The sequence below is a fragment of the Streptomyces sp. NPDC047974 genome, assembly GCF_040653375.1.
Lineage (GTDB): Bacteria > Actinomycetota > Actinomycetes > Streptomycetales > Streptomycetaceae > Streptomyces.
Window position 1 is genome coordinate 1 of sequence record NZ_JBEZNU010000021.1, and the last position, 56,285, is coordinate 56,285.

The following is a 56,285-nucleotide window of genomic DNA, read 5'->3' on the forward strand; positions in this document are numbered from 1 at the left end:
CGCGGGAGGCGCCGACGAGCTGGGCCAGCTCCTCCTGGGTGAGGTCGTGCACGACGTGGATGCCCTCCTCCGACTGCACGCCGAAGCGACGCGACAGGTCGAGGAGCGCGCGGGCGACACGGCCGGGCACGTCGGAGAAGACCAGGTCGGACATCTGGTCGTTGGTCTTGCGCAGCCGGCGGGCGACCGCGCGCAGCAGGGCGCCGGCCACCTCGGGACGGGCGTTCAGCCAGGGCTGGAGGTCGCCGTGGCCGAGGCCCAGCAGCTTGACCTCGGTCAGCGCCGTCGCGGTCGCGGTGCGCGGGCCCGGGTCGAAGAGGGACAGCTCGCCGATGAGCTCGCCGGGGCCGAGGACCGCCAGCATGTTCTCGCGGCCGTCGGGGGAGGTGCGGTGCAGCTTCACCTTGCCCTCGGTGACCACGTACAGGCGGTCGCCGGGGTCGCCCTCGTGGAAGAGCGCGTCGCCACGGGCGAGCGTCACCTCACTCATCGAGGCGCGCAGCTCGGCGGCCTGCTCGTCATCGAGCGCCGCGAAGAGCGGGGCGCGCCGCAGAACGTCGTCCACGAGTTCACTCCTACTGTCGACCTGCTCACGGGAACCTGGCTCCCATGATGCCGGACGTGCCAAACAGTGCGATCAATCACAACAAGTTTGACGCACCGGACGCCATTGCCGAACGTCAGGGGCCCGATCGGGGTCCGATCGGTGGTGGGCGGGGCGGATGTCGCCCTCGGCCCCTAGGCTGGCCGGGTGTCCAACTCGCCGGTGAGAACGCAGGCCAAGGGGGCTGGAAGAGTGTCGGCCGAAGGTAATTCCGCTGTGGGCGAACACGGCGTGTCGAAGCGGCCGAAAGCCGCGAATCGGGATGATTCGCCCTCGTCGGGGCGGGCCGTGAAGGCGTCTGCGGCACAGCGGACGGCTCCTGCGGCGAAGAAGGCGGCCCCTGCGAAGAAGGCGGCCGCAGCGAAGGAGGCGGCCCCCGCGAAGAAGCCCGCCGCGGCCAAGAAGCCCGCCGCGGCCAAGAAGCCCGCCGCGGCGAAGAAGGCCGCCGCCGAGAAGGCCGCCCCCCGGAAGGCCGTGGCGACGGTCGCGCCCGCCAAGGCCCGCAAGGGCGAGTCGCGGCTCGGCATGGTGCGGCGGGCGCGGCGGATCAACCGGGAGCTCGCGGAGGTGTACCCGTACGCCCATCCCGAGCTCGACTTCCGCAACCCCTTCGAGCTCCTCGTCGCCACCGTCCTCTCCGCGCAGACCACCGACCTGCGGGTGAACCAGACGACGCCCGCGCTCTTCGCCCAGTACCCGACCCCCGAGGACCTGGCCGCCGCCGTCCCCGAGGAGATCGAGGAGCTGATCCGCCCGACCGGCTTCTTCCGCGCCAAGACCAAGTCGATCATGGGCCTGGCCGCCGCCCTCAGGGACGACTTCGGCGGCGAGGTCCCCGGCCGCCTGGAGGACCTGGTCAAGCTCCCCGGCGTCGGCCGCAAGACCGCCTTCGTCGTCCTCGGCAACGCCTACGGCGTCCCCGGGATCACCGTCGACACCCACTTCATGCGGCTCGCCCGCCGCTTCGGCTGGACCGAGTCCGACGACCCGGTGAAGATCGAGGCCGAGGTCGCCGAGATCTTCCCGAAGAGCGACTGGACGATGCTGTCGCACCGGGTGATCTTCCACGGCCGCCGCATGTGCCACGCCCGCAAGCCCGCCTGCGGCGCCTGCCCGATCACCCACCTCTGCCCCGCGTACGGCGAGGGCGAGACCGACCCGGAGAAGGCCAGGAAGCTGCTCAAGTACGAGAAGGGCGGCTACCCCGGCCAGCGGCTCAACCCGCCCGCCGACTACCCCGGCCGCCCGGCCCCGCCCGCGCCCGGCGTGGCCCCCGGGGCCGTACAGCGGCCCTCCGGAGCGCGGTGAGCACCGCGAAGGCGTCCCAGGCCTCCTCACGCTCCGGGAACGAAGAGACAGGGCGACGGCGTTGGACGACTCGGGGGTGCTCATGACGCGCACGGACGAAGAGATCTACGGCCCCGGCACCGGCGGCCTGCTGGAGCGGGACGGCCTGCCCGACTGGCTGGCGCCGGTCGACCGCGCCGCGCGGACCGTCGCGCCCGAGCAGCTGAGCCGCTTCCTGCCGCCCAAGAGCGGAGCCGGCCGCCAGTCCGCCGTCCTGGTCCTCTTCGGCGAGGGCGAGCGCGGGCCCGAGCTGCTCCTCATGGAGCGGGCGGGCAGCCTCCGCTCGCACGCCGGACAGCCCTCCTTCCCCGGCGGCGCCCTCGACCCCGAGGACGGCGCCCCGGCCGACGGCGGGCTGCTGCGCGCCGCCCTGCGGGAGGCCGAGGAGGAGACCGGCCTCGACCCGGCCGGCGTCCAGCTCTTCGGCGTGCTGCCCCGGCTCTACATCCCGGTCAGCGGCTTCGTCGTCACGCCCGTCCTCGGCTGGTGGCGCGAGCCGAGCCCGGTCGGGGCCGTCGACCCCGCCGAGACCGCCCGGGTCTTCACGGTGCCCGTGGCGGATCTCACGGATCCGGCGAACCGCGCGATGGCCGTCCATCCGGCCGGCCACGCGGGCCCCGCCTTCCTCGTCGCATCCGCTCTGGTCTGGGGTTTCACCGCCGGAGTGATCGACCGGCTGCTCCACTTCGCGGGCTGGGAGCGCCCCTGGGACACCTCGCGGAAGGTCCCGCTCGACTGGCGGTCATGACAGGCTGACCCCCCGGGGGCCGGAGAAGGAACGGTGACCGGAAGAACGAATCTGCGAGGCTGACGACCGTGAACGTGCTGGACATCCTGCTGCTGCTCGCGGCCGTGTGGTTCGCGATCATCGGCTACCGCCAGGGCTTCGTGGTCGGCATCCTCTCCGTGATCGGCTTCCTCGGCGGCGGACTCCTCGCCATGTGGCTGCTGCCGGTCCTGTGGGACCAGCTCACCGACGAGAGCGAGGTCACCACCACGGTCACCGTGATCTTCGTGATGGCGGTCATCGTCTCCGCCTCCATCGGCCAGGCGCTCACCACCCACCTCGGCAACAAGCTCCGCCGCCACATCACCTGGTCCCCGGCCCGCGCCCTCGACGCCACCGGCGGCGCGCTGGTCAACGTCGTCGCCATGCTGCTCGTCGCCTGGCTCATCGGCTCGGCGCTCGCCGGCACCTCGCTGCCCACCCTGGGCAAGGAGGTGCGCGGCTCCAAGGTGCTCCAGGGCGTCTCCCGGGTGATGCCCGATCAGGTCGACGTCTGGTTCGCCGACTTCAGCTCCACCCTCGCCCGCAGCGGCTTCCCGCAGGTCTTCAGCCCCTTCGCCAACGAGCCCATCACCGAGGTCGTCCCGCCGGACCCGGCGCTCGCCGGCAGCCCCGTCGCCGCCCTCGCCCAGCGCTCCATCGTCAAGGTCGTCGGCACCGCCCCCAGCTGCGGCAAGGTCCTGGAGGGCACCGGCTTCGTCTTCTCCGAGCGCCGCGTGATGACCAACGCGCACGTGGTCGGCGGCGTCGACGAGCCCACCGTGCAGATCGGCGGCGAGGGCCGGCTGTACGACGCCAAGGTCGTGCTCTACGACTGGCGCCGCGACATCGCCGTCCTCGACGTGCCGGACCTGAAGGCCACCCCGCTCCGCTTCACCGAGCGCGAGGCGCACAGCGGGGACGACGCCATCGTCGCCGGCTTCCCGGAGAACGGCTCGTACGACGTCCGCTCCGCCCGCGTCCGCGGCAGGATCAGCGCCGACGGCCCCGACATCTACCACCGGGGCGAGGTGCGCAGGGACGTCTACTCGCTGTACACGACGGTCCGTCAGGGCAACTCCGGCGGCCCGCTGCTCACCGAGGACGGCACGGTCTCGGGCGTGATCTTCGCCCGCTCCCGTGACGACGCCGACACCGGGTACGCGCTGACGGTCCAGGAGATCCGCGAGGACATCGAGCGCGGCCGTACCGCCAACCAGCAGGTCGACACCGACAGCTGCGCCCTCTGACCCCCGGCGGGCTACGCGGTGTCGCGTGGGTGGCGGAGGCGGGCCGAGACCCAGCGGGCCCGCCGCCTGAGGATGCGTGAGATCCCGACCTGCCCGCCGGGGGTGCGGCCCTGCTCCGGCGGACCTCCCCGCTCGCGGGAGCCCGGCCCGGAGGCCGAGCGGCGGTCGCGTGCCGTGTCACCGTAGTCGTGCGTCCAGCCCATACCCGGACGTGTGCCCGGGGGTCGGGCTCGGTAACCGTTCCGGGGCCCGCCAATCGGAGTATGCGCCCGGCACATGGCCGTTCGACGCAAACCCGTGCGGGCGCGGGCCCGTCCGGGGGTCAGCGGTCGGGCTCGGGGTCCTTCAGCCAGTTCACCAGCTCCGTGGTGAAGGCGGCCGGGTCCTCCTCGTGGGGGAAGTGCCCCAGGCCGTCGAAGAGCCGCCAGCGGTACGGCGCTTCCACGTACTCGCCCGAACCGGCCGCGCTGCGGGTCCGCATCACCGGGTCCATCGAGCCGTGCAGGTGCAGCGTCGGCACCCGCACCGGCCGCTTCATGCGCCGGTTGAACTGGATGCCGTCCGGCCGGGCCAGCGAGCGGACCAGCCAGCGGTACGGCTCGATCGAGCAGTGCGCCGTGGACGGCACGAGCATCGCCCGCCGGTACGCCTCGACCGCCTCGTCCTCCACCGGGCGCGGGCCCGACCACTCCCGGATCAGACGTCCCACCAGCTCGGCGTCGTCGGCGACCAGCTGACGCTCCGGCAGCCACGGCCGCTGGAAGCCCCAGATGTGCGAGCCGGCCCGGGACTGGGCGAAGTCGGAGAGCATCGCCGAGCGCCAGCGGCGCGGGTGCGGCATCGAGGAGACCACGAGCCGGCGGACCAGCTTGGGCCGCATGACGGCGGCCGTCCAGGCGAGGTAGCCGCCCAGGTCGTGGCCGACGAGCGCGGCGTCCGGCTCGCCCAGCGAGCGGACCACGCCGGTGATGTCGAGGGCGAGGTTGGCGGGGTCGTAACCGCGGGGGGTGCGGTCGCTGCCGCCGACCCCGCGCAGGTCCATCGCGACCGCCCGGAAGCCGGCCTCGGCGAGCGCCGGCAGCTGGTGGCGCCAGGTCCACCAGAACTGCGGGAAGCCGTGCAGCAGCAGCACCAGGGGGCCGTCGCCCATCTCGGCGATGTGGAAACGGGCGCCGTTGGCCGCGACGTCACGGTGGGTCCACGGACCGTCGAGGCGTACGGGCCCGCCGCCGGGGGTGCTGCTCTCGGGGAGGGTCATACGGACGAGCGTGCCACAGACTGGGCCTTGGCCATCGTCACCTCGGCGGCCGGGACACCCTCCGGACGGGGGTGCGGCTTCACGTTCTGCATGATCGCGGCGGTCTGCTTGGCGGAGGCGATGGACTTCTCCGGCGGCTTGACCTTCTTGAACTTCGAGACGGCGATCGCGCCGAGGAGGCCCGCGACGATCACGTTGAAGGCGAAGGACAACAGGAAGCACCAGACGAGGTTCCAGCCGCCGTTGCCGTTGTGCCCGCCGGTCCAGGTGTTGATGGCGTAGGCGAGCGCGAAGCTCAGCATCGGCAGCGAGAACAGCAGCACGACGGCGGCGGCGATGGCCGCGCCGCTGCCGATCGCGCCGCGCTTCACGTCCTGCCGGAGCTCGGCCTTGGCCAGCGCGATCTCGTCGTGCACCAGTGCGGACATCTCGGCGGTCGCCGAGGCGACCAGCTGGCCGAGGCTGCGCTCGGTTCCGTCGAACGGGTCGCTCATCGCTCTCCCTCTCCTCTTGTACGGTCCGAGTCTCTGTGTACGGTCCGCCTCAGATCATGCCGGACGGTCGGCCCCGTCGCGCGGTGCCCCCGCCAGTCGGGCGCGCTCGCGGTGCTCGGCGGCCTTCCGCTCCAGGATCTCGGCCATCCGGAGGTGGTAGCCCTCGGTGCCCTCCTCGTACACGTCCGGGATGCCGTCCTCGTCGTCGTCCCGCTCCTCCTCGGCGACGAGGAGCTGGTACTTGCGCACGCGCAGCTTGAGCAGGAGCGAGGCGCAGGCCGCGGCGATCAGCGAGCCCATGAGGACGGCGGCCTTCACCTCGGCGGTGAGCGCCGCGTCCCCCTCGAAGGCGAGTTCGCCGATGAGCAGCGAGACGGTGAAGCCGATGCCGGCGAGGGTGGCGACGGCGAAGACGTCCGGCCAGGCCAGCTGGGGGTTGAGCTCCGCCCTGGTGAAGCGGGCGGTGAGCCAGGTGCCGCCGAAGATGCCGACGGCCTTGCCGACGACCAGGCCGAGGACGACGCCGAGGGTGACGGGCTGGGTGAAGACGTCGCGCAGCGCCTCGCTGGAGATGCTGACCCCGGCGGAGAAGAGCGCGAAGAGGGGGACGGCGAGGCCGGCCGAGATCGGCCGGACCAGGTGCTCGATGTGCTCGCCGGGGGAGTGCTGCTCGCCCTCGCGGGTGGTGCAGCGGAGCATCAGGCCCATGGCGACGCCGGCGATGGTGGCGTGGACGCCGCTGTTGTACATCAGGCCCCAGACGACCAGGGCCAGCGGGACGTACACGTACCAGCCGCGGACCTCCTTGCGGAGCAGGAACCAGAAGAGGGCGAGGCCGGCGAAGGCGCCGCCGAGGGCGGCGAAGTCCAGGTCGCTGGTGAAGAAGACGGCGATGATCAGGATCGCGAAGAGGTCGTCGACGACGGCGAGGGTGAGGAGGAAGGCGCGCAGGGCCGAGGGCAGCGAGGTGCCGATGACGGCGAGGACGGCGAGCGCGAAGGCGATGTCGGTGGCGGTGGGCACGGCCCAGCCGTCCATGGAGCCGCCGCCGACGGCGTTGACCGCGACGTAGACGAGGGCCGGGGTGGCCATGCCGCAGATCGCCGCGATCACGGGGAGGGCGGCGGCCTTCGGGTCGCGGAGCTCGCCGGCGACGAGTTCGCGCTTGAGCTCGATGCCGGCGACGAAGAAGAACACCGCGAGGAGGCCGTCGGCGGCCCAGTGCGCGATCGAGAGGTCGAGGCCGAGCGCGGCGGGGCCTATGTGGAATCCGGAGACCGCCTCGTAGCTGCCGGGGAGGGCGTTGGCCCAGACGAGCGCGGTGATCGCGGCCACCAGCAGGAGGACGCCGCCGACGGTCTCGGTGCGCAGGGCGTCGGTGAGGTGGCGGCGCTCGGGGAGGGAGAGCCGTCCGAGGAACGTACGGTCGGTGGACACGGGGAGCCTCCGGTCGGGTGGGCAGCACACAGCACATGCCGACCAGACTTCCCGGCTCACCTAGGTCTTTCTGTCGCGTTCCTGACGCGCTCCTTACTTTACCTAACGAGCCCGGGGCGTGTCCGGCGAGGATCACTTTAGGGTGGTATGGGGCATTCGGCACGGCGTGAGGGCAGCGCGGAAAGGCCCGCCCCGGGGGAGCCGGGGCGGGCCTTCACGAGGGGGTGCCGGTGCTCAGTCCTCGCTGGAGGCGGCCGGCAGCTGGTCCTGGATGAGCGACATGACCGAGGAGTCGGCCAGCGTGGTGACGTCGCCGACCTGGCGGTTCTCCGCCACGTCGCGCAGCAGTCGGCGCATGATCTTGCCGGAGCGGGTCTTCGGCAGCTCGGCCACCGGCAGGATCCGCTTGGGCTTGGCGATCGGGCCGAGTGTGGCGCCCACGTGGTTGCGCAGCTCGGCGACGAGGTTCTCGTCCTGGCTGGCGCTGCCGCGCAGGATCACGAAGGCGACGATCGCCTGGCCGGTGGTCTCGTCGGCGGCGCCGACGACGGCCGCCTCGGCCACCGCCGGGTGGGAGACGAGCGCGGACTCGACCTCGGTGGTCGAGATGTTGTGGCCGGAGACCAGCATGACGTCGTCGACCCGGCCGAGCAGCCAGATGTCGCCGTCGTCGTCCTTCTTGGCGCCGTCGCCGGCGAAGTACCGGCCCTCGAAGCGGGACCAGTAGGTGTCGATGAAGCGCTGGTCGTCGCCCCAGATGGTGCGGAGCATCGACGGCCAGGGCTCGGTGAGCACCAGGTAGCCGCCGCCGCCGTCCGGCACCTCGTTCGCCTCGTCGTCGACGACGGTGGCGGAGATGCCCGGCAGCGGGCGCTGGGCGGAGCCCGGCTTGGTCTCGGTGACGCCGGGGAGCGGCGAGATCATCATCGCGCCGGTCTCGGTCTGCCACCAGGTGTCCACGATGGGGCACCTGTCGGCACCGATGTGCTTGCGGTACCAGACCCAGGCCTCGGGGTTGATCGGCTCGCCGACCGAGCCGAGGACCCGCAGGCTGCTCAGGTCGAACTTCGCGGGGATGTCGTCGCCCCACTTCATGAAGGTGCGGATCAGCGTCGGCGCCGTGTAGAGGATGGTGACGCCGTACTTCTGCACGATCTCGAAGACCCGGCCCTGGTGCGGGGTGTCCGGGGTGCCCTCGTACATGACCTGCGTGGCGCCGTTGGCCAGCGGGCCGTAGACGATGTACGAGTGGCCGGTCACCCAGCCGATGTCGGCCGTGCACCAGTAGACGTCGGTCTCCGGCTTGAGGTCGAAGACGGCGTGGTGGGTGTACGCGGCCTGGGTGAGGTAGCCGCCGGAGGTGTGCAGGATGCCCTTCGGCTTCCCCGTGGTGCCCGAGGTGTACAGGATGAAGAGCGGGTGCTCGGCCGGGAACGCCTCGGGGGTGTGCTCGGCGGACTGGCGCTCGACGACGTCGTGCCACCACACGTCGCGGCCCTCGGTGAAGGCGGTGTCCTCGCCGGTGCGGCGGACGACCAGGACGTGCTCGACGGTCGGGCACTTGGCCACGGCCTCGTCGATGGCCGGCTTGAGCGCGGACGGCTTGCCGCGGCGGTAGCCGCCGTCGGCGGTCACGACCACCTTGGCGTCGGCGTCCTGGATGCGGGAGGCGACGGCGTCGGCGGAGAAGCCGCCGAAGACGACCGAGTGGGCGGCGCCGACGCGGGCGCAGGCCAGCATCGTGATCGCGGCCTCGGGGATCATCGGCAGGTAGACGGCGACCCGGTCGCCCTTGCGGACGCCCAGCTCGGTCAGGGCGTTGGCGGCCTTGGAGACCTCGTCCTTGAGCTCGGCGTAGGTGATCGCGCGGCTGTCGCCCGGCTCGCCCTCGAAGTGGATGGCGACCCGGTCGCCGTGGCCGGCCTCGACGTGCCGGTCGACGCAGTTGTACGCCACGTTGAGCTCGCCGTCGGCGAACCACTTGGCGAACGGCGGGTTCGACCAGTCGAGGGTCTCGGTCGGCTCGGTGGACCAGGTCAGGCGCCTGGCCTGCTCGGCCCAGAAGCCCAGCCTGTCCGCCTCGGCCTGCTCGTACGCCTCCGCCGTCACGTTGGCGTGCGCGGCCAGCTCGGCGGGCGGCGCGAAGCGGCGCTCTTCCCGGAGCAGATTGGCCAGGCTTTCGTTGCTCACGACATCTCCCTTTCCCAGGGCGTCCTCTGTGCGTATGTGTCCCGCGTCATAGCTCATCAGCCCGATGCCCCGGGTGACAAGAGTCTCCGGGGAATTGGTTTAGACCTGTGAGTGTCTTGACGGATGGGGGCCCTTCCGTCCCGAGCGGAGGGACGGAGGGGCCACACAGTCTCACGGAGCGGGGACGGGAAAGGTTCAGGACGCGCGGGCGGCCAGGGCCGCCGGCGGCACGCCGTGGAAGACGTCGTCGTAACCGCGTACCTCGTCCGCGTCGGAGAGCAGATACGCCTGCGCCTCGCCCACGTGGAAGTACATCCCCTGCAGGGTGAGGCTGCCGTCGGCGAGCCGTCTCGCCACCGACTCGTATGCCCGCAGGTGCTCCAGCTGCTGCACCACGTTGGTCAGGCACAGCTGCTCGACCGCGTCCGCGGGCAGCCGTCCGGAGATCCGGGCCCAGGCGTGGCGACGGCTCGCCATCCGCTCCAGACTCGGCCCGCCGTGCCGCAGCCAGCGGCGCAGCGGCGTCGCCGGACCGTCGGGCGCCGCGCCGAGCAGGGCCTGCATGGCGCCGCAGCCGGAGTGGCCGCACACGGTGATCGACTGCACCCGCAGGACGTCCACCGCGTACTCGATCGCCGCGGCCACCGAGTCGTCCCCGCTCTCCTCGCCGGGCAGCGGCACCAGATTGCCGACGTTGCGCACGGTGAAGAGGTCGCCGGGGCCGCTGGAGGTGATCATGCTGGTGACCAGGCGGGAGTCGGCGCAGGTGAGGAAGAGCTGGGAGGGGCTCTGGCCCTCCCGGGCGAGCCGGGCCAGCTCGTCGCGGACCAGCGGCGCGGTGTTCCGCTGGAACTTGCCGATGCCGTGGGCGAGCTGATGCCCCGTCCGCGCCGGAGGCTCCTGCGCGGGGGCGAGGGGCGGTGCGGGCAGCTCGGCGCACTGGTGGTTGTGCCAGGGGGTCCAGGGCCGGCAGCAGGGGTGTGGGGAGGGCGCCTGCGCGTCGCCGGCCGGAGCGGAGTCCGCATCGGGTCCGGGCCCGGTGCCCGAGCCGGGGCCCGGGGCGTGAGGGCCGGGCGAGTCGGCGATACGGCCTCCGGTGGGACCGGTCAGCGCGACCGCGCCGCCATGGGCCTGGTGGGAGGCCGTCCAGTCGGTCAGCGTCTCGTACGCGGCATGGTCCATGAACGAGCCGTCGAGCTCCACGGTCACCTCCGCGCCGGCGGGGATCTGGTGCAGCGCCCGGCTCAGCCGCGGTACGGCGAGGAAGGTCAACTGCCCGCGCACGCGCAGCAGCTGGTGTCCGTCGCGCTCCTCCCGGGTGATCCGGGTGCGTGCCAGCCGCTGCATCGCGACCGCGACGGCCACGGCGATCCCGAGGGCGACGCCCTCCAGGAGGCCGACCAGGACGACCCCGGTCAGCGTCGCCGCGTACACCACGACCTCGCGGTGGCGGGTGACCGTACGGATGTGGGTGATGCTCACCATCTGGATGCCCACGACCATGACGAGCGCGGCGAGCGCGGCGAGCGGGATCAGGTCGAGCACCGGTACGAGGAGCAGCGCGGCCAGCACGATCCACAGGCCGTGCAGCATCGTGGAGGCGCGGCTGACCGCTCCCGCCGACACGTTGGCGACGCTGCGGACGGCGACCCCGGCGACCGGGAGGCCGCCGAGCGCCCCCGAGACCACGTTGGCCGCGCCCTGGCCGGCCAGCTCGCGGTCGAGGCGGGAGCGCGGGACTCCGTGACCGCGGTCGGGGCGGGCGGCGACGAGCTTGTCGACGGCGACCGCGGAGAGCAGCGACTGCACGCTGGTGACCAGGGTGATGGTCAGCACCCCGGCGGCGATGCCGAGGACCGGCCCGTCGGGCAGCCCCGGCAGGGCGTGGCTGCTCCAGGAGGGCAGGTCGACGCGCGGCACGGTGAGCCCGGTGGCCGCGGCGAGCAGGGTCGCGCCGCCGACGGCGACCAGCGCGGCCGGTGCCTTGCGTGCGAGGCGGCCCGCGCGGCCCGGCAGTCGCGGCCAGCCGAGCAGGACGGCGACGGTCAGCGCGCTGATGGCGAGCGCGGCGGGCCGGACGTTCGCCAACTGCTCGGGCAGGCCGAGGGCGTTGGCCGTCACGGAGCTCTGCGGGGTGCCGCCGAGGACGATGTGGAGCTGGGCCAGGGCGATGGTGACGCCGATGCCGGCCAGCATGCCGTGCACGATCGCGGGCGAGACCGCGAGCGCCGACCGGGCCACTCTGAGGGAGGCCAGGGCGAGTTGGGCGAGTCCGGCGAGGACCGTGATGGCGCAGGTGGTGCGCCAGCCGTACCGCTGGATCAGCTCGGCGGTGACGACGGTGAGGCCGGCGGCGGGTCCGCTCACCTGGAGCGGGGAGCCGCCCAGCCGGCCGGCGACCAGACCGCCGACGGCGGCGGCGACCAGTCCGGCCTGGAGCGGGGCTCCGGTGGCGAGGGCGATGCCGAGCGAGAGCGGCAGCGCGATCAGGAAGACGGCGATCGACGCGGAGACGTCCACGCCGGCGGGGAGGAGGCGGCGGGCGCCTCCGGGTGGGCTGTGGGGCCGCTGGACGCGTGGTCGGTTGGGCGTGCGGGCGGGGGTGCAGAGGGTCATCCGGTCTCCTCAAGGCCGAACGGGTACCTCAACTCTGAGTAAACGAATCGTAATGGAGAGTAAAGTCTCCGGCATTATTTTCGAGGCAAACAGGGCAATGGTTCACCGGTTCCGGTGAATGGTGGACGCCCGTCCGCTTGTCGTTTCATCACCCCGCCCGTTCTGGTGCGACGTTGACGCCGCTCGGCCGCCGGACGGGGCGGAGCCGTCGGATGAGAGAGGTGGGCGGATGTCAGCCGTAGTGCGAGGAAGTACGTTCCGGAGGAAGGCGCTGGCCGCCGGCGCCCTCACCGTCGCTCTGATCGGCGGGCTGGCGGGCTGCTCGGAGCCGTCCTCCTCCGGCCCCGCCGCCCAGGGCGCCCCGGGCTCGGGTGCCGGTGCCGGTACCGGTGCCGGGAAGAAGGGACCCGCCGCCGCGCCGGAGAACGCGGTCCGGCTGATCGGCGACGGCTCCACCGCCTACACCGGCGCCCAGCCGCACCAGCCGACCTGGAAGAAGCTGAAGCCGGGCGAGGCCCCGCCGCAGTTCGTCGTCTTCTCCTGGGACGGCGCCGGCGAGGACAGCCAGAAGCTCTTCTCGCACTTCCGGAAGGTCGGCAAGAAGTACGACGCGACCATGACGTACTTCCTCAGCGGCGTGTACCTCCTGCCGGAGGAGAAGCGGGAGATGTACGACCCGCCCAAGCACTCCGCCGGCCGCTCCGACATCGGTTTCAACGACACCGAGGGCATCCGTGACACCGTCCGCGAACTGCGCGGCGCGTGGCTGGAGGGCAACGAGGTCGGCACCCACTTCAACGGCCACTTCTGCGGCGCCGAGGGCGGCGTCGGCACCTGGTCCGTGGAGGAGTGGAAGAGCGAGATCCGCCAGGCCAAGTCCTTCGTCAAGAACTGGAGGACCAACGCGGGCCTGCGCGCCGAGCAGCCGCTCCCCTTCGACTACGACAAGGAGCTCGTCGGCGCCCGCACCCCCTGCCTGGAGGGGCGCGCCAACTTCGTGAAGGCCGCCTCCGAACTGGGCTTCCGCTACGACACCAGCGGCGTCAACGACCAGATCTGGCCGGAGAAGGACCACGGCCTCTGGGACCTTTCCATGCACCTCGTGCCGGTCCCCGGCCGCGCCTTCCAGACCCTGTCCATGGACTACAACTTCCTGGTCAACCAGTCGCCCGGCACCACCCAGGGCGACCCGGGCATGCACCGCTACTGGGGCGACCAGATGCGCGACGGCCTCGTCCAGGCCTTCGATCGCTCCTACCGGGGCAACCGGGCGCCGGTCATCATCGGCAACCACTTCGAGTCCTGGAACGGCGGCACCTACATGCGCGCCATCGAGGAGACCATCGCCACGGTCTGCGTCCAGAAGGACGTCGAGTGCGTCTCCTTCCGCCAGCTCGCGGACTGGCTCGACGCCCAGGACCCGGCCGTCATCGCCAAGATGCGCACCCTGAAGGTCGGCGAAGCCCCCACCGGAGGCTGGCCCGCCTTCCTGGCGGCCCGGCCCCCGGCCCCCGCCCCGCAGCCCGCCCCCCGCGCCTAGCCCCCGCGCCTAGCCCTCCGCCAAAGGTTGAGCCGATGGCCTCCGCCAACGGCTCAGCCGATGGCCTCCGCCATCGGCTCGCCGAGGACGAAGTCGGGGTCGACCTGCGCCGCCAGGTCGGCTCCCGGTCCTTCGTTTTTCCGGCCCCCGCTCGCGCCGCTCGGCGCCGGGGCGCCTCTCGGGCTTCGGGGGGCTGTGCCGGACTCCGTCCGGCGGTGGTGGTCCGTCCCGTCAGCGTGTGGCCGCGGCGACGGGCCCGGTGGCGGGCTCGCCGAGGACGAAGTCGGGGTCGACCTGCGCCGCCAGGTCGGCTCCCGTCTTGGCGTTGCCCCAGCTCTCCGCGTTGCGGAGGTGGAAGTGGACCATCTGGCTCGTGTAGCGGTGCCGGTCGCGGCGGGGGTACGCGGCGTCCGCCGCCTCCCGCAGGGTCCGCAGCGCGTGGTGGTTCTCGGGCTCCAAACGCTCGAAGCGCGGCGGGCGGCCCTTCTCCATGGCCCGGACCCAGTCCGAGTGGCCGACCGTGACCAGCAGGTCGTCGCCGACCTCCTGGCGCAGGAAGTCCAGGTCGTCCGGCCCCTGCACCTTGTTGCCGACGACCTTCAGCGCGACGCCGAAGTCCCGCGCGTACTCCTTGTACTGCCGGTACACCGACACCCCCTTGCGGGTCGGTTCGGCGACCAGGAAGGTCATGTCGAAGCGGGTGAACATGCCGGACGCGAAGGAGTCCGAGCCGGCCGTCATGTCGACCACCACGTACTCGCCGGCCCCGTCCACCAGGTGGTTCAGGCACAGCTCCACCGCGCCGACCTTCGAGTGGTAGCAGGCGACGCCGAGGTCCGCCTCGGTGAACGGCCCGGTCGCCATCAGCCGCACCTCGCCCGGGTCGAGCCGCACCTGCCGGGCGCACGCCTCGTACACCGGGTTCTCCTCCCGGACCCGCAGCAGCCGGGAACCCTTCCCGGGCGGCGTCGTCTTGATCATCGTCTCGGCCGAGGCGATCCGGGGGTTGCTGCCGCGCAGGTACTCCTTGATGAGCGGCAGGTGCGCCCCCATCGCGGGCAGCGCGGCCGCCTCCGCCTCGGTGAGGCCGAGCGCGGCCCCCAGGTGCTGGTTGATGTCCGCGTCGACGGCGACGACCGGCGACTCGGTGGCGGCGAGGTGGCGGACGAAGAGCGAGGACAGCGTCGTCTTGCCGCTGCCGCCCTTCCCGACGAAAGCGATCTTCATGTTCACCTAGCGTAGTGGCATGAACGCACCGAGTGGTCGAGGTCTATGAAGAAGACCACTCCATCGTGGGGCGGGCCCCCGGGGCGCGTAGCCTCCTTACTTATGAGTACGCACGCCTCTGACCCCTTGGCCGCCCTCGGCACCCTGCCGGGCGTCGCCGACGCGGTGGACTCCGTACGCAAGGCCGTCGACCGGGTCTACGGCCACCGTGTGATGCGCCGCCGCAGCAACGAGATCGCCCACGAGGCTGCGCTCCGCGGCGCCCGCGGCTCGGCCGCGCTGGCCGGTGCCGACTGGGCCCTGGAAGAGGTCCGCCGCCGGACCGACTTCAGTGCCGACCCCGAGGCCCGCACCGTCGGCGCCGCCCTGCGCCTGAGCGCGGAGGCGGGCGAACTGCTCTCCATCTGGCGCCAGTCGCCGCTCCGCGTGCTGGCCCGGCTCCACCTGGTCGCCGCGGGCGAGCACGAGGAGTCGACCGGCCGCCCCCGGCAGGCCGGCGAGGCCGTGACCGAGCCGCTGATCGAGGCCCCGCTGCCCACCCCGGACGAGGTCGCCGCCCGCCTCGACGGCCTCGCGGAGCTCGTCGTCGCCGGCAGCGAGGCCCCGGCGCTGGTCGTCTCCGCCGTGGTCCACGGCGAACTGCTCGCCCTGCGCCCCTTCACCTCGCACAACGGCCTCGTCGCCCGGACCGCCGAGCGGATCGTGCTGGAGGGCAGCGGTCTCGACCCGAAGGGCATCTGCCCGGCCGAGGTCGGCCACGCGGAGCAGGGCCGGGCCGCCTACGCGGCCGCCTTCGAGGGCTACCTCACCGGCACCCCGGAGGGCGTCGGCGGCTGGATCGCGCACTGCGGTCGCGCGGTGGAACTCGGCGTCCGGGAGTCGACGGCGGTCTGCGAGGCGCTTCAGCGCGGCGCCGCCTGAGAAAACCCCCGGACATGGGTTGCGGCGGTACCAACCTTCAGTACCGCCGCTGGCACGTCCACCCAGTTACCAAGCGTCCTCGATATGTGCCCATCAGGCGGGGTGCTTTGCCCTTCGCCTGGTGCGGCTGGCCCGTAATCGACGGGTCGACGTCGCGTGGGTGCCAGGTTTTTGTGCGTCAGGTCCGTGGGGCCTTCATGCTCAACAGGTGATCCTCTCGGATGTCCCAGGTCTCGCGGGCCTGATTCCTTTCTACTCCTGTCCGCCGGTAAGCGAAAGTGGTGGGTCCGCTTCTTTCCGCTCTTTCCGGGTCCTCAGAGCCGGATCGCCCGAAAACGGGACAAGCGGTCAGCTCCCGGCGAGGGCCGCCGTCGCGGCCCGGTGGCGCCGCCGGGTGGCGTACCAGACCAGCCCCGCCGTCGCCGCCGCCGCGCCCACGGCCGCCGCGGCCATCAGCGCCGGACGCGGCGGCATCCGGAACTCCGGCAGCCGCTGCTTCAGCCGCACCGGCCGGTCGAAGACCAGCACCGGCCACTCCCGGGCGACCGCCTCGCGGCGCAGCGTCCGGTCGGGGTTGACCGCGTACGGGTGCCCGACCGCCTCCAGCATGGGGAGGTCGGTCGCCGAGTCGCTGTAGGCGTAGCAGCGGGAGAGGTCGTACCCCTCCGATTTCGCCAGCTCGCGGACGGCCTCGGCCTTCGTCGGGCCGTAGGCGTAGTACTCCACCTCTCCGGTGAAGCAGCCGTCCTCGCCGACCACCATCCGGGTGGCGACGACCCGGTCGGCCCCGAGCATCTCGCCGATCGGCTCGACCACCTCGGCGCCGGAGGTGGAGACGATCACGACGTCGCGGCCGGCGGCGTGGTGCTCCTCGATGAGGGAGGCGGCCTCGTCGTAGATGATCGGGTCGATGAGGTCGTGCAGGGTCTCGGCGACGAGTTCCCTGACCTGGGCCACGTTCCAGCCTTTGCAGAGCGCGGAAAGATATTCGCGCATCCGCTCCATCTGGTCGTGATCGGCCCCGCCGATCAGGAACACGAACTGGATGTAGGCCGTCCGCAGAGCGGCCCGGCGGCTGATCAGTCCGCCCCGGTAGAAGGACTTGCTGAAGGTCAGCGTCGAAGACTTCGCAATGACCGTCTTGTCCAGGTCAAAGAAGGCGGCTGTGCGCGGCAAGGAGTGGTTTTCCACAACGCTGAGCATAGGTGCCCGCCATTCGGCGTACGCTGGGGCGCGTGGGTTTGCCTGAGAAGGCTCTCGGGTACACCATGGAAGTCACGGATCGTTCGCGACCGTGCTAACCCGGACCGGCTCCTCCCCCCCCCGAGTCGGCCGGAGAGACGACCCCCGCTCTCCCCCCCGGCGGGGGTCGTCGCATGTCCGGAGCCGTTTTCGCCCGCTGGGCCATGGCTCGATCCCTTCCCTTCCGCCGCCGCGCGTCCGGCTGCCCGGCTCCCGGCGATCCCTCGATTTCGTCACCCAGAGTAACCGTCGGGCTGCGTTCCGGACAGTCCTCGGACGGGTGGTCGAGATATTCACAAGCGGTGGATTGTCCACAGTTTTTCGGTGGGCTCCGCACGATTTCCCGCTCGGCCTCACCGTGATTCCCGTCGCGAAGTTCGCGGCCCGCAGGAATCACGAGAGGGGTGTGCGCGATGCACAAGCCGACGTTCTCCCGCACGGGAGCGGAGCACGAAGCCATGGCGCGGCACGAGTCCACGGCACGGGACGGGGAAGGGGTGCGCGGCCCCGGTCCGCTGATCGTCACCGAGGACGTCGTCCTCCTCGACGACCTGCTGCGGCTGTGCGCCGCGGCCGGCGTCGAGCCCGAGGTGCACCACCGGGTGCCCGAGCGGCGGGCGAGCTGGACGGATCCCCCGCTCGTCCTGGTCGGCGAGGACGTCGCGGCCCGCTGCCGGGGCTCTGTGCGCCGGCCCGGGGTCGTCCTCGTCGGACGGGACCCGGACGACCCGGAGGTGTGGCGGCTCGCCGTCGAGCTCGGCGCGGACAGCGTGCTCAGGCTGCCGGGCGCCGAGTCCCGGCTCGTCGAGCGGATCGCCGACGCCGCCGAAGGGGGCGGCCGGACGGCGCTGACCGTCGGCGTCGTCGGCGGACGCGGCGGAGCCGGCGCCTCCACCCTCGCCTGCGGACTCGCGCTCGCCGCAGCCCGCTCGGGCCGGCGGACCCTGCTCGTCGACGGCGACCCGCTCGGCGGCGGGCTCGACGTGCTCCTCGGCGCCGAGCGGGAGGAGGGCAGGCGCTGGAGCGACTTCACCGCCTCGAAGGGACGGCTGGCCGGCGGCGCCCTGGCCGATTCGCTGCCCGCGGCCCGGGGCGTGCGGGTGCTGAGCTGGGGCCGGGAGCCCACCGGCTCCGTGCCGCCCGACGCGGTCCGGGCCGTGCTCGCCGCGGCCCGGCGCGGCGGCGGGGTCGTCGTGGTCGACCTGCCGCGCGCCGTCGACGAGGCCGGGGCCGAGGTCCTGGCCCAGCTCGACCTCGGCCTCCTCGTCGTCCCCGGCGAGCTGCGGGCGGTCGCCGCCGCCCACCGCATCGCCGGCACCCTCTCCCTCGGCGTCCGCGACCTGCGGGCCGTGGTCCGCGGGCCGTACGCGGCCGGGCTCGACGAGCGCTGGGTCGCCGACGCGCTGCGGCTGCCGCTCGCCGGCGAGCTCCCCTACGACCCCGTCATCGTGACGGGCCAGGACGAGGGCACCCCACCGGGCGCCGACCCCCGGGGCCCGCTCGGCCGCTTCTGCGCCGCCTTCTGGGAGCAGGCGCTGCCCTCCGGTGGTGCGGCATGACCGGCACCGGCGCGGTGGAGACCGCCCCGTCCGGTGCGTCTCCGGTCGCGCGGGCGGGCGGGGCCGGGCTCCTCGACGCCGTGCGGCAGCGGCTCGCGGCGAGCGGCGCCGAGCCGACCCCGGCCCGCGTGGCGGCCGCGCTGCGGGCCCAGGGGCGCCTGCTCGGGGACACCGAGGTGCTGGGGGCCGCCGAGGAGCTGCGGTGCGAGTTGACCGGCGCGGGGCCGCTGGAGGCCCTCCTCGCCGATCCGGACGTCACCGACGTCCTCGTCTCGGCGCCCGACCGGGTGTGGGTCGACCGGGGCGCGGGCCTGGAGCGGGCGCCCGTCGTCTTCGCGGACGCCGCCGCCGTCCGGAGGCTCGCCCAGCGGCTCGCGGCCGTGGCCGGGCGCCGCCTCGACGACGCCCGGCCCTGGGTGGACGCCCGGCTGCCCGACGGCACCCGCATGCACGCGGTCCTCCCGCCCGTCGCCGTCGGCTCCACCTGCCTCTCGCTGCGGGTGATGCGCCCCCGGGCCTTCACTCTGGAGGAGCTCACGGCCGCGGGGACGGTGCCGCCCGGCGGTGACCGGGTCCTGCGCGCGCTGATCGGGGCCCGGGTGTCGTACCTGGTCAGTGGAGGCACCGGCACGGGCAAGACGACGCTCCTCGCCGCCCTGCTCGGGCTCGTCGGGGAGCGCGAGCGGATCGTCCTCGCCGAGGACTCGGCCGAGCTGCGCCCCGACCACCCCCATGTGGTGCGGCTGGAGGCCCGGCCGCCGAACCAGGAGGGCGCCGGCCTCGTCACCCTCCGGGACCTGGTCCGCCAGGCCCTGCGGATGCGGCCCGACCGGCTCGTCGTCGGCGAGGTCCGCGGCGGCGAGGCCGTCGACCTCCTGGCGGCCCTCAACACCGGGCACGAGGGCGGCTCGGGCACGCTCCACGCCAACACGGCCTCCGATGTGCCCGCCCGGCTGGAAGCGCTCGGCACGGCCGCGGGACTCGACCGCGCCGCCCTCCACAGCCAGCTCGGCGCCGGACTCTCCGCCGTGCTGCACCTGGTGCGCGACCCCGACGGGCGCCGCCGGATCGCCGAGGTCCACGTCCTGGAGCGGGACCGGGACGGTCTCGTGCGGACGGTGCCCGCGCTCCGCTGGGCCCCGTCCGGCTTCGAGCGGGAGCGGGGCTGGCCCCGCCTGCGCGCGCTCGTCGGAGGTGCCCCGTGACGGTCGGGCTGTACGCCGGGTCCTGTCTCCTGGCCGCCGGAGCCGTGCTCGCCCTCCGGCAGGCGGCCGGGCGCCGCCGCGTGGTCCTGCGGGCGCGGGCCCTGCTCTCCGGGGAGGGAGCCGGGTACGGAAGCGGGGGCTTCGGCCGGGCGGCCCTCGGCCGCTGGCGGGCGGCCGCCCGGGGGCGACCGGAGTGGCTCTGTCTGCCCGCCGCCGGGCTGATCGCGCTGGCGGGCGGGTCGCCGCTGCCGCTGGCCGTGGGCGCCCTGGCCGTCCCGCTCGTGCGGCGGCGGCTGAGGGCGGCCGGGGCGCGCAAGGAGCGGGAGGCGCTGGCCGGGCGGGTGGTGGCGCTCTGCGAGGCCGCGGGCGGCGAGCTGCGGGCCGGCCGCCAGCCGGGCCACGCCCTCGCCTACGCGGCCCGCCGCACCGGCGCCCTCGGCGCGGAGGAGCCTCGCGTGCTCGCCGCGGTCGGCTTCGGCGGCGACGTGCCGGAGGCGCTGCGGAGAGCGGCCCGCCGGGCGGGCGCCGAAGGCCTCGCAGGTCTCGCAGCCTGCTGGCAGGTGGCCGTCGACAGCGGCGCGGGGCTGGCCGCGGGCCTCGACCGGCTGGAGGCCGCCCTCCGGGAGCAGGACGAGCGGCGCGAGGCGCTGCGGGCCGAACTGTCCGGGGCATGGGCCACGGTGGCCGTGCTCGCGGCCCTCCCGGTGGCCGGGATCGGCCTCGGCGCGGTCATGGGCGCGGAGCCGCTGAGGGTGCTGCTGCACACCCCCGCCGGAGGGGCCTGTCTGGTGCTCGGCGGCGCGCTGGAGGCGGTCGGGCTGTGGTGGGCCGCGCGGATCGTTCGGGCGGGAGGCGGCGATGTTCGGTGAACCGCTGGTGAGGGCGGCCCCGCTGCTGCTCCTGGGCTGCTGGCTGCTCGGCCGGGCCTGGCGGCGACTGGCGCGGGTGCGCGGCGGGCGGGGCGCTCGGCGACGGCTCGGCGGGCTGCTGGCGGACGCCGGCGGCGGGCCCTTGGGGGCGCGGACCGGGGCGCCGGCCGGGGAGCAGGGGCGGCGGTGGGCGCGGCTGCCGGCCGGACTGCGGGAGGTGCCGACAGCGGTGCGGGCGGCGGTCGTGGGCGCGGTGCTCGTCGCGGGGGTGTTCCTCGGGGCGGTGGCGGCGCTGCTCGCCTTCGTGGGCGGAGTGCTCGGCGCCCGGTGGTGGCTGCGGCGGGCCGGAGCCTCCCGGGTGCCGGCCGCGGACCGGGAGGCGGCGGCGCGGCTCCCGCTGGCGGCCGACCTGCTGGCGGCCTGCGTCTCGGCCGGAGCCGGGCCGGGAGAGGCGGCGGAGGCGGTGGGGCGGTCCCTCGGCGGGCCGCTCGGGGAGCGGCTGCTGCGGACCGCCGCCGAGCTGCGGCTCGGCGGTGAACCGGCGGAGGTGTGGGGGCGATTCGGCGCGATACCGGGCGCCGAGGGGCTCGCCCGCTGCCTGGAACGGGCCGACGCCTCCGGGGCGCCCGCCGCGGAGGCGGTGGCCCGGCACGCGGCCGGACTGCGGGCGGCGACCGCCCGCGCGGCCGCCGCCCGGGCCCGCCGGGCCGAGGTGCTGATCAGCGCCCCCGTGGGGCTGTGCTTCCTGCCCGCGTTCCTCGCGGTCGGGGTGGCCCCGGTGGTGATCGGCCTGGCGAAGGGCCTGCTCGGGCCCTGAACGACGACACGACGACACGACGTGAACCGACGGAACGACGGACGGAACGACGGAGGGAACAGAGATGGAAACGGCATACACGTGGGTGCGGGCGGCGCTGCGGGGGTTCTGGGCGGCCCGGCGGGCCGCGCTGCGGACCGACAGCGGCATGAGCACGGTCGAGTACGCGCTGGGCACGCTCACGGCGGCCGGCCTGGCCGCCGTGTTCTACAAGGTGGTGACCGGCGGGTCCGTCTCGGGCGCCCTGGAATCCCTGGTCACGAAGGCGCTCGATGCGCCGTTCTGACCGGGACCGGGGGTCGGTGACCGTGGAGGCGGCGGTGGTGCTGCCGGTGCTCGCGCTCTTCGCCATGGCGCTGCTGTGGGCGCTGGCCGCGTCCGCCGCGCAGATCCGGTGCGTGGACGCGGCCAGGGCCGGGGCGCGGGCGGCGGCCCGTTCGGAGCCCGCGGACGCCGTCGTGGCCGCCGCCCGGGCCGCCGCGCCCGAGGGGGCCCGGGTGGCGGTGGCGCGGGAGGGAGAGCTGTGGCGGGTGACCGTGGAGGCCGCGGCGCCCGGGCCGGGCGGCCTGGGCGTGACCCTGCGGGCCGGGGCCGCGGCCCTCGCCGAGGACACCGTCGGGGGAGGGGGGCCGCTGTGAGGCGCGGACACGGCGACCAGGGCGTCGCGAGCGTGTGGACGGCCTTCGCGGCCTGCGCCCTGTGCGTGGTCTTCGGGGCGGTGCTGGCGCTCGGACAGGCGGTGGCCGCCCGGCACCGGGCCGGCGGCGCGGCGGACCTCGCGGCCCTCGCCGCCGCCGACCGGGCGGTCCGGGGCGAGCCGGAGGCGTGCGCGGCGGCCCGCCGCGTCGCCGCCGCGCAGGGCGCCGAGCTGCTCCACTGCCGGCTCACCGGTGCCGAGGCGGAGGTGACGGCCCGGGTGGCCGCCGGGCCGTGGGCCCCCACGGCCCGATCACGCGCGGGCCCGGCCGCACCCGCCCCTGATCCCTCCGCCCCCTGATCCCTCCGCGCCCTGACCCCTCCGCCCCCCTGACGCCTCCGGTGAGCCTCCTACGCCGGATCGGTCTCCGGAACGGTCTCCGGATCGGGCTCCGGATCGGTCTCCGGCTTCGGGTCCGGTTCCGGGGCGGGTGTCGTGGCTGCGGGGGTCGCGGGGGGTTCGCGGAGGAGTTCGGTGAGGAGGCGGATGGCGCCTCGTTTGTGGAGGGGGTCGTTGCCGTTGCCGCACTTGGGGGACTGGATGCAGGAGGGGCAGCCGGCCTCGCACTCGCAGGACGCGATCGCCTCGCGGGTGGCGGCGAGCCAGGTCCGGGCGGTGTGGAAGGCGCGTTCGGCGAAGCCGGCGCCGCCGGGGTGGCCGTCGTACACGAAGACGGTCGGCAGCAGGGTGTCCGGGTGGAGCGGGACGGAGACGCCGCCGATGTCCCAGCGGTCGCAGGTGGCGAAGAGCGGCAGCATGCCGATGGAGGCGTGTTCGGCGGCGTGCAGGGCACCGCCGAGGATCTCCGGGGTGATCCGGGCGGCGTCGAGCTGGTCCTCGGTGACCGTCCACCACACGGCCCGGGTGCGCAGGGTGCGGGGCGGCAGGTCGAGCTTGGTCTCGCCGAGGACCTCGCCCGTGATCAGCCGGCGGCGCAGGAAGGAGACGACCTGGTTGGTGACCTCGACGGAGCCGTAGCAGAGGCGGCCCGCACCCCAGGGGACCTCGGTGTCGGTCTCCAGGACGCGGATGGAGGTGGTGTCGCGGGCGACGGTCGAGTACGGCGGGACGGCCTCCTCGACGAGGGCGACGGAGTCCTCCAGGTCCAGTGTGCGGACCAGGTAGGTGCGGCCCTGGTGGAGGTGGACGGCGCCCTCGTGGACGGAGGCGTGGGAGGCGGCCTCGTCGACCGTGCCGAGGAGCCGTCCGGTGCCCTCCTCGACGATCCGGACCGGGCTGCCGCCGCCGCCCCGGATGTCGGCGAGGTCGGCGGCGCGCTCGCGGCGGGTCCAGTACCAGCCGCCGGCGCGGCGGCGGAGCAGCCCGGCGCCCTCCAGCTGCGGCATGAGGCCGGGTGCGGCGGGGCCGAAGAGGGCGAGGTCGGACTCGGTGAGGGGGAGTTCGGAGGCGGCGGCGCAGAGATGGGGGGCGAGGACGTAGGGGTTGTCGGGGTCCAGGACGGTCGACTCGACCGGCTGGTCGAAGATCGCCTCGGGGTGGTGGACGAGGAAGGTGTCCAGCGGGTCGTCGCGGGCGATCATGACGGCGAGGGCGCCCTCGCCGGAGCGGCCCGCCCGGCCGGCCTGCTGCCACAGCGAGGCCCGGGTGCCGGGGTAGCCGGCGATGAGGACGGCGTCGAGGCCGGAGACGTCCACGCCCAGCTCCAGGGCGGTGGTGGCGGCGAGGCCGAGGAGCTCCCCGGAGTGCAGGGCCCGTTCCAGGGCGCGGCGCTCCTCGGGGAGGTAGCCGCCCCGGTAGGCGGCGACCCGGCGGGCGAGGGCCCGGTCGGTCTCGGCGAGTCGTTCCTGGGCGATCACCGAGATCAGTTCGGCGCCGCGCCGGGAGCGGACGAAGGCGACCGTGCGGACGCCCTGCCGGGTGAGGTCGGTGAGGAGGTCGGCGGTCTCGGCGGTGGCGGTGCGGCGGACCGGGGCGCCCCGCTCGCCCTGGAGCTCGGTGAGGGGCGGCTCCCACAGGGCGAAGACGAGTTCGCCGCGGGGGGAGGCGTCGTCGGAGACCTCGGTGACGGGCAGACCGGTGAGCCGGCCGGCGGCGCGGGCGGGGTCGGCGGAGGTGGCGGAGGCGAGGAGGAAGACCGGATCGGAGCCGTACCGGGCGCAGACCCGGCGCAGCCGGCGCAGGACCTGGGCGACGTGGGAGCCGAAGACGCCCCGGTAGGTGTGGCACTCGTCGATGACGACGTAGCGCAGCGAGCGCAGGAAGGAGGACCACCTGGGGTGGGAGGGCAGGATGCCCCGGTGCAGCATGTCGGGGTTGGTGAGCACGTAGTTCGCGTACTGCCGGACCCACTCGCGTTCCTCGACGGGGGTGTCGCCGTCGTAGACGGCGGGCCGGATCCGGTTGCCGAGCGGGGCGGCCAGCTCGCGGACGGCGCGGCGCTGGTCGGCGGCGAGGGCCTTGGTGGGGGAGAGGTAGAGCGCGGTCGTGCCGCGGCCGTTGGCGGCCTCGGCGCCGTCGAGGAGGGTGGAGAGGACGGGGGCGAGGTAGGCGAGCGACTTGCCGGAGGCGGTACCCGTGGCGATCACCACGGACTCGCCGTCGAGGGCGTGCTCGGCGGCCTCGGCCTGGTGGGCCCAGGGGTGCTCGATGCCGGCGTCCTGGATCGCGGCGATCACCTCGGAGCGGACGCGGTCCGGCCAGACGGCATGACGGCCCGCCCGAGCGGGCATGTGCTCCATATGAGTGATGCGCGCGGCGCGGCTCTCGCCCGAGGCGAGCCGTTCGAGGACCCGGTGCGGGGAGGGGCGGCTGCCCGTGTCCCCGGCGGGTCGAGCGGTGCGGTGATTCTTGGCCATCGGCACCGAGTGTGTCACCGGCGTGACGGACAATGCTTCCAAGGCGTCGTGCATGGCTGCTGGTAAGTGATTGAATGCCATCGCGGCTGGCGATTCGTTCTCCGACTCCGCCCGGGAGATCCGAGGGGGCGAACGCCCGATAGCAAGGTGCTGGAGGATCCGTGGACCTGTCCCTGTCGACTCGCACTGTGCCCGGAGCTGGCGGCGACCGTACGGTCGTCGAGGTCGGTGGCGAGATTGATGTTTATACCGCGCCCAAGCTGCGCGAGCAGTTGGTCGAGTTGGTGAACGACGGCAGTTACCACCTGGTCGTCGACATGGAGGGAGTGGACTTCCTCGACTCCACCGGCCTCGGCGTGCTCGTGGGTGGCCTGAAGCGCGTGCGTGCGCACGAGGGTTCGCTGCGCCTGGTCTGCAACCAGGAGCGCATCCTCAAGATCTTCCGGATCACGGGCCTCACCAAGGTCTTCCCGATCCACACCTCGGTCGACGAGGCCGTCAACGCGGTCGACTGACCGGGGGGATCCCATGGCCACCGTTGAACTCCGCTTCAGCGCCCAGCCCGAGCACGTCCGCACGGCCCGCCTGGTGGCGGCCGCGGTCGCCCGCCGGGCCGGGGTGGACGAGGCGGTCCTCGACGAGGTGCGCCTCGCCGTCGGCGAGGCGTGTTCCCGCGCGGTCGGGCTGCACCGCCTCGGCGGCGTCACCACACCCATCCGGGTCGTGCTGACCGAGGAGGAGAAGACGTTCTCCATCGAGGTCGGCGACGAGGTGCCCGGTTCGGGCGCCGCCGCCGGTGTCCCCGGCGCGCGCGCCGAGGCCCCGGCGGAGGAGTCCGACGAGGCCGACGGCGAGGACGAGATGGGTCTCGCCGTGATCCGGGGGCTCGTCGACGACGTCGAGGTGACCGCCGGCGAGGACGGCGGCACCATCCGGATGACCTGGCCCACCTCCCCGGCGGAGGCGGACGCGGACGTCCTGTCCTGACCCCGCGCCCCCGGAGGCGTACCGGAAGAGGCTCTGCCCCAGCGGCAGGGCCTCTTCTGTTTTTCGTTCCGGGCCGCCGTTCCCGGGGCAATCGAAGGATTCCGGCGGGGTGCCATCCCTTCTATCCCTTTCGCCCCGCTTCTGCTGCCTATGATCCGTGCCCATGCACCCGGAACCGGAATTGGCCCAGGCCCCCGCCGCCCTCGCCGCGGCGGTGCTCACCAGCGGGAACCGGACGATCGTCGCCGTCATCGCCGGGGTCGCCCTCGCCGCACTGGTCACCGCCCGGCTCTTCGGCCGGCAGGTGCTCAAGGCCGACGAGGGCACCCCGGTGATGCGGCGGATCGCCGCCGCCGTGCAGGAGGGCGCCAACGCGTACCTCGCCCGCCAGCTGCGTACCATCGCGCTCTTCGCCGTCGTCGTCTTCCTCCTGCTCCTCGCCCTGCCCGCCGACTCCTGGTCGCAGCGGGCCGGCCGCTCGCTGTTCTTCCTGGTCGGGGCGTTGTTCTCGGCGGTCACCGGCTACGTGGGGATGCGGCTCGCGGTCCGGGCCAACGTCCGGGTCGCCGCCGCCGCGCGGGAGGCCGCCCCGGCCCCCGGCGAACCCGGCCGGGACCCCGTGGAGGCGGCCCACCGGGCCCTGCGCATCGCCTTCCGCACCGGCGGCGTCGTCGGCATGTGCACGGTCGGGCTCGGGCTGCTCGGCGCGGCCTGCGTCGTCCTCGTCTACGCCGCCGACGCCCCCAAGGTCCTGGAGGGCTTCGGCCTCGGCGCCGCCCTCATCGCCATGTTCATGAGGGTCGGCGGCGGCATCTTCACCAAGGCCGCCGACGTCGGCGCCGACCTCGTCGGCAAGGTCGAGAAGGGCATCCCCGAGGACGATCCGCGCAACGCCGCCACCATCGCCGACAACGTGGGCGACAACGTCGGCGACTGCGCGGGCATGGCCGCCGACCTCTTCGAGTCGTACGCCGTCACCCTGGTCGCCGCCCTGATCCTCGGCAAGGCCGCCTTCGGCGACCACGGCCTGGTCTTCCCGCTGGTCGTGCCCGCGATCGGCGTCCTCACCGCCGTCGTCGGCGTCCTCGCCGTCGCGCCCCGGCGCTCCGACCGCGGCGGGATGCGCGCCGTCGACCGGGGCTTCTTCGTCTCCGCCGTCGTCTCCCTCGCCCTCGTCGCCGTCGCCGCCTTCGTCTACCTGCCGTCCTCCTACGCCGACCTGGCCGGCGTCACCGTGCCCGGCCTGAACGAGCACGCCGGCGACCCCCGGGTCCTCGCCCTGGTCGCCGTCGCCATCGGGATCCTCCTCGCCGCGCTCATCCAGCGGCTCACCGGCTACTTCACCGAGACCGGCCGCCGCCCCGTCCAGGACATCGGCCGCTCCGCGCTCACCGGCCCCGCCACCGTCGTCCTCGCCGGCGTCGCCATCGGCCTGGAGTCCGCGGTGTACGCGGCGCTCCTCATCGCGCTCGCCGTCTACGGGGCCTTCCTGCTCGGCGGTGCCTCCGTGATGCTGGCGCTGTTCGCGGTCGCACTCGCCGGGACAGGGCTGCTCACCACGGTCGGCGTGATCGTCGCCATGGACACCTTCGGCCCGGTCGCCGACAACGCGCAGGGCATCGCCGAGATGTCCGGGGAGGTCGGCGGCGCCGGGGCGCAGGTCCTCACCGAGCTGGACGCCGTCGGCAACACCACCAAGGCGATCACCAAGGGCATCGCGATCGCGACCGCCGTCCTCGCCGCCGCCGCGCTCTTCGGCTCGTACCGCGACGCCATCGCCACCTCCGTCGCCGAGGTCGGCGCCAGGGCGGAGGAGTTGACACTCTCCATGGACATCTCGCAGCCCAACAACCTCGTCGGGCTGATCCTCGGCGCGGCCGTCGTCTTCCTCTTCTCCGGACTGGCCGTCAACGCGGTCTCACGGTCGGCCGGTTCGGTGGTCTACGAGGTGCGGCGGCAGTTCCGCGAGCACCCCGGGATCATGGACGGCACCGAGCTCCCCGAGTACGGGCGGGTCGTCGACATCTGCACCAAGGACGCGCTGCGGGAGCTCGCCACGCCCGGGCTGCTCGCCGTCACCGCCCCCGTCGCGGTCGGCTTCGCGCTCGGCGTCGGCCCGCTCGGCGCGTACCTCGCCGGGGCGATCGGCACCGGCGCGCTGATGGCGGTCTTCCTGGCCAACTCCGGCGGCGCCTGGGACAACGCCAAGAAGCTGGTCGAGGACGGCAACCACGGCGGCAAGGGCAGCCCGGCGCACGAGGCGACGGTGATCGGCGACACCGTCGGCGACCCGTTCAAGGACACCGCCGGGCCGGCGATCAATCCGCTCCTGAAGGTGATGAACCTGGTGGCGCTGCTGATCGCCCCGGCCGTGGTCCGCTTCGGCCACGGCGAGGACGCGAACGCCTGGGCGCGGGCCGGGATCGCCGTCCTCGCGCTGCTCGTGGTGGCCGTCGCGGTCCGCGCCTCCAAGCGCCGTCCGGTGGCCGTCGCCTGACGTGGCGTCCGTCTCATTTCCCGGACGCGCGGACCGCCCGGAGGCCGGGCGTCCCTTGGGTCAAACGGATTCAACACGGGAGGAATCCCTCGTACGAAAGGTGGAAGTCGTCCGCGCGGCGTGTATGTTCCGGGGCCGAGAGTCTTGGAAGGGACCGATCCGGTGAACAAGAAGCTTGCGGCAGCGCTGTCCGGCGGTGCGGTACTGGTGCTCGTGCTGTCCGGCTGCAGCGAGGACGAGGGCGACAAGGTCAACGACTGGGCCAAGTCGTTCTGCGACCAGGCCAAGCCGCAGATCCAGAAGCGGGCCGACGCCCACCAGATCATCATCTCGACCGCGGCCGACAGCCGTCCGGCGGAGATCCAGGCCGCCGACTCCAAGGCGTTCAAGGACATCGCGGACGCCGACCGGGCGCTGGCCAAGGCCGTGGAGAGCGCCGGCGTCCCGCCGATCGAGAACGGCGAGAAGGTCCAGAAGGACGTCATCGCGGAGCTCAACGCGACCGCCGTCGCCTACGACGGGCTGAAGAAGCAGGTCGACGCGCTGGACCCGACGAACCAGCAGAAGTTCGCCGAGGGGCTGAAGGACGTCGCCGACGGCCTCACCAAGATCGAGAAGATGGACCAGAACGCGCTGGCCAACCTGGAGAACGGCGAGCTGGGCCAGGCCATGGCCCAGCAGCCCGGCTGCCAGAAGCCGACCCCGTCGGTCCCGAAGACGCCGTCCGGCTCCGCCTCCCCGAAGGCGGGCGCCACGGCCACGCCCACCACCTCGGCCTCGCCGAAGGCGACGGCCTCCGCCTCCGCGGAGTCCTGACCCCCTCCGCGGAGTCCTGACCGCCTCCGCGGAGTTCTGGGCTCCGCGCCTCCGTACAGGCGTTCGCGGCGGCCGGCACCGGGCAGCCCGGTGCCGGCCGTCGGTCCGTCGGCGACGGGTCGCCCCTCGCCGGGCTGTCGTCGACCGGGATGCCGGGGGCGGACGTCACAATGGAGCACGTGAGTACGACCAGCCTGACCACCAGCCTCCCGGTGCCCGCGCACGCCGCCCGACTGCGCGAGGCCCTGCTCGCCGCGGACTTCACCGCCGACGGTCTCCTCGACCGGCTCGGCGCCCCCGCCTACGCGGCGCTCGCCCGCAGCGAGACCGTGCCCGCCCTGCGCGCCACCCGCGGCGACTCCCCGCTGGAGACCCTCGTCCGGCTCTTCCTGCTCCAGGAGTCCGTCGGGCCCGCCCGGGCCGCCGCCGCCCTCCCGCTGGCGGAGGCGCTGGCCGACGGCTGGGTGGTCGAGCGGGACGGTGCCGTCCGCGCGACCGTCGACGTGCGGCCGTACGGCGGACCGGAGGGCGAGGACTGGTTCATCGTCTCCGACCTGGGCTGCGCCGTCGGCGGCGCCGGCGGGATCGGCTCCAAGGAGGAGGGCGTCGTCCTCGGCGTCGGCGGCGCCTCCACCACCCTCGCCGGCATCACCGTCCGCACCCCGGTCGCCGCCGCCCTCGACCTCGGCACCGGTTCCGGCATCCAGGCCCTGCACGCCGCACGCCACGCCACCCTGGTCACCGCCACCGACCTCAACCCCCGGGCGCTGGACTTCACCCGGCTGACGCTCGCGCTCTCCGGGGCCCGCGAGGCCGAGCTCCTGGAGGGCTCGCTGTACGAGCCGGTGGACGGCGACACGTACGACCTGGTCGTCTCCAACCCGCCGTTCGTGATCTCCCCCGGCGCCGGGCTCACCTACCGGGACGGCGGGATGAGCGGCGACGACCTGTGCCGGACCCTCGTCCAGCAGGCCGGCGAACGGCTCAACGACGGGGGGTACGCGCAGTTCCTCGCCAACTGGCAGCACGTCGACGGCGAGGAGTGGCAGGACCGGCTCCGCTCCTGGGTGCCGCGCGGCTGCGACGCCTGGATCGTCCAGCGCGAGGTGCAGGACATCACCCAGTACACCGAGCTGTGGCTGCGGGACAGCGGCGACCACCGGGGCGACCCCGAGGCGTACCGGGCGGCGTACGACCGCTGGCTGGACGCCTTCGAGGCGAGCGGGACCAAGGCCATCGGCTTCGGCTGGATCACCCTGCGGCGCCACCCGGCGGTGGCCGCGGGCGAGGCCGAGCCGTCGATCGTGATCGAGGAGTGGCCGCACCCGGTGGAGCAGCCGCTCGGCCCGACGGTCAGCGCCCACTTCGAGCGCCAGGACTACCTGCGGACCCGCGACGACGCCGCTCTGCTCGCGGACAGCTTCACCCTCGCCCCCGAGGTGGTCCAGGAGCAGGTCGGGCTGCCCGGCGCCGAGGACCCCGAGCACGTCGTCCTGCGGCAGAACCGGGGCATGCGCCGCGCCACCCGGGTCGACCACGTGGGCGCCGGTTTCGCGGGCGTCTGCGACGGCTCCCTCAGCGCCGGCCGGATCCTCGACGCGATCGCCCAGCTCATGGGCGAGGACCCGGTGCTGCTGCGGGACCGCACCCCGCAGGCCATCCGGCTCCTCGTGGAGGAGGGCTTCCTCACCCCGGAGTCCCTCCTTCCGGAGGAGAAGCCGGCCTCGGAGTAGTCCGGCACTACCGGCCATCTTCGTGAAACCGGACGGCCCGGCCCGCGTCGTTCACCCGGAATTCGCGTCCGTGACGCCGGGAGGTGTCAGCCTCCCCTCGGGAGACACACTTCGCGCGGGACGGCGCCGGGACGGAAAGCGGGTACGGGCATGGAGAGCGGGCCGGCGATCTTCGCGGGGGCGGCGTTCACGCTGTTCGGAGGCGCGCTGCTGCTGTGGACGACCGTCCGGGTCCGGCAGGGCGAGCCGGTCGCGCTCGGCGTCGCGCCCCGCGCCGCCGCCGCCTTCGCGGGCCTCGCGGGGGCGCTCTTCCTCGCCCTCGGCCTCTGGTGCTTCGGCCGCGTCTGAGACCCGCCCCACAGTGAACCGCCCCGCCGGTCCGGCAGTCCGGGCGGCAGGAAGGGCAGGAGTCGGGTTACCGTTCGAGTGGCCGTTGCGGGCTTTCCCTGTTTGACACGGGGGCGGGTTGTACCGTCACACTCCGCAGCGACGCCAGCGTCACCGTGCGTGTCGCTGACGTGCGTGCCAGCGCAGACCGCGTCGACCGGAGAGAAGAGCGAAGTTGTCCCCGACCAGCGAGACCGCACACGGCGGCCGCCGACTCGTCATCGTCGAGTCGCCTGCCAAGGCGAAGACGATCAAGGGCTACCTCGGCCCCGGCTACGTCGTCGAGGCGAGCGTCGGGCACATCCGTGACCTCCCCAGCGGCGCCGCCGAGGTGCCGGAGAAGTACACCGGCGAGGTGCGCCGCCTCGGCGTCGACGTCGAGCACGACTTCCAGCCCATCTACGTCGTCAACGCCGACAAGAAGGCACAGGTCAAGAAGCTCAAGGACCTGCTCGCCGAGTCCGACGAGCTCTTCCTCGCCACCGATGAGGACCGCGAGGGCGAGGCCATCGCGTGGCACCTCCAGGAAGTCCTCAAGCCCAAGGTCCCCGTCCACCGGATGGTCTTCCACGAGATCACCAAGGACGCGATCCGCGAGGCCGTCGCCAACCCGCGCGAGCTGAACCAGCGCATGGTCGACGCCCAGGAGACCCGCCGCATCCTCGACCGGCTGTACGGCTACGAGGTCTCGCCGGTCCTGTGGAAGAAGGTCATGCCGAAGCTGTCGGCGGGCCGCGTGCAGTCCGTCGCCACCCGCCTCGTCGTCGAGCGCGAGCGCGAGCGCATCGCCTTCCGCTCCGCCGAGTACTGGGACCTCACCGGCACCTTCTCCACCGGCCGCACCGGTGACGCCTCCGACCCGTCCACGCTGGTCGCGCGCCTCGCCGCGGTCGACGGCAAGCGCGTCGCGCAGGGCCGTGACTTCGGCGCCGACGGCCGGCTGAAGAGCGACAGCGTGCTCCACCTCGACGAGGCGAACGCCCGCGCGCTCGCGGCCGCCCTCGCCGACACCCGCTTCGCCGTCCGCTCGGTCGAGTCGAAGCCGTACCGCCGCTCCCCGTACGCGCCCTTCCGCACCACCACCCTCCAGCAGGAGGCCAGCCGCAAGCTCGGCTTCGGCGCGAAGGCGACCATGCAGGTGGCGCAGAAGCTGTACGAGAACGGCTTCATCACCTACATGCGTACGGACTCCACCGTGCTCTCCGACACCGCGGTCGCCGCGGCCCGCGCCCAGGTGACGCAGCTCTACGGCGCCGACTACCTGCCGGAGAAGCCGCGCGTCTACGCGGGCAAGGTCAAGAACGCGCAGGAGGCGCACGAGGCGATCCGGCCTTCGGGTGATCGTTTCCGCACCCCGGCGGAGACCGGCCTCACCGGCGACCAGTTCAAGCTGTACGAGCTCATCTGGAAGCGGACCGTCGCCTCCCAGATGAAGGACGCCACCGGCAACTCGGTCACCGTCAAGATCGGCGGCACCTCCGCCGACGGCCGCGACGCCGAGTTCTCGGCCTCCGGCAAGACGATCACCTTCCACGGCTTCATGAAGGCCTACGTGGAGGGCGCCGACGACCCGAACGCCGAGCTCGACGACCGCGAGCGGCGCCTGCCGCAGGTCGCCGAGGGCGACGCGCTCGCCGCCGAGGAGATCACCGCCGACGGCCACGCCACCAAGCCGCCCGCCCGCTACACCGAGGCCACCCTGGTCAAGGAGCTGGAAGAGCGCGAGATCGGCCGCCCGTCGACGTACGCCTCGATCATCGGCACCATCCTCGACCGCGGCTACGTCTTCAAGAAGGGCACGGCTCTCGTGCCGTCCTTCCTCTCCTTCGCCGTGGTCAACCTCCTGGAGAAGCACTTCGGCCGGCTCGTCGACTACGACTTCACCGCGAAGATGGAGGACGACCTCGACCGCATCGCCCGCGGCGAGGCCCAGTCCGTGCCGTGGCTGAAGCGCTTCTACTTCGGCGAGGGCGAGGGGTCCGGCGGCGCCGCGGACGCCGGCAACGGCGACGGCGACCACCTCGGCGGCCTCAAGGAGCTCGTCACCGACCTCGGCGCCATCGACGCCCGCGAGATCTCGTCCTTCCCCGTCGGCGACGGCATCGTGCTCCGCGTCGGCCGCTACGGCGCCTACGTCGAGCGCGGCGAGCGGGAGCAGGAGGGCTACCAGAAGGCCGACGTCCCCGAGGACCTCGCGCCCGACGAGCTCACCGTGGCGTACGCGGAGGAGCTGCTCGCCAAGCCGAGCGGCGACTTCGAGCTCGGCACCGACCCGGTCAGCGGCCACCAGATCGTCGCCAAGGCCGGCCGGTACGGCCCGTACGTGACGGAGATCCTCCCCGAGGACACCCCGAAGACCGGCAAGAACGCGGTCAAGCCGCGCACCGCCTCCCTCTTCAAGGACATGTCCCTGGACACGGTCACCCTGGAGCAGGCCCTCCAGCTGATGTCCCTGCCGCGCGTGGTCGGCGCCGACGCCGAGGGCGTCGAGATCACCGCGCAGAACGGCCGGTACGGCCCGTACCTCAAGAAGGGCACCGACTCGCGGTCGCTGACCAGCGAGGACCAGCTCTTCAGCATCACGCTGGAGGAGGCCCTCGCGATCTACGCCCAGCCCAAGCAGCGTGGCCGGGCCGCCGCCAAGCCGCCGCTGAAGGAGCTCGGCACCGACCCCGTCAGCGAGAAGCCCGTGGTCGTCAAGGACGGCCGCTTCGGCCCGTACGTGACGGACGGCGAGACCAACGCGACCCTGCGCACCGGCGACAGCGTCGAGACGATCACGCCGGAGCGCGGCTACGAGCTGCTCGCCGAGAAGCGCGCCAAGGGACCGGCGAAGAAGACCGCCAAGAAGGCCCCGGCGAAGAAGACCGCGGCCAAGAAGACGGCGGCCAAGAAGACCGCCGCGAAGACCACGGCGGCGAAGACCACGGCGGCGAAGAAGACGACGGCGGCCAAGAAGACCACCGCCGCGAAGAAGACCACGGCCGCGGCCAAGAAGGCGGCGGCGGCCAAGCCGGAGTAGTCCGGGCGGGCCGGGAGCGGTCCGCCGGGCCGGAGCGGTCCGGGTGCGTCGCACGGGAGGAAGGGCGGGAGCGGTGCTCCCGCCCTTCCTACGTTTGTTCGGCCGAGGCCCCGGTGAGCCAGGCCGTCCGGATAGGGTGGACGGATGACGCGAGCAGAGCAGCCAGAGCTTCTGGGCGACTCCGAAGCCGCACCCGCCCCCGGCGCCGCCCCCGTCTTCGACGCGGCCCTCGTCGCGGATTCCCGGGAGCGCGCCGTGAAGGCCCTCGTACGCCACCAGCCGCTGCGCCGGCTGTGGAGCGCGCAGGTCGTCGGCGGCGTCGGCGACGCCCTCGCCCTCCTCGTCCTCGTCCTGCTCGGCCTCCAGGCCGCGCTCACCGAGGGCGCCTTCGGCGGCGGCTACCGGGGCGCCGCCTTCGCCGTCGCCGCCGTCGTCGGCGCCCGGCTGCTCGCCACCGTCCTCTTCGGCGCCGTCCTGCTCGGCCCGCTCACCACCCTGACCGCGCCCGGCGCCGCCCTCGACCGGCGGTGGACCATGATCGGCGCCGACGGGCTGCGGATCGCGCTCCTCGTCATCGCGCCCCTGTGGATCGACTGGACCCCCGGCAGCGCCCTGTGGTTCCTGCTCGGCACCGTCTTCCTGACCGGCGCCGCCGAGCGCCTCTGGACCGTCTGCCGCGACGGCGCCGCGCCCGCGCTGCTGCCCGCCGCGCCCGTCGAGGGCGACGCCGTCAGGCCGCTCCCCGACCACCTCGGCGCGCTGCGCACGCTCACCCAGCGCACCGCCTTCCTCGCCGTCCCGGCCGCCGCCGCCGTCCTGCTCGCCGCCACCCTGGTCGGCAACCTGCTCGGCTCCGGCATCGACTGGTTCACGCTCCACCAGGCCGCCCTCGGCTCGTACGTCGCCGCCGGCCTCTTCGCCGCCTCCGTCAGCGTCCTGGCCGCGATCACCCTGCCCGGCGGGCAGACCCCGCGCCCCCGCTCGCCCCTGGAGGGCCTGCGCCGCACCGGCACGGCCGACAAGGGCCGCACCGGAGCCGTACCGCTGCTCGTCCTGGCCTGCGCCACCGTCGCCGGCGCCATCGGCGCCGCCGCCTCGCTCGCCGCGCTGCACGCCGTCGACCTCGACGGCGGGCCCGTCACGTACGCGCTGCTCGTCCTCGCGCTCAGCGGCGCCACCGCCGTCGGCATCCGCACCGCCCGCTCCGTGCTCCCGGTGCTCTCCCGGCGCCGGCTGCTCGCCCTCGCCCTCGCCGTCACGGGCGTCGCCCTGATCGCCGTCGGCCTCGTGCCCGACACCGCGACCGTGCTGCTCCTCGCCGCGCTCGCCGGCTACGCGGCCGGGGTCGCCGCCCACACCGGACACACCCTCGTCGACCAGGAGACCGAGGAGCCGAGCCGGGAGCGCACCACCGCACACCTCCAGGCCACCGCGCGCGTCGGCATCGCCGTCGGCGCGCTCGCCGCGCCGCTGCTCGCCGCCGCGATCGGCCCGCACCGGCTCGTCTCCGACTCCGGGAAGTTCGTCTTCGACCACGGCGGCGCCGCCTTCACGCTCGCCCTCGTCGGCGCGCTGCTGCTGCCCGTCGCCGCGCTCGTCCTGGCCAAGACCGACGACCGCGCGGGCGTCCCGCTCCGCCGCGACCTGCGCGACGCGCTGCGCGGTGCCGACCCCGCCCAGGCCCCGGCCGCCACCGGCTTCTTCATCGCCCTGGAGGGCGGCGACGGCGCCGGCAAGTCCACCCAGGTCCAGGCGCTCGCCGACTGGATCCGCGCCAAGGGCCACGAGGTCGTCGTCACCCGCGAGCCCGGCGCCACCCCCATCGGCAAGCGGCTCCGCTCGATCCTGCTCGACGTCTCCTCCGCGGGCCTGTCGAACCGCGCCGAGGCGCTGCTGTACGCCGCCGACCGCGCCGAGCACGTCGACTCCCTGGTCCGGCCCGCCCTGGAGCGGGGCGCCATCGTCATCACCGACCGGTACATCGACTCGTCCGTCGCCTACCAGGGCGCGGGCCGCGACCTCTCGCCGACCGAGATCGCCCGCATCTCCCGCTGGGCGACCGGCGGCCTCGTCCCGAACCTGACCGTCCTCCTCGACGTCTCCCCGGAGACCGCCCGGGAGCGGTTCACCGAGGCGCCCGACCGGCTGGAGTCGGAGCCGCCCGAGTTCCACGCGCGCGTGCGGGCCGGTTTCCTCGCCCTCGCCGCCGCCGACCCCTCGCGCTACCTCGTGGTCGACGCCGGGCAGGAGCCCGAGGCCGTCACCACCGTCGTCCGCCACCGGCTCGACCGGATGCTGCCGCTCTCCGAGGCCGAGGTGAAGGCCGCGGAGGAGGCCCGGCGGAAGGCCGAGGAGGAGGCCCGGCGCAAGGCCGAGGAAGAGGCCGCCCGCAAGGCGGAGGAGGAGCGCCTGGAGCGCGAGCGCCAGGAGCAGCTCGCGAAGCTGCGCGCCGAGGAGGAGGAGCGCAAGCGCCGCGAGGAGGAAGAGGCCCGCAGGCTGGAGGCCGAGCGGCAGGCGGAGGAGGCCCGGCGCAAGGCCGAGGAGGCCCGGATCGCCGCCGAGGAGGAGGCCCGCCGGCGCGCGGCCGAGGAGAAGGCCCGCCGCGAGGAGGAGGAACGCCTCCGCAAGCAGGCGGAGGAGGAGGCCCGGCTCCGCGCCGAGGCCGAGGCGCTCCGCCAGGAGAAGCAGCGCAAGGCCGAGGAGGCCCTGCTCCGTGCGGAGGAGGCCCGCCGGGCCGCGGCCGCCGCGGCCGCCGCGAAGGCGGCCGAGGAGGCGGCGGCGCGGGCCGCCGCGGAGCGCGCCGCGGCCGAGGCGGAGGCAGTGGAGCGGAAGGCCGCCGCCGAGCGCGCGGCCGCCGAGCGTGCGGCGGCGCGGAAGGCCGCCGCCGAGCGGGCCGCCGCCGAGCGTGCCGCGGCCGAGGCGTCGGCCGCCGAGGTCACCGTCGAGACTCCGGTCGTGAACCTCGGCAAGGACCCCGTCCCGGCGAAGGACCCCGCCCGGGCCGGGGACCCGAGGGCCCCGAAGGGCGCCGTCTCGCCGAACGAGGTCACCGTGGCGACGCCGGTCGTCCGGCCGGAGGACCCGCGCCGGCCCGAGGCCGAGACCGCGGTCCTGCCGCAGATCGGCGACCGCGGCGTCGACGAGACCGCCGTGCTCCCGCCCGTACGGGACGCGCGGCCGGCGGCGGACCCGGCGGACCGGGTGCCGCAGGACTTCTTCCGCGACGGGACCGGCGCGGAGGGGTCGAACGACGTCACCCGCGAGCTGCCCCAGCTCGACGACACCGGTCGGCCGCGCCGCCGCTCGGACTGGGCGGAGGAGACCCCGCTGGACGACCTGCCGACCCTCGCCGACGAGCTCTTCGGCGACTACGAGGACCGGGAGGACTAGGCCGGACCGGGTTGTCGGTCCACTGCCCCACAATGGAGGACGTACCTTCAGGAGGGGCAGACATGGCCGTATGGGACGACCTGGTCGGACAGGAGCGGGTCGGGGCGCAGCTCACCGCCGCCGCACGGGACGCCGACGCGCTGGTCACCGCCCAGGCCGCGGGCGAGCCCGCCCCGGAGGCGTCGAAGATGACGCACGCCTGGCTCTTCACCGGCCCGCCCGGCGCGGGCCGGGTCGACGCCGCCCGCGCCTTCGCGGCGGCCCTCCAGTGCGTCAGCCCGGACCGGGCGCTCGGCGGGGCGCCGGGCTGCGGCTTCTGCACCGGCTGCCACACGGTCCTCGTCGGCACGCACGCCGACGTGACGACGGTCGCCGCCGTCGGCACCGAGATCCTCGTCAAGGACATGCGCGACACCGTCCGCAAGTCCTTCACCTCCCCGGCCAACGGCCGGTGGCAGATCATCCTCGTCACCGACGCCGAGCGGCTCAACGAGAAGTCGGCCAACGCCGTCCTGAAGGCCGTCGAGGAGCCGGCCCCCCGCACGGTCTGGCTGCTCTGCGCGCCCTCCGTCGAGGACGTGCTGCCGACGATCCGCTCCCGCTGCCGCCACCTGACCCTGCGCACCCCGCCGGTCGAGGCCGTCGCGGACGTGCTGATCCGGCGCGACGGCATCGAGCCGGAGCTCGCCCACGCGTCCGCCCGCGCCACCCAGGGCCACGTCGACCGGGCCCGCCGGCTCGCCACGGACGAGCGGGCCAGAGCCCGCCGCGCCGTCGTCCTGAAACTGCCGCTGCGGGTGGCGGACATCGGCGGCTGCCTGAAGGCCGCGCAGGAGCTGGTGGACGCGGCGGCGGAGGACGCGAAGCAGGTCGCCGAGGAGGTCGACACCAAGGAGACCGAGGAGCTGAAGGCGGCGCTGGGGGCCGTCCAGGGCGGGCGGATGCCGCGCGGCACCGCCGGCTTGATGAAGGAGCTGGAGGAGAAGCAGAAGCGCCGCGGCCGCCGCACCCAGCTCGACAGCCTGGACCTCGCCCTCACCGACCTGACCGGCTTCTACCGGGACGTACTGACGCTCCAGCTGGCCACGGGCTCCGCGCTGGCCAACGAGGACGTGCGGGACGCGGTGGAGCGGATCGCCCGCGCCACCACCCCGGAGCGGACCCTGCGCCGGGTGGAGGCCGTCCTCGCCTGCCGCGGGGCCCTGGAGCGGAACGTGGCGCCGCTGCTCGCGGTCGAGGCGATGACGATGGCGCTCCGCGACTGAATGCGGACGCCCCCGCGACCGACCCGGGCGTCCGTGCCCGACAGGGGGCCGGGCACGACCCGGGGGCCGGGCCCGGCTCCTGCGGGGGCCGGGCACGCGATTGGACACGGAGCGTACCCGTCCGGATACGCTCCGGGGATGGACTCCAGGCGTCTCCTCCGCATCTCCGCCACGGCGCTGGCCGCGGCCGGGCTGATCCTCTCCGGCTGTACGGGCGGGAGCGGCGCCGCCGCCCCCGAGGGCCCGGGGTCCGCCACGGCGCGGCAGGCCGCCTCCCCGGCGCCGCCGCCCGAGGCGCTGCGGAAGTACTACGGCCAGAAGCTGTCCTGGCGGGACTGCGGCGTCCCCGGTTTCCAGTGCGCGACGCTCAGGGCCCCGCTCGACTACGCGAAGCCCGCCGGGCGCGAGGTGCGGCTGGCCGTCTCGCGGGTGCGGGCGACCGGTCCCGGCGAGCGGATCGGCTCGCTCCTGGTGAACCCGGGCGGGCCCGGCGGCTCGGCCGTCGACTACCTCCAGGGGTACGCGGGCATCGGCTACCCCGAGCCGGTGCGGGCCCGCTACGACGTGGTGGCCGTCGACCCGCGCGGGGTCGGCCGCAGCGAGCCCGTCGAGTGTCTGACGGGCCCGGAGATGGACACGTACACCCAGGTCGACCAGACGCCGGACGACGCGGCGGAGGTCGAGGCGCTGGCCGCCTCCTTCCGGCGGTTCGCGGCCGGCTGCGAGCAGCGCACCGGCGCGGTCCTGCCGCACGTCTCCACCGTGGAGACGGCCCGCGACATGGACATCCTGCGGGCGGTCCTGGGCGACGCGAGGCTCCACTACGTCGGCGCCTCGTACGGCACCTTCCTCGGCGCCACCTACGCCGAGCTGTTCCCCGGCCGTGTGGGCCGGCTCGTCCTCGACGGGGCGATGGACCCGTCGCTCTCGGCGCTCGACCTCAACCGGGACCAGACGGCCGGCTTCGAGACCGCCTTCCGGGCCTTCGCCGCCGACTGCGTCACCCGGCCCGACTGCCCCTTGGGCACCGAGTCGGTCGCGGCGGCCGGCGAGGCCCTGAAGGCCTTCTTCCGCACCGCGGACGCCACCCCCGTCCCCACCGGCGAGAGCCGCGAGCTCGGCGAGTCCCTGGCGACCACCGGCGTCATCGCGGCCATGTACGACGAGGGCGCCTGGCCGCAGCTGCGCGAGGCCCTGACCCGGGCGATCGGCGGCGAGGGCTCGGCGCTGCTCGCGCTCGCCGACAGCTACTACGAGCGGGAGCCGGACGGCTCGTACACGAACCTCATGTTCGCCAACGCCGCCGTGAACTGCCTCGACCTGCCGCCCGCCTACCGGGACCCGGCCGGTGCGCAGGCCGCCGCCCCCTCGTTCGACCAGGCCTCCCCGGTCTTCGGCACCGGCCTCGCCTGGGCCGCCCTGAACTGCACCTACTGGCCCTCCGAGGCCACCGGCCGCCCCCACCGCATCACCGCGGACGGCGCCGCGCCGATCCTCGTCGTCGGCACCACCCGAGACCCCGCCACCCCCTACAAGTGGGCCGAGTCCCTCGCCGGCCAGCTCTCCTCCGGCACCCTCCTCACCTACGAGGGCGACGGCCACACCGCCTACGGCCGCGGCAGCGACTGCGTCGACACCGCCGTCGGCGCCTACCTCCTCGAAGGCACCCCGCCCGCCGACGGAAAGCGCTGCTCGTAGCCCCCGCGGCCGCCCGCTCCGCCCCTGGTCAAAGCACCCTCGGAAACTGTGTAGACTTGGCGACGCTGCTGCACCGACCATGGTGCTGCACGCGGTGCCGCCTTAGCTCAGTTGGCCAGAGCAACGCACTCGTAATGCGTAGGTCTCGGGTTCGAATCCCGAAGGCGGCTCAGAAGAAGGCCCGACCGGACATCGTCCGATCGGGCCTTTTCTGTTGTGCGAGACAGGGGGGAAGCATGGACGAGATCGAGGTGACCGAGCGGACTCGGTTGCGGCGGATGCGGGAGAAGGGGTCGCACCGGCGGGAGGATCTGGACGCCGTGCTGGCCGCCGGGTGGCTGTGCCACCTCGGGGTGACCGTGGACGGGGTGCCGATGGTGGTGCCGACAGCGTACGGGGTCGACGGCGACCGGCTGTACGTGCACGGGTCCGTGGCCAGCCGGAGTCTGGTGCGGGCGCCGGGGAGCACGGTGTGCGTGACCGTGACGCACGTCGACGGGCTGGTGCTCGCGCGGTCGGTGTTCGAGCACGGGGTGAACTACCGGTGCGCGATGATCTACGGCGTTCCCCGGCTCGTCACCGATCCGGAGGAGAAGCTGCGGGGGCTGCGGGCGCTGACCGAGCAGAGCAGCCCGGGCCAGTGGGAGTACGTCCGGCAGCCCAGCCGGAAGGAGCTGGCCGCGACCTCGCTGCTCGCGCTCGACCTCACCGAGGCCTCGGTGAAGACGCGGAGCGGGCCGCCGGACGACGGCGACTCCGAGGACGCCGGGCTGGGGCTGTGGGCGGGGGTGCTGCCGGTCGTGACCTCCTTCGGGACGCCGGTGCCCGACCCGGCGCTCCCCGCCGGTCTCGCCGCGGCCGTGCCGGAGCACATCGCGGAGCGCGCCGGGCGGAGGGCCGACGGGGCCTAGGTGGTGATCGCCAGGCGGGAGACGTGGGGCGGGTCCGCGAGGACGTCGACCGAGGTGATCGGGCCGGCCGGGGCCGTGAAGACGTAGATCGCGTCCGGGGCGGCGACCAGGGCGGGGGCGCCGTCCACCAGGATCGGGCGGGCCACCGCCGCGCGGGCCGCGAGGACGCGGGCGACGGCGGAGGCGCCGTGGGCGGGACGGACTCCGCCGCGTACGGCTCCCGGGTCGGCGCGCAGCACCGCGTCGGGGTCGAGGAGGGCGCGCAGGGCCGCCGTGTCGCCCTCGCGGGCGGCGGCGAGGACGGCGTCCACGGCGGCCCGGAGGCGTACGGGATCGGGGGCGGGCATCTCCTCGGTGCCCCTGACCCGCGCCCTGGCGCGGGCGCCGATCTGGCGGACGGCCGCCGGGGCGCGTTCCAGGACGGTGGCGAGGGTCTCGTACGGGACGCCGTAGAGGTCGTGGAGGACGAGGACGAGCCGTTCCGCCGGGGTCAGGCCGGGGGCGTCGGGCGCGTCCGCCCAGGGGTCCCAGGGGTCGGTGCGGCGGGCCTCACGGGCCCGGAGCCGGCCCAGGCAGACCCGGGCCAGGACGGCTTCCGGCGGCGGTCCGGGATCGGGGACGGGGCCCGGACCCCGGCGCGCCCTCGGGCCGGGGCCGTAGGCGGCGAGGGCGCGTTCCGTGGTCCGTACCGCCCGGTCCGCCTCGGGGGCGGAGCCGAGCAGGCCGAGGGCCATCGCCCTCAGCCGCCCGCGTGTGGTGGCGTGCACGTCGGTCGCCGTTCAGTCGCCGTGTCCGGTGCCTCCGCTGCCGAAGCCGCCACTGGAGATCCCGCCCCACTTGCGCTTCTCCTCGCTCGGCGGGGTCGGGGAGGTCTCCGTGCCGCCGCCGTCCTTGAGCTGGTACGGCATGAGCCGGTGCGCGCCGTCGGTGTGCGGCATCTCGGTGCCCCGGCGGTACTCCGACATCTCGCCGGGGAGCGCGCCGGTGTCCGGGCGGTGCGGTTGCTCGTCGGGATTCGGTGGCCGGGGCTCGCGGGTGCGGACGCGGAAACCGAACCAGAAGGCCCCGATGAGGATGGCGACGAGCACGAGGCCGCCGAGTACTTGTGCCAGACCTGACTGCCAGACCCCAGCGGCCAGGATCTCTGCGCTGAGAGTGTTCATACCAACAGGATTACCCGATTCCGCTTCTTTGGATGCGTTCGAGGGCGAGTTCGATGAAACATTTCCCCGGCTCCGTCGCGTCGAAGGGGTGTACGGCACGACAGCGGGCCCGGCGGTCGCACAGGGCGACCTCCGGTGACCACTCGCGACCGGCCGCCGCAGCCACCGCCACGGAGAGGAGGGACATGAGAACGTCCCGCGCGGACGAGTTCCTGGAGTTCGCCTCGGCGCGCACCGGCCAGCTGTTCCGGTCGGCCTGCCTGCTGACCAGCGGGGACGTCCACCTCGCCGAGGACCTCACGCAGGAGACGCTGGGCAAGATGTACGCGCTCTGGGGGAGGGTGTCCCGGATCGGCAACCCCGCCGCGTACGCCCAGACCGTGCTCGTCCGCACGTTCCTCAGCCACCAGCGGCGCCGCTCCGCCACCGAGCGCCCGCTGGGCGAACTGCCCGACCACACCCCGGACGACGGCCGGGACCCGCTGCTGCGGATCGCGCTCCTCGACGCGCTCGCCTCACTGCCCCCGAAGGACCGGGCGGTCGTGGTGCTGCGCTACTGGGAGGACCGCAGCGTCGAGGAGACCGCCGACGCCCTGCACACCAGCTCCGCGGCCGTCCGCACCCGCTCCACCCGGGCGCTCGGCAAGCTGCGGCAGCGACTCGGCGGCAGCATCTCCGAGTTCGCGCTGCGCTGAGCGGCTTCCGCCGCACCCGTCACGCTCCCCGGTACCCCACCGGCTTCCCGTACTTACCAGCAGAGAGGGCTGTTTCGTCATGCCCCAGAACGAACACCACGACCCCGACGCGGAGTTCCTCGGCGAGTTCGGCTCCGCCCTGCGCGCCACCGGCGAGGGCTTCCCCGTCGACAGCCGGCCCGAGCTCGTCTCCGGTGGCCTCGTCCGCGGCCGCCGCCGGCTGCTGCGCCGCAGGCTCGCCGTCACCGGCGGCGCCCTCGCGCTCGCCGCCATCGGCGTCGGCGGCGTGTACGCCGGCTCCGTCGTCACGCCCGCCAAGCAGGCCGACAAGGCCTCCGTGGCGGCGCCCCGGGAGAGCGGGAAGCCGACGCCCGAGGGCGGTGGGCGGACGGCGGGAGGGTCCGGGAAGGTGAGGCCCGGTGAGGCCACGATCCCGCTCTCCGAGATCGCCGACATCCTCAAGGCCCACACCCCTGACGGAAAGTGGCGGTTCGACAGCCTCGAAGGAACCGGCCAGGGCGTCGGCGGGTACTTCGACGACGGGCAGGGCGAAGCCGCGGTCAGGGTCTTCCTCAACCGCGCCGGCCGCGCCCCCGACGCGGGCGTCGACATGGTGACCTGTCCCGACGAGGCGTACGCCCGCTTCGATTACTGCGACGAGGGGCGGCTCGGCGACGGCTCCCGGTGGATGGTCATCCAGGGGTACGAGTTCCCCGACGGTCGCGAAGGGCCCAAGAACTGGCGGGCCGTGCTCCTCACCAAGGACGGCTTCCTGATCGACGCGGGCGAGTACAACTCGCCCGAGGAGAAGGGCGAGATCAGCCGCGAGAACCCGCCCTTCTCCCTGGACCAGCTCAAGACGCTCGTCACCGCCGAGGCGTGGCGGCCGCTCCTGAAGCAGATCCCGCCGCTGCCCACCGCGCCCGCCGGGACCGGCAAGGCCGGTTCTCCCGGCAAGGTCCGCCAGGCGCCGCCGCAGATCACCGGCAACGGGGTGACCAACACCCTGCGCGGCCTGCTGCCCAAGGGGCTCACGGTCGTCGGCAAGGGCGGGGAGGGCGAGTTCGGCTACGTCGTCGTCGACGACGGCAAGGGCAAGAGCCTCGTCCAGATCAACGTGCAGTACGGCATGGACGACGTCGCCGGCGACCTCTACGGCTCGGGCGACGTCACCACCCTCCCCGACGGCCGCAGGGTGAAGCTGACCCGGCAGCCCGGCGAGAAGGGAGGCGAGGGCGTCGTCTGGTGGACCGCCGACACCATGACGAAGGACGGTTTCCGGGTCGTCGTCGGCGCCTTCAACACCGGCGCGCAGCACGAGGCGGCCACCCGCGCCGAGCCCGCGCTCACCATGGAGCAGCTGAAGGCGATCGCCCTCGACCCGAAGTGGGCGAAGCTGCCCGCGAAGTGACGGAAGGTCTGGACGGACGGCAGGGGGGGGGAGGGCGGTACGCGGGCGCTACTTGGCGTCCGCGTACCGCTCCACCGTCGCCGTCGTGAACGGGAAGCGGACCGGGGTCGCGCCGAAGGCGATGCGGCCCGCCTCGTCGCCCGCCGCCCGGATCGCCTCCGTCACCGCCGCGGCCTCCTCGGCCGGGCAGTGCACGATCACCTCGTCGTGCTGGAAGAAGACCAGCTCGGCGCGCATCCCGGCGGCGGAGAGGGTGCGGCGCAGGGCCGCCAGCATCAGCAGGGCCCAGTCGGCGGCGCTGCCCTGGACGACGAAGTTGCGGGTGAAGCGGCCGCGGGCCCGGGCGTTGTTCGAGGCGTACCCCGGGGTGAAGCCGTAGGCGTCCTGCGCGGCGCCCGGTTCGGGGCCGTCCTGCGGGAGGCCCGCCTCGCCGTCGTCACCGGCGCCGGCCGCCTTCGGGCTGGTGCGGCCCAGCCAGGTGCGGACCAGCCGGCCCTCCTCGCCGGCCTTCGCCGCCTCGTCGACATAGGCCACCGCCCGGGGGAAGCGGCGGCGCAGCGCCGCCAGGTTCTTCAGGCCGTCGCCGCTGGTCTGGCCGTAGACCGCGCCGAGCAGGGCGAGCTTGGCGTGCTCGCGGTCGCCGGAGAACGCCCGGTCCGAAAGGCGGGTGTAGAGGTCGTCCGGATGGCCGGCGACCTCCATCAGACCCGGGTCGCGGGAGATCGCGGCGAGCACCCGCGGCTCCATCTGGTCCGCGTCCGCGACGACGAGCCGCCAGCCCGCGTCGGCGACGACCGCCCGCCGGATCACCTTCGGGATCTGGAGCGCCCCGCCGCCGTTGGTGGTCCAGCGGCCGCTGACCGTGCCGCCCGGGAGGTACTCCGGCCGGAAGCGGCCCTCGCGCACCCAGTCCGCCAGCCAGGACCAGCCGTGCGCCGTCCAGATCCGGTACAGCTTCTTGTACGCGACCAGCGGCGCCACCGCCGGATGGTCGAGCTCCTCCAGCTCCCAGCGGCGGGTGGACCGCAGCCGGATCCCGGCCCCCGCGAAGGCCTTGATCACGTCCGCGGGCAGATCGGGTCGCACCCGGCGGCCGAAGGCGGCCGACACCTCGTCCGCCAGCTCCGCGAGGCGGCGCGGCTCGCCCCCGCCCGCGTACCGCTCGCCCAGCAGCTCGTGCAGCAGCTCCCGGTGCACGTCGGCCCGCCACGGCAGCCCCGCCCGGTGCATCTCGGCGGCGACGAGCATCCCGGCCGACTCGGCGGCGGTCAGCAGCCGCATCCTGCCCGGGTGCTCGGCCCGGTCGTGACGGCGCTGCTGCTCCGCGTACACCTCCAGGAGGCCCTCGAAGGGGACGGAGACGGCCGGTCTCGGCTCGAAGAGCGAGTCCTGGGAGCCGGGCTCGGCCGTGCGCGGCGGGGGGTCGGACGGCACCGGGCCGTTCCGCAGCCGGGCCCAGGCGGCGGCGGCCGAGCGGGGCTCGCCGAGCCGGCCCTCGTGGCCGAGGAGCAGCTGCTCGGCGTCCTCCACGTCGTAGCACCGCTCGACGCGGACGCCGGCGGCGAGCAGCCGCGGATAGACCTCGGCCGTCGACCGCCACACCCAGCGGGCCACCTCCGGGCGGGCCCGGACGGCGGCGACGAGGGACGGCTCGCGGCGCACCTCCCCGGCGGGCGCGCCGTCCGGCCGGAGGGGGACGAGGAGCGCTCCCTCCCCCTCCGGCTCCGGTGCCAGCGCCCACCTCTCGCTCATGGGTGCGAGTCTGGCATCCGCCACTGACAGCGGCCGTCAGGCCGTCGCGGCGCGGCGCGGACCGTCACGGCGCGACGGGCCCGTCCCACCGGCGCGGCGCGGACCGTCAGGCCGCCGCGTGGAAGAGGGCGGCCGCCTCGCCGCGGGAGGCGACGCCGAGCTTGCCGAGGATGTTCGCCACGTGGAACTTCACCGTGGACTCGCTGATGTGCAGCTCCCCGGCGATGTGGCGGTTGCGGTGGCCCTGGGCCAGGTGCCGCAGGACCTCGATCTCCCGCTCGCCCAGGGTCGCCAGCGGATGCGCCGCCCCGGCCGGCGCGTCCGGGGTGGCCAGCGGCAGGACCGCCGTCATCGTGGTGCCCCAGCCGGGGACGGTCTCCAGGTCGATCCGGCCGCCGAGGACGTCGAGCCGGTCCCGCACCGTGCCCGCGCCGACGTCGCAGGCGGCGAGCGCGCCCGGGCCGTCGTCGCGGACGGTGGCGACCAGCTCCTGCCCGGTGAGCCGCCAGCCGACGTGCACCCGGTGCACGCCGTCCTGGTCCAGGACGATCGGCAGCAGCGCGCGGACGATCGCGCGGGCGCTGTGCGCGAGGTCGGCGGGGAGCGAGAGGTCGCTGTCCGGCGGGCCGAGTTCGAGCCGCGCCGGGTGGTGCCGGAAGACCGTCCGCAGCTCGTCGGCGAGCCGGCCGAAGGCGGCGCGCGCGGACTCCTCCGCGACCGCGCGGTCCCGCTGCCGCACGGACCGGATCTCCAGGAGCGCCGTGGCGGCGAGGTCGGTGGCGGCCGCGCGGGCCGCCGCGTCGTCGAGGTTCCGGCTGCGGAGCACCGACAGGACGCCGGAGACGGCCGCCGCGTGGGAGGTGGTCAGCTCGGCGATGACCCGCGCGCGGGTGTCGGCGGCGGTACGGGAGCGGGCCAGCGCCCCCGGCACGGCCTCGACCGCGAACCGGTCGAGATGGCTCGTCGCCAGGTCCCACAGGGCCTGCGCCAGGGCGAGGCCGTCCGGTCCCGCGGGCGCGGAGCCGTCCTCGCGGAGCAGGACCAGGAGGGAGCGCCGGGCGGTGGCGTCGCTCGTCACCGCGAGGACCGGGCGCGGGCGCCCGGCGAGCCGGACCGTCCCCTGCCAGGGTTCGCCGGGGACCCCGGCGGCGAGCAGCGGCGCCAGGTCGGCGGGGGTGAGTCCGTCGGCCGCGCCGCCGGCCGTCTTGAACGGCGAGTGCGCGCAGTGCGTGGAGAGTTCGGCCGCTCCCAGGTGCGGGACGACCGGGGCGAGCGTGGCGGAGAGCTGCGCGAGGACCCCGTCGAGCGGTCTGCGGAGGATCTCGTACGCGGCGGTCAGCGTGGGCACGTCCATGACGCCAGCCTAGTCAGGGACTTGGGGAGGGCGGCTGGTCTTTCGGACAGGTGGGACTGGCCGGAGGGAGGGCGGGGAACGGCCTTGGACCGACGGAGGCTTGAGCCTGTCGAGAAGCGGACGCGGTGAAGCGAACGCGCTGATACGGAGGGCGACATGGCGACGGCGACGATGGACGCGATCGTGTTCGAGGAGTTCGGCGGACCCGAGGTGCTGCGGTACGAGACCGCTGCCGAGGTGCCGGAGCCGGGGCCCGGTGAGGTGCGGCTGCGGGTCGCGGCGGCGGGCGTCAACCCGGTGGACTGGAAGACGCGCAGTGGTCTGATGCGGGAGTTCCACCCGACGACGTTCCCCGCCGTGGCGGGGATCGAGGTGGCCGGCACGGTCGACGCGGTCGGCGAGGGCGTCACCGGACTCGCCGTCGGCGACGAGGTGTTCGGCTGGGCGAAGAGCGGCGGGTACGCCCAGTACGCGCTGGCCGGCGCCGGCGAGTCCGGTGACGTACTGCCGAAGCCGGCCGGGCTGTCCTGGGAGGCGGCGGTCGGCCTGCCGGTCGCCGGCGAGACGGCGGCGCGGGTCCTGGAGCAGCTCGGGGTACGGGAGGGGGAGACGCTGTTCCTGCACGGTGCGGCGGGCATCGTCGGCACCATCGCCGTCCAGCTGGCGGTCGCCGCCGGCGTCACGGTCGTCGGCTCGGCGTCCGCGGCGAACCACGACCACCTGCGCGGCCTCGGGGCGATCCCCGTCGCGTACGGCGACGGGCTCGCGGACCGGGTGCGGGCGGCGGCGCCCGGGGGTGTCGACGCGGTCTTCGACGCGGCGGGGCACGGGGTGCTGCCGCTCGCGATCGAGCTGGCCGGGAAGGAGCGGGTCGTGACGATCGCCGCGACGGACGCGGACGAGCACGGGGTCCTCTTCAGCGTGCCCGAGCCGGATTTCGGGCGGGTGCGCGGGTGGCTGCGGGCGCAGGCGGAGGGCGTCCTCGCGGGCACCCTCCGGCTCCGCCACGCGGACACGCTCCCCCTGAAGGAGGCGGCCCGGGCCCAGGAGCTCAGCGAAGCCGGTCACGTCCGCGGCAAGCTGGTCCTGCTTCCGTAGCGCGCACCGCCGCGCCGTCTCGTCGCGGGGCCCCGGTCCCGCCGGCACGGCACCGGTGGCGGGAGCCTCCGCCACAGCCGGAACCGAGAGCGGTCCCGGGGGTGGGCGGTGGCCCGGCTCCGACCCCGGCCACCGCCCTGTCCCACCTTCCCCGGTCAGCGGGTGAGGCGCCACGCGGGGAGGGCCGAGGCGGCGACGGCCACGGCCGCGCAGACGGCGGCCGCCGCGCCCGTCTCCGCCCAGGGCAGGGCCAGGGTCACGGGTGCCGAGAGCGCGCCCAGGGCGGCGCCCAGGGCCCCCAGGACGGCCGCCGTCACCGCGAGGCCGAGGACCGTGCCGACGGCCACCGCGAGCAGCGCCTCGCCCGCCACCGCCCGCAGGGCCTGCGCGCGGGTGGCGCCGGCCAGCCGGAGGGAGGCCAGCTCCCCGCCGCGTACCGAGGTGGCCATGAGCAGGGTGCTCGCCAGGGCGATCACCGTGTAGAGGAGGGTCAGGACGAGGAGCAGGCGGAGACCGGTCCTGGCCGCCCGGTTCACGGGCCGGGGCGCCGCGCCCTGCTCCAGGCGGTCCGTCGCGGAGCCCTGCTCCAGGCGGTCGGGTGCGGAGGCCGGGGCCGGGGCCGGGGCCTGTGCGCGGGTCACGTAGGGGCCGTTGTCGCCCGTGCCGCGCGCCAGGACCGCCGCCACCCGGAGCCGTACGGGCCCGCTGCCGTCCGCCCGCCACACCTCGACCTCCTCGCCGACCCGCCGCCGTTCGAACTCCTCGTTGACGACGATCGACCGGTCGTCCAGGTCCCGCAGGTCGCCCGCGACCACCGGGAGCCGCGCCCGTGCCGCGAAGGCCGCCGGGTCGGCGACCGCGCGGGCCCGGTACTTCACGACCGCCTCGGCCCCGTCCCGTACGAAGAGGGAGGTCGGGCCGGCCTCCGCCGAGGCCGCGGCCGTCCGCTCCCGGGCCTCCGTCTCCTTGGCGCGCGCCACGCTCTCCGAGGCGCCGAAGAGCGTCCCCGCCAGGGCCACCGACACCAGGACGGGCGCGGCGACGGCGGAGGTGCGGCGCACGGCGGCCGCGGCGTTCGACCGGACCAGGAGCCCGACCGCCCCGCCGCCGGGGACCGGCAGCAGCCGGGCCACGGGGCGCACGAGGAGCGGGGCGAGCAGGGCCGCGCCGCCGATCAGGAGCATCGGCAGGGTCGTGTACGTCTTCCGCTTCAGCAGCGCCTCGGGCTCCGTCGCGTACGTCCAGACCAGCAGGCCGAGCCCGGCCGCGAGCAGTCCGGCGCCGAGCAGCGCCCGGCCCGGCGGCAGCACGTCCCGGTCGACGTCCGCCTCGCGCAGCACGGCGGTGGGGCCGGTCCGCCCGGCGCGGTGGGCGGCGGCGGCAGCGCCGGCGAGCGCGACGCAGAGCCCCGTCCAGAAGGCCAGGTGGTACGGCCAGCCGGCGCTTCCGCCCGCCGCGCCCGCGAACCACGCCGGCGCCAGCTCCCGGGCCACCAGCGCCCGCGCCATCGGCGGCGCGGCGAGGGCGCCGAGCGCGCAGCCTGCGGCGGACGCGGTGACGCCGAGCACCGCCGCCTCGGCGAGCAGCAGCCGGCGGACCTGCGCGGGCGTGGCGCCGGCGGTGCGGAGCAGCCCGAACTCGCGGCGCCGCAGCGCCACGGAGAAGGCGAAGACGGAGGCGACGACGAAGACGGAGACGAAGGCGGCGACGCCGCCCGCGGTGCCGAGGAGGGCGTTCAGGCCGGTGAGTTCCCGGGTGTCGTCCTCGTGGCCGGGGTCGGCGCGGCGGCGCTCGGCACCGGTGAGCACCTGCGCCCGCTCGCCGACGACCGCCCTGACCTCCTCGACGGGCGCGTCGAGCCCGACGGCGTCCGGGGCGCCGGGTCCCATGCGCGTCAACGTCCAGCGTGCGCCGAGTGCGCGCAGCACACCGGCGTCCACAGGCTGTGGACGGTCCAGCGGCTGGGAGGTGAGCGCGGTGCGGGGGCCGCGGCGGACCTCCACGGCCAGCCGGTCCTGTCCGAGGACGACGACGGGCGAGGAGGCGAACCGCTCGGGCGCGCGCGGCGGCGGGTCCAGCGCGGCGGCGAGCCCGAGTCCGGTCGCCGTCAGCATCCCGACCCCGAGCGCGAGCGCCAGGAACCCGCCCAGGAGGGACGCCCACCGGGTCCGCAGCCCGCCGACGACGAGGCTCAGCACGTCACACCCGCCGTTCCCGCGACTGCCGCGGGGCGCAGGCCCGCGAGCCGGGCCGACACCTCGTGCGCCGTCGGCGCGGCGAGGTCGCCCGCCAGATGGCCGTCGACGAGGAAGACGACCCGGTCCGCGCGGGCGGCGGCGAGCGGGTCGTGGGTCACCATGACCAGCGTGCGGCCCTCCTCGTCGACGAGGGCCCTGAGCAGGTCCATCACCTCGGCGCCGGTCGTGGAGTCGAGCGCGCCGGTCGGTTCGTCGGCGAAGAGGACCGAGGGGCGCGTGATCAGCGCACGGGCGATGGCGACCCGCTGGCACTGGCCGCCGGAGAGCTCGGCGGGCCGGTGCCGCTCGCGCCCCGCGAGCCCGACCCGGGCGAGCGCCGCCCGGACCTCGCCGCGCGCCGGCCGGCGGCCGGCGAGCCGCAGCGGCAGGGCCACGTTCTGCGCGGCGGTCAGCGTCGGCAGCAGGTTGAAGGACTGGAAGACGAAGCCGATCCGGTCCCGCCGCAGCAGCGTCAGACGCCGCTCGCTCAGCCCCTCCAGGGCCGTGCCCGCCACCTCGACGCGCCCCGCGTCCGGGCGGTCGAGTCCGGCCGCGCAGCGCAGCAGGGTGGACTTCCCGGAGCCGGAGGGGCCCATGACGGCCGTGAACGTGCCGGTGGCGACGTCGAGGTCGACGCCGTCGAGGGCCCGGACGTCCCCGTGCCGCCGGACGAGCCCCCCGAGCCGCACGGCGGCGGCGGGGGCGGAAGGAGAAAGGGTCCTGGTCATGGCTCCAGCGAACCGTTCCGCCCACCCCCGGGTCACGCCGCCTGCCGGGCGTCCGGGGGTAGGGCCAGGCCTACCCCCGGGCGTCCACGTGGCCCGGGCGCCCACGTGGCCCCGGGCGTCCACGTGGCCCCGGGCCTTCGCCCGGCCCCCGGGCCTTCGCCCGGCCCCCGGACCTGCGCCTGTCCCCGGCCCCGAGCCCCCCGTGCCCCCGCACCGCCTGAGACCATCGGGGGACAGGTCTCGGTCACGAGGGCACGAGGCGCGAGGCCATGACGCACGAGGTCATGAGGCCACCAGGCCACCGGATACGGAGAGAGGGCGCGGGCATGCAGGAGGAGGCGCGGGAGTCCACGGTCGGACGGGCGTTGGCGGAGGCGCTGCACAGCCGTGACGACCGCTCCCTCGACACCGCCGCGTCCCTGCTCGCCGCCGACCCGGGGGCCGACGCCGGGCTCGCGCGGCGCGGCGAGGAGTTCGTACGGACCCTGTGGGAGCGCGGCTGGCAGCCCGCCGACCTCGGCCGGACGGTCCGCCGCGAGCTGGCGGAGGAGCACCTGCGGCTGCTCGGCGGCCTGGTGCGGGCCGAGACCGCGCGGTACGCGACGCTGCCCCGGCGCTGGCGCGAGCAGATCGACGTGCTGACCGACGGGCCGGGGGAGGGGGCCGGGCCCGCCGACCGCTTCTCGTACGCGACCGCCGTCCTGGAGCTGTACCGGCTGCTCGTCCGGCTGCCCCGGCTCGACGCGGTGGGGCCCGTGCCCGGCGAGACGCTGACGCCGGCGGCCGTCGGGGAGCCGCGGATGCTCACCCGGATCCGGGCGCTGCTCGCCAAGGCGGAGGCCACCGGCTATCCGGAGGAGGCCGAGGCGCTGACGGCGAAGGCGCAGGAGCTGATGGCCCGCCACAGCCTCGACGAGGCGGGGCTCGCCGCCGGCGCGCCGTCGCCGCAGACGCCGGGGGCGATCCGGGTCGGCGTGGAGCCGCCGTACGAGCAGGCGAAGGCGATCCTGCTGGACGCGGTGGCGAGCGCCAACCACTGCCGGGCCGTGTGGAACGAGACGTACGGCTTCTCGACCGTCGTCGGCTTCGAGGCGGACCTCGACCCCGTCGAGCTGCTGTACACCTCGCTGCTCGTGCAGGGGACGGCCGCGATGACCCGCGCGGAGGCCGAGCAGCGCAAGGGCGGCCGCAAGCGCACCAAGTCCTTCCGGCAGTCCTTCCTGCTCGCGTACGCGAACCGGCTCGGCGCCCGCCTCGAGGCGACCTCGCGACGGGTCGCCGCCGAGGCCCCGACGCTGCTCCCGGTCCTCGCCTCCCGCGAGGTCGCGGTGACGGCCCGCACGGACGAGCTCTTCCCGGAGACGCGGGCCACCCGGGTCCGCGCGATGTGGGACGAGGACGGCTGGAACCACGGCGCCACCGCCGCCGAGTCCGCCACCCTCACCCCGGACCGGGCCCGCCTCGACAGGGGCTGAACCCCGGGGCGAAATGCCGTGTCGCGGGGCATACCGGGTGATCGTCGCTACGCTCGGATCATGAGCTGGCTCCGGGCGCTGAGGGAGACCGCCCGCTCCGGACTCACCGTCGAGCGGCGGCGGCTCGCTCCCCTCGTCGCGGCCCGCGGGGCGCTCGGGCTCGCGCTCGTGGTCGGCTTCTCGCTGGCCTTCTTCGGCCCTGCCGTCGCCGCGTCCTCCGCGTTCGGCGCCTTCCAGGCGGCCATCGCCACCTTCCAGCGGTCGTGGCGGCCCCGGCCCACCCTCGCGCTCGCCTCCGGCGCCAGCCTCGCGGTCTCCACCTTCCTGGGGTACCTGACCGGGGCGCACACCGTCCTCTTCCTCGCCCTGCTGGTCCTGTGGACCTTCCTCTCCGGGCTCGCCTGGGCCGCCGGGCCCACCGCCGGCATCATCGCCTCCTCCAACGTCGCGATCATGCTGGTCACGGTCACCCTGCCGACCTCCGTCGCCACCGCCGCCGGACACGCCGCCATGATCTTCACCGGCGGGGTCGTGCAGGCCGCGCTCGTCGTGCTGCTGCCCGTCCGGCCCTGGGGCGCCCAGCGCGACGCGCTCGCCGACGCGCTCGCCGCGGAGGCGGACTACGCCCGCCGGCTCCGCCACGACCCGGTCGCCTCCTTCGATCCGGTCCCGCTGATGACCGCCCGCAGCGCCGCCGCCGTCACCCCGCGGCAGGCCCGCCGCCGGCCCGCCGAACTCCATGGGCCCCGGCGGCTCGCCGAACGGATCCGGCCCGTCCTCGCCTCGCTCGCGGACCCCGCCGTCGGCGCTCCCGCCGAGGGGCCGCAGCGCGACCGGGTGCGCGAGCTGCTCGCCGCGGCGGGGGAGGTCCTCGACGCCGCCGCGCACGCCATCCGGCACGGCGGACCGGTCCGGCTGCCCCCGGCCGCCGTCGCCGCCCTCCGGACCCCCGACACCGGCACGATCCTCTCCGACCGCTCCCACCGCGTCGCCCTCCGCCTCGCGGCCCTTCTCGGCGACGTCGTCGAGACGGCCGAACCCCGCACGGAGACGACCGGCCCGGAGACGACCGGCCCGGAGGCGACCGGCCCGGAGGCGACCGGCCCGGAGCCGTCGCGCCCGGCCGCTCCCCGGCCCCGGCCCACCCTCCTGCGGCTCCTGCCGCTCGTCGTCGCGAGGATGCGGGCCGAGGTGCGGCCGGGCTCGGCGATCCTGCGGCACGCGCTCCGCGTCTCCGCGGTCACCGCCGCCGGCTATCTCCTCGGCCTGGTGCTGCCGTTCGGGCACGGGTACTGGGCGCCGATGACCTCCGTGATGGTGATGCGGCCGGACTTCTCGCAGACGTACTCCCGCTCGGTGGCCCGCTTCGGCGGCACGCTCGTCGGCGTCGCGCTCGCCTCCGCCGTCGTGCAGACCGCGCACCCGGGGACGTACCTCTCCGCCGGGCTCGCCGTCCTCTGCGCCTTCGGCATGTACCTGCTGATGAAGACGGGGTATGCGGTCAGCCAGGTCTGCGTCGCCGCGTACGTCGTCTTCCTGCTCGGCATGGAGGGCTCGGGGGTGACCCAGACCGTACGGGACCGGGTCCTGCTCACCCTCCTCGGCGGCCTCCTCGCGATGCTCTCCTACGCGGTCTACCCCGCCTGGGAGACGCCCCGGCTGCGCGGCCGGCTCGCCGACTGGCTCACGGCCTCCGGGCGGTACGCCGCCGCCGTCGCCGCCCGGTACGCCGACCCCGCGGGCCCCGGCAGCCCCGACGTCCGCGAGGCCCTGCTCTCCGCCCGCGCCGCGCGGGTGGCCTGGCACGACGCCCTGGGCCGGGCCACCCACGAACCGGTGCGGCACCGGGGGCTCTCGCACACCGCCGCGGAGGGCGCGGGCCACGCGATCGCCGAGTTCGGGCGGGCCGCCATGCTCCTGGAGGCCCACCTCCCCGAGCCGGACGCCCCGCCGCTGCCCGCCGCCGCGGACCTCGCGGAGGCGCTGCGCGAGGCCACCGAACGCGGCGCGAAGGCGGTCCGCGAACGCCGGGTCCCCGCCTGGGACGACCTCCGCGAGACCGTCGCCGCCTGGGACACCGAGGTCGCCGACCCGCTGCTGCGCAAGGCGGCCCGGCTGCTCCTGGCCGCCCTGGACGAGCTGTCGGCGGCCCTCGCCGAGGCCTGAGCCGCCGGGGCGGACGGGGTCCGGGCGCCGGACGGACGGGAACGCGGGGAACCACCTCCCCCGCGTTCCCGTCCACCCGGGTGGGAAGATCACGGAGGGACTTCCGCGCGGTCGCACGCCCGTCGCACGCCCGTCGCGCGCCGTGTCGCACGCTGAGTGGCGTAGCGACTACGCCACGCCTCGTGCACGTGCATCTGCTCATGCATCCGCATATGAACGCAGCTATGATCCGGGGAAGTTGACACCTGTACCAAGCAACTCGGGGAGCTACCAGTGCACCACGCGCACCACGCGTACAACGGCATGGCGGCGACGGAGCTGCGAGGCGTCGTCTGGCAGAAGAGCAGGCACAGCAACTCCCAGGGCTCCTGCGTCGAGTTCGCCAAACTGCCGGGGGGAAACGTTGCCGTGCGCAATTCCCGCCACCCCGACGGCCCGGCGCTCGTCTACACGCCGGCCGAGATCGAGGCGCTCCTGCTGGGTGTCAAGGACGGGGAGTTCGACCACCTCGTCTGACCCGGCGACCCCACACATGACAAAGGGAAGGGCCCCGGCGGTCACCCGCCGGGGCCCTTCCACGTGCTCGGGACTTCCCTACTCCTCCGGCCCGACCCGGAACAGCGCCCACACCACCTTGCCCTGCAG

46 protein-coding genes and 1 tRNA gene (1 of these 47 running past the window's edge) are annotated in these 56,285 nt (G+C 74.7%); 30 read left to right on the forward strand and 17 right to left on the reverse strand.

Annotated elements, in window-relative coordinates; genetic code table 11:
* Positions 1 to 565 (reverse strand): Crp/Fnr family transcriptional regulator (locus tag AB0E19_RS26400; RefSeq protein ID WP_362184675.1); only part of this gene is annotated, 565 nt, incomplete at its 3' end.
* 327 nt (positions 566 to 892) lie between these two features.
* On the opposite strand from AB0E19_RS26400, the gene nth reads away from it, so the two are divergent.
* From nth to AB0E19_RS26415, 3 genes are all read left to right on the forward strand, one after another.
* Positions 893 to 1,912: an endonuclease III gene (gene nth / locus AB0E19_RS26405; protein ID WP_362184676.1), complete on the forward strand. Its 1,020-nt coding sequence runs from the start codon at positions 893 to 895 to the stop codon at positions 1,910 to 1,912.
* An 82-nt stretch (positions 1,913 to 1,994) separates the two neighbouring features.
* On the forward strand, positions 1,995 to 2,699 hold the full coding sequence (locus tag AB0E19_RS26410) for a CoA pyrophosphatase (protein ID WP_362184677.1): 705 nt from the start codon (positions 1,995 to 1,997) through the stop codon (positions 2,697 to 2,699).
* Positions 2,700 to 2,767: 68 nt separating this feature from the next.
* Complete coding sequence (locus AB0E19_RS26415; protein WP_362184678.1) at positions 2,768 to 3,967, forward strand: MarP family serine protease; 1,200 nt, start codon at positions 2,768 to 2,770, stop codon at positions 3,965 to 3,967.
* An 11-nt stretch (positions 3,968 to 3,978) separates the two neighbouring features.
* Here the strand turns inward: AB0E19_RS26415 and AB0E19_RS26420 are convergent, their stop codons facing one another.
* The 6 genes from AB0E19_RS26420 to AB0E19_RS26445 form a co-directional block, all read right to left on the reverse strand.
* Positions 3,979 to 4,170 (reverse strand): hypothetical protein, encoded by a 192-nt coding sequence (locus AB0E19_RS26420; protein ID WP_360602507.1) that lies wholly within the window; start codon positions 4,168 to 4,170, stop codon positions 3,979 to 3,981.
* A 119-nt stretch (positions 4,171 to 4,289) separates the two neighbouring features.
* Positions 4,290 to 5,225 (reverse strand): alpha/beta hydrolase, encoded by a 936-nt coding sequence (locus AB0E19_RS26425; protein WP_362184679.1) that lies wholly within the window; start codon positions 5,223 to 5,225, stop codon positions 4,290 to 4,292.
* Positions 5,222 to 5,719 carry a phage holin family protein gene (locus AB0E19_RS26430; RefSeq protein WP_362184680.1) on the reverse strand — a complete coding sequence of 166 codons (498 nt, stop codon included), beginning with the start codon at positions 5,717 to 5,719 and terminating at the stop codon, positions 5,222 to 5,224. The genes AB0E19_RS26425 and AB0E19_RS26430 overlap by 4 nt, the downstream gene beginning before the upstream one ends.
* Before the next feature lie 54 nt (positions 5,720 to 5,773).
* Complete coding sequence (gene nhaA, locus AB0E19_RS26435) at positions 5,774 to 7,156, reverse strand: Na+/H+ antiporter NhaA (protein ID WP_362184681.1); 1,383 nt, start codon at positions 7,154 to 7,156, stop codon at positions 5,774 to 5,776.
* 234 nt (positions 7,157 to 7,390) lie between these two features.
* Complete coding sequence (gene acs, locus AB0E19_RS26440) at positions 7,391 to 9,403, reverse strand: acetate--CoA ligase (RefSeq protein ID WP_362184682.1); 2,013 nt, start codon at positions 9,401 to 9,403, stop codon at positions 7,391 to 7,393.
* A gap of 138 nt (positions 9,404 to 9,541) precedes the next feature.
* Entirely contained in the window at positions 9,542 to 11,962 is a 2,421-nt protein-coding gene (locus tag AB0E19_RS26445; RefSeq protein WP_362184683.1) for a SulP family inorganic anion transporter, read from the reverse strand.
* A 229-nt stretch (positions 11,963 to 12,191) separates the two neighbouring features.
* Here AB0E19_RS26445 and AB0E19_RS26450 point away from each other — a divergent pair, with 229 nt between their 5' ends.
* Positions 12,192 to 13,502 (forward strand): hypothetical protein, encoded by a 1,311-nt coding sequence (locus tag AB0E19_RS26450; RefSeq protein WP_362184684.1) that lies wholly within the window; start codon positions 12,192 to 12,194, stop codon positions 13,500 to 13,502.
* A 231-nt stretch (positions 13,503 to 13,733) separates the two neighbouring features.
* On the opposite strand, the gene AB0E19_RS26455 is transcribed toward AB0E19_RS26450, so the two are convergent.
* Entirely contained in the window at positions 13,734 to 14,729 is a 996-nt protein-coding gene (locus tag AB0E19_RS26455; RefSeq protein ID WP_362184685.1) for an ATP-binding protein, read from the reverse strand.
* Positions 14,730 to 14,831: 102 nt separating this feature from the next.
* Between AB0E19_RS26455 and AB0E19_RS26460 the strand changes: the two genes are divergently transcribed.
* The gene (locus AB0E19_RS26460) at positions 14,832 to 15,650 is read left to right on the forward strand and encodes an oxidoreductase (RefSeq protein ID WP_362184686.1); all 819 of its coding nucleotides are present in this window, start codon (positions 14,832 to 14,834) and stop codon (positions 15,648 to 15,650) included.
* A 348-nt stretch (positions 15,651 to 15,998) separates the two neighbouring features.
* Here the strand turns inward: AB0E19_RS26460 and AB0E19_RS26465 are convergent, their stop codons facing one another.
* Positions 15,999 to 16,853 (reverse strand): HAD-IB family hydrolase, encoded by an 855-nt coding sequence (locus tag AB0E19_RS26465; RefSeq protein WP_362184687.1) that lies wholly within the window; start codon positions 16,851 to 16,853, stop codon positions 15,999 to 16,001.
* Positions 16,854 to 17,350: 497 nt separating this feature from the next.
* Between AB0E19_RS26465 and ssd the strand changes: the two genes are divergently transcribed.
* From ssd to AB0E19_RS26500, 7 genes are all read left to right on the forward strand, one after another.
* Positions 17,351 to 18,451 (forward strand): septum site-determining protein Ssd, encoded by a 1,101-nt coding sequence (gene ssd, locus AB0E19_RS26470; protein WP_362184774.1) that lies wholly within the window; start codon positions 17,351 to 17,353, stop codon positions 18,449 to 18,451.
* Positions 18,448 to 19,656 carry a TadA family conjugal transfer-associated ATPase gene (locus AB0E19_RS26475; RefSeq protein ID WP_362184688.1) on the forward strand — a complete coding sequence of 403 codons (1,209 nt, stop codon included), beginning with the start codon at positions 18,448 to 18,450 and terminating at the stop codon, positions 19,654 to 19,656. The genes ssd and AB0E19_RS26475 overlap by 4 nt, the downstream gene beginning before the upstream one ends.
* Complete coding sequence (locus AB0E19_RS26480; protein WP_362184689.1) at positions 19,653 to 20,525, forward strand: type II secretion system F family protein; 873 nt, start codon at positions 19,653 to 19,655, stop codon at positions 20,523 to 20,525. The genes AB0E19_RS26475 and AB0E19_RS26480 overlap by 4 nt, the downstream gene beginning before the upstream one ends.
* Positions 20,515 to 21,342 carry a type II secretion system F family protein gene (locus tag AB0E19_RS26485; protein WP_362184690.1) on the forward strand — a complete coding sequence of 276 codons (828 nt, stop codon included), beginning with the start codon at positions 20,515 to 20,517 and terminating at the stop codon, positions 21,340 to 21,342. The genes AB0E19_RS26480 and AB0E19_RS26485 overlap by 11 nt, the downstream gene beginning before the upstream one ends.
* 64 nt (positions 21,343 to 21,406) lie before the next feature.
* A complete protein-coding gene (locus AB0E19_RS26490) occupies positions 21,407 to 21,628 on the forward strand; it encodes a DUF4244 domain-containing protein (protein WP_362184691.1) in 222 nt (73 codons plus the stop codon).
* Positions 21,615 to 21,980, forward strand: coding sequence for a TadE family type IV pilus minor pilin (locus AB0E19_RS26495; RefSeq protein ID WP_362184692.1), 366 nt, complete (start codon positions 21,615 to 21,617; stop codon positions 21,978 to 21,980). The genes AB0E19_RS26490 and AB0E19_RS26495 overlap by 14 nt, the downstream gene beginning before the upstream one ends.
* Positions 21,977 to 22,339 carry an Rv3654c family TadE-like protein gene (locus AB0E19_RS26500; protein WP_362184693.1) on the forward strand — a complete coding sequence of 121 codons (363 nt, stop codon included), beginning with the start codon at positions 21,977 to 21,979 and terminating at the stop codon, positions 22,337 to 22,339. The genes AB0E19_RS26495 and AB0E19_RS26500 overlap by 4 nt, the downstream gene beginning before the upstream one ends.
* Positions 22,340 to 22,389: 50 nt before the next feature.
* Here AB0E19_RS26500 and AB0E19_RS26505 read toward each other — a convergent pair whose 3' ends face one another.
* Positions 22,390 to 24,936, reverse strand: coding sequence for a DEAD/DEAH box helicase (locus AB0E19_RS26505; protein WP_362184694.1), 2,547 nt, complete (start codon positions 24,934 to 24,936; stop codon positions 22,390 to 22,392).
* Between the two features lie 80 nt (positions 24,937 to 25,016).
* Here AB0E19_RS26505 and AB0E19_RS26510 point away from each other — a divergent pair, with 80 nt between their 5' ends.
* The 12 genes from AB0E19_RS26510 (at position 25,017) to AB0E19_RS26565 (ending at position 41,561) form a co-directional block, all read left to right on the forward strand.
* Positions 25,017 to 25,370, forward strand: a complete 354-nt coding sequence (locus tag AB0E19_RS26510; protein ID WP_030749286.1) for an STAS domain-containing protein — start codon at positions 25,017 to 25,019, stop codon at positions 25,368 to 25,370.
* Positions 25,371 to 25,383: 13 nt separating this feature from the next.
* Positions 25,384 to 25,842 carry an ATP-binding protein gene (locus AB0E19_RS26515; protein WP_362184695.1) on the forward strand — a complete coding sequence of 153 codons (459 nt, stop codon included), beginning with the start codon at positions 25,384 to 25,386 and terminating at the stop codon, positions 25,840 to 25,842.
* A gap of 163 nt (positions 25,843 to 26,005) precedes the next feature.
* Positions 26,006 to 28,339 (forward strand): sodium-translocating pyrophosphatase, encoded by a 2,334-nt coding sequence (locus tag AB0E19_RS26520; protein WP_362184696.1) that lies wholly within the window; start codon positions 26,006 to 26,008, stop codon positions 28,337 to 28,339.
* 162 nt (positions 28,340 to 28,501) lie between these two features.
* Positions 28,502 to 29,155, forward strand: a complete 654-nt coding sequence (locus AB0E19_RS26525; RefSeq protein WP_362184697.1) for a small secreted protein — start codon at positions 28,502 to 28,504, stop codon at positions 29,153 to 29,155.
* Between the two features lie 170 nt (positions 29,156 to 29,325).
* Positions 29,326 to 30,888 (forward strand): methyltransferase, encoded by a 1,563-nt coding sequence (locus AB0E19_RS26530; protein ID WP_362184698.1) that lies wholly within the window; start codon positions 29,326 to 29,328, stop codon positions 30,886 to 30,888.
* Positions 30,889 to 31,038: 150 nt separating this feature from the next.
* Complete coding sequence (locus AB0E19_RS26535; RefSeq protein WP_360602464.1) at positions 31,039 to 31,236, forward strand: hypothetical protein; 198 nt, start codon at positions 31,039 to 31,041, stop codon at positions 31,234 to 31,236.
* Between the two features lie 214 nt (positions 31,237 to 31,450).
* Positions 31,451 to 34,297 (forward strand): type I DNA topoisomerase, encoded by a 2,847-nt coding sequence (topA, locus tag AB0E19_RS26540; RefSeq protein ID WP_362184699.1) that lies wholly within the window; start codon positions 31,451 to 31,453, stop codon positions 34,295 to 34,297.
* A gap of 144 nt (positions 34,298 to 34,441) precedes the next feature.
* Positions 34,442 to 37,687, forward strand: coding sequence for a dTMP kinase (gene tmk / locus AB0E19_RS26545; RefSeq protein ID WP_362184700.1), 3,246 nt, complete (start codon positions 34,442 to 34,444; stop codon positions 37,685 to 37,687).
* Between the two features lie 62 nt (positions 37,688 to 37,749).
* Positions 37,750 to 38,952 carry a DNA polymerase III subunit delta' gene (locus AB0E19_RS26550; RefSeq protein WP_362184701.1) on the forward strand — a complete coding sequence of 401 codons (1,203 nt, stop codon included), beginning with the start codon at positions 37,750 to 37,752 and terminating at the stop codon, positions 38,950 to 38,952.
* A 138-nt stretch (positions 38,953 to 39,090) separates the two neighbouring features.
* Entirely contained in the window at positions 39,091 to 40,650 is a 1,560-nt protein-coding gene (locus AB0E19_RS26555) for an alpha/beta hydrolase (protein ID WP_362184702.1), read from the forward strand.
* Positions 40,651 to 40,746: 96 nt separating this feature from the next.
* Positions 40,747 to 40,820, forward strand: a tRNA-Thr gene (locus tag AB0E19_RS26560).
* Between the two features lie 66 nt (positions 40,821 to 40,886).
* Positions 40,887 to 41,561, forward strand: a complete 675-nt coding sequence (locus AB0E19_RS26565) for a pyridoxamine 5'-phosphate oxidase family protein (protein ID WP_362184703.1) — start codon at positions 40,887 to 40,889, stop codon at positions 41,559 to 41,561.
* Here AB0E19_RS26565 and AB0E19_RS26570 read toward each other — a convergent pair.
* Both AB0E19_RS26570 and AB0E19_RS26575 read right to left on the reverse strand, forming a co-directional pair.
* Positions 41,558 to 42,328: a sigma factor-like helix-turn-helix DNA-binding protein gene (locus AB0E19_RS26570; protein ID WP_362184704.1), complete on the reverse strand. Its 771-nt coding sequence runs from the start codon at positions 42,326 to 42,328 to the stop codon at positions 41,558 to 41,560. The two genes, AB0E19_RS26565 and AB0E19_RS26570, sit on opposite strands and share 4 nt — an antisense overlap.
* Before the next feature lie 12 nt (positions 42,329 to 42,340).
* Entirely contained in the window at positions 42,341 to 42,724 is a 384-nt protein-coding gene (locus tag AB0E19_RS26575) for a DUF6479 family protein (RefSeq protein WP_362184705.1), read from the reverse strand.
* A 185-nt stretch (positions 42,725 to 42,909) separates the two neighbouring features.
* Between AB0E19_RS26575 and AB0E19_RS26580 the strand changes: the two genes are divergently transcribed.
* Together AB0E19_RS26580 and AB0E19_RS26585 are read left to right on the forward strand one after the other, a co-directional pair.
* Complete coding sequence (locus tag AB0E19_RS26580; protein ID WP_362184706.1) at positions 42,910 to 43,419, forward strand: SigE family RNA polymerase sigma factor; 510 nt, start codon at positions 42,910 to 42,912, stop codon at positions 43,417 to 43,419.
* A gap of 79 nt (positions 43,420 to 43,498) precedes the next feature.
* Entirely contained in the window at positions 43,499 to 44,830 is a 1,332-nt protein-coding gene (locus AB0E19_RS26585; protein WP_362184707.1) for a hypothetical protein, read from the forward strand.
* Between the two features lie 48 nt (positions 44,831 to 44,878).
* Here the strand turns inward: AB0E19_RS26585 and AB0E19_RS26590 are convergent, their stop codons facing one another.
* Together AB0E19_RS26590 and AB0E19_RS26595 are read right to left on the reverse strand one after the other, a co-directional pair.
* Positions 44,879 to 46,582, reverse strand: coding sequence for a bifunctional 3'-5' exonuclease/DNA polymerase (locus AB0E19_RS26590; protein WP_362184708.1), 1,704 nt, complete (start codon positions 46,580 to 46,582; stop codon positions 44,879 to 44,881).
* Positions 46,583 to 46,688: 106 nt separating this feature from the next.
* Positions 46,689 to 47,936 (reverse strand): LuxR C-terminal-related transcriptional regulator, encoded by a 1,248-nt coding sequence (locus tag AB0E19_RS26595; protein ID WP_362184709.1) that lies wholly within the window; start codon positions 47,934 to 47,936, stop codon positions 46,689 to 46,691.
* A gap of 171 nt (positions 47,937 to 48,107) precedes the next feature.
* On the opposite strand from AB0E19_RS26595, the gene AB0E19_RS26600 reads away from it, so the two are divergent.
* Positions 48,108 to 49,034 carry an NADP-dependent oxidoreductase gene (locus tag AB0E19_RS26600; protein ID WP_362184775.1) on the forward strand — a complete coding sequence of 309 codons (927 nt, stop codon included), beginning with the start codon at positions 48,108 to 48,110 and terminating at the stop codon, positions 49,032 to 49,034.
* Positions 49,035 to 49,189: 155 nt separating this feature from the next.
* Here AB0E19_RS26600 and AB0E19_RS26605 read toward each other — a convergent pair whose 3' ends face one another.
* A complete protein-coding gene (locus tag AB0E19_RS26605) occupies positions 49,190 to 51,232 on the reverse strand; it encodes an ABC transporter permease (RefSeq protein WP_362184710.1) in 2,043 nt (680 codons plus the stop codon).
* A complete protein-coding gene (locus tag AB0E19_RS26610) occupies positions 51,226 to 51,999 on the reverse strand; it encodes an ABC transporter ATP-binding protein (protein ID WP_362184711.1) in 774 nt (257 codons plus the stop codon). Before AB0E19_RS26610 ends, AB0E19_RS26605 begins: the two co-directional genes overlap by 7 nt.
* 326 nt (positions 52,000 to 52,325) lie before the next feature.
* Between AB0E19_RS26610 and AB0E19_RS26615 the strand changes: the two genes are divergently transcribed.
* The 3 genes from AB0E19_RS26615 (at position 52,326) to AB0E19_RS26625 (ending at position 56,156) form a co-directional block, all read left to right on the forward strand.
* Positions 52,326 to 53,474 carry a DUF2786 domain-containing protein gene (locus AB0E19_RS26615; protein ID WP_362184776.1) on the forward strand — a complete coding sequence of 383 codons (1,149 nt, stop codon included), beginning with the start codon at positions 52,326 to 52,328 and terminating at the stop codon, positions 53,472 to 53,474.
* Positions 53,475 to 53,534: 60 nt separating this feature from the next.
* Positions 53,535 to 55,640: an FUSC family protein gene (locus AB0E19_RS26620; RefSeq protein WP_362184712.1), complete on the forward strand. Its 2,106-nt coding sequence runs from the start codon at positions 53,535 to 53,537 to the stop codon at positions 55,638 to 55,640.
* A gap of 303 nt (positions 55,641 to 55,943) precedes the next feature.
* Positions 55,944 to 56,156 (forward strand): DUF397 domain-containing protein, encoded by a 213-nt coding sequence (locus AB0E19_RS26625; protein ID WP_030219358.1) that lies wholly within the window; start codon positions 55,944 to 55,946, stop codon positions 56,154 to 56,156.
* Positions 56,157 to 56,234: 78 nt separating this feature from the next.
* Here the strand turns inward: AB0E19_RS26625 and AB0E19_RS26630 are convergent, their stop codons facing one another.
* Positions 56,235 to 56,285: the 3' end of an ATP-binding protein gene (locus AB0E19_RS26630; protein ID WP_362184713.1), read on the reverse strand. Its footprint extends 447 nt past the window's final position; 51 of the gene's 498 nt are visible here — the last part of the coding sequence; its start codon lies off the right edge, out of view; its stop codon occupies positions 56,235 to 56,237.

Bases quoted from the DNA above. Each gene is read 5' to 3' on its own strand.
- tmk (WP_362184700.1), top strand. From the start codon at position 34,442: ATGACGCGAGCAGAGCAGCCAGAGCTTCTGGGCGACTCCGAAGCCGCA.
- AB0E19_RS26410 (WP_362184677.1), top strand. From the start codon at position 1,995: ATGACGCGCACGGACGAAGAGATCTACGGCCCCGGCACCGGCGGCCTG.
- AB0E19_RS26445 (WP_362184683.1), bottom strand. From the start codon at position 11,962: ATGACCCTCTGCACCCCCGCCCGCACGCCCAACCGACCACGCGTCCAG.
- AB0E19_RS26455 (WP_362184685.1), bottom strand. From the start codon at position 14,729: ATGAAGATCGCTTTCGTCGGGAAGGGCGGCAGCGGCAAGACGACGCTG.
- AB0E19_RS26450 (WP_362184684.1), top strand. From the start codon at position 12,192: ATGTCAGCCGTAGTGCGAGGAAGTACGTTCCGGAGGAAGGCGCTGGCC.
- AB0E19_RS26580 (WP_362184706.1), top strand. From the start codon at position 42,910: ATGAGAACGTCCCGCGCGGACGAGTTCCTGGAGTTCGCCTCGGCGCGC.
- AB0E19_RS26495 (WP_362184692.1), top strand. From the start codon at position 21,615: ATGCGCCGTTCTGACCGGGACCGGGGGTCGGTGACCGTGGAGGCGGCG.
- AB0E19_RS26565 (WP_362184703.1), top strand. From the start codon at position 40,887: ATGGACGAGATCGAGGTGACCGAGCGGACTCGGTTGCGGCGGATGCGG.
- AB0E19_RS26535 (WP_360602464.1), top strand. From the start codon at position 31,039: ATGGAGAGCGGGCCGGCGATCTTCGCGGGGGCGGCGTTCACGCTGTTC.
- AB0E19_RS26490 (WP_362184691.1), top strand. From the start codon at position 21,407: ATGGAAACGGCATACACGTGGGTGCGGGCGGCGCTGCGGGGGTTCTGG.
- AB0E19_RS26550 (WP_362184701.1), top strand. From the start codon at position 37,750: ATGGCCGTATGGGACGACCTGGTCGGACAGGAGCGGGTCGGGGCGCAG.
- AB0E19_RS26530 (WP_362184698.1), top strand. From the start codon at position 29,326: ATGGAGCACGTGAGTACGACCAGCCTGACCACCAGCCTCCCGGTGCCC.
- AB0E19_RS26555 (WP_362184702.1), top strand. From the start codon at position 39,091: ATGGACTCCAGGCGTCTCCTCCGCATCTCCGCCACGGCGCTGGCCGCG.
- AB0E19_RS26620 (WP_362184712.1), top strand. From the start codon at position 53,535: ATGAGCTGGCTCCGGGCGCTGAGGGAGACCGCCCGCTCCGGACTCACC.
- AB0E19_RS26610 (WP_362184711.1), bottom strand. From the start codon at position 51,999: ATGACCAGGACCCTTTCTCCTTCCGCCCCCGCCGCCGCCGTGCGGCTC.
- AB0E19_RS26430 (WP_362184680.1), bottom strand. From the start codon at position 5,719: ATGAGCGACCCGTTCGACGGAACCGAGCGCAGCCTCGGCCAGCTGGTC.
- AB0E19_RS26420 (WP_360602507.1), bottom strand. From the start codon at position 4,170: ATGGGCTGGACGCACGACTACGGTGACACGGCACGCGACCGCCGCTCG.
- AB0E19_RS26520 (WP_362184696.1), top strand. From the start codon at position 26,006: ATGCACCCGGAACCGGAATTGGCCCAGGCCCCCGCCGCCCTCGCCGCG.
- AB0E19_RS26485 (WP_362184690.1), top strand. From the start codon at position 20,515: ATGTTCGGTGAACCGCTGGTGAGGGCGGCCCCGCTGCTGCTCCTGGGC.
- AB0E19_RS26505 (WP_362184694.1), bottom strand. From the start codon at position 24,936: ATGGCATTCAATCACTTACCAGCAGCCATGCACGACGCCTTGGAAGCA.
- ssd (WP_362184774.1), top strand. From the start codon at position 17,351: ATGGCGCGGCACGAGTCCACGGCACGGGACGGGGAAGGGGTGCGCGGC.
- acs (WP_362184682.1), bottom strand. From the start codon at position 9,403: ATGAGCTATGACGCGGGACACATACGCACAGAGGACGCCCTGGGAAAG.
- AB0E19_RS26425 (WP_362184679.1), bottom strand. From the start codon at position 5,225: ATGACCCTCCCCGAGAGCAGCACCCCCGGCGGCGGGCCCGTACGCCTC.
- AB0E19_RS26625 (WP_030219358.1), top strand. From the start codon at position 55,944: ATGGCGGCGACGGAGCTGCGAGGCGTCGTCTGGCAGAAGAGCAGGCAC.
- AB0E19_RS26595 (WP_362184709.1), bottom strand. From the start codon at position 47,936: ATGGACGTGCCCACGCTGACCGCCGCGTACGAGATCCTCCGCAGACCG.
- AB0E19_RS26475 (WP_362184688.1), top strand. From the start codon at position 18,448: ATGACCGGCACCGGCGCGGTGGAGACCGCCCCGTCCGGTGCGTCTCCG.
- AB0E19_RS26575 (WP_362184705.1), bottom strand. From the start codon at position 42,724: ATGAACACTCTCAGCGCAGAGATCCTGGCCGCTGGGGTCTGGCAGTCA.
- AB0E19_RS26600 (WP_362184775.1), top strand. From the start codon at position 48,108: ATGGACGCGATCGTGTTCGAGGAGTTCGGCGGACCCGAGGTGCTGCGG.
- AB0E19_RS26515 (WP_362184695.1), top strand. From the start codon at position 25,384: ATGGCCACCGTTGAACTCCGCTTCAGCGCCCAGCCCGAGCACGTCCGC.
- AB0E19_RS26615 (WP_362184776.1), top strand. From the start codon at position 52,326: ATGCAGGAGGAGGCGCGGGAGTCCACGGTCGGACGGGCGTTGGCGGAG.
- AB0E19_RS26590 (WP_362184708.1), bottom strand. From the start codon at position 46,582: ATGAGCGAGAGGTGGGCGCTGGCACCGGAGCCGGAGGGGGAGGGAGCG.
- AB0E19_RS26585 (WP_362184707.1), top strand. From the start codon at position 43,499: ATGCCCCAGAACGAACACCACGACCCCGACGCGGAGTTCCTCGGCGAG.
- AB0E19_RS26465 (WP_362184687.1), bottom strand. From the start codon at position 16,853: ATGCTCAGCGTTGTGGAAAACCACTCCTTGCCGCGCACAGCCGCCTTC.
- AB0E19_RS26460 (WP_362184686.1), top strand. From the start codon at position 14,832: ATGAGTACGCACGCCTCTGACCCCTTGGCCGCCCTCGGCACCCTGCCG.